This is a genomic window from Pantoea sp. 18069, from assembly GCF_902706035.1.
Classification (GTDB): Bacteria; Pseudomonadota; Gammaproteobacteria; order Burkholderiales; family Burkholderiaceae_C; genus Comamonas.
Map to the genome: position 1 here is coordinate 1 of NZ_CACSJA010000038.1, position 48,696 is coordinate 48,696.

52 protein-coding genes are annotated in these 48,696 nt (G+C 66.6%); 33 read left to right on the forward strand and 19 right to left on the reverse strand.

Going from position 1 to position 48,696, the window contains the following annotated elements; genetic code table 11:
- Positions 1–705 precede the first annotated feature (705 nt).
- The 4 genes from GVL12_RS21660 to GVL12_RS21675 form a co-directional block, all read right to left on the reverse strand.
- Positions 706–966, reverse strand: a complete 261-nt coding sequence (locus GVL12_RS21660) for a hypothetical protein (protein ID WP_159917639.1) — start codon at positions 964–966, stop codon at positions 706–708.
- A gap of 201 nt (positions 967–1,167) precedes the next feature.
- Positions 1,168–1,827, reverse strand: coding sequence for a 3-isopropylmalate dehydratase small subunit (gene leuD / locus GVL12_RS21665; protein WP_159917640.1), 660 nt, complete (start codon positions 1,825–1,827; stop codon positions 1,168–1,170).
- Positions 1,824–3,257, reverse strand: coding sequence for a 3-isopropylmalate dehydratase large subunit (leuC, locus tag GVL12_RS21670; protein ID WP_159917641.1), 1,434 nt, complete (start codon positions 3,255–3,257; stop codon positions 1,824–1,826). The genes leuD and leuC overlap by 4 nt, the downstream gene beginning before the upstream one ends.
- A 5-nt stretch (positions 3,258–3,262) precedes the next feature.
- Positions 3,263–4,225 carry a tripartite tricarboxylate transporter substrate binding protein gene (locus GVL12_RS21675; RefSeq protein WP_159917642.1) on the reverse strand — a complete coding sequence of 321 codons (963 nt, stop codon included), beginning with the start codon at positions 4,223–4,225 and terminating at the stop codon, positions 3,263–3,265.
- Positions 4,226–4,339: 114 nt separating this feature from the next.
- Here GVL12_RS21675 and GVL12_RS21680 point away from each other — a divergent pair, with 114 nt between their 5' ends.
- The gene (locus tag GVL12_RS21680; protein ID WP_159917643.1) at positions 4,340–5,239 is read left to right on the forward strand and encodes a LysR substrate-binding domain-containing protein; all 900 of its coding nucleotides are present in this window, start codon (positions 4,340–4,342) and stop codon (positions 5,237–5,239) included.
- Between the two features lie 73 nt (positions 5,240–5,312).
- Here GVL12_RS21680 and GVL12_RS21685 read toward each other — a convergent pair whose 3' ends face one another.
- The 9 genes from GVL12_RS21685 to GVL12_RS21725 form a co-directional block, all read right to left on the reverse strand.
- On the reverse strand, positions 5,313–6,299 hold the full coding sequence (locus tag GVL12_RS21685; protein ID WP_159917644.1) for a tripartite tricarboxylate transporter substrate binding protein: 987 nt from the start codon (positions 6,297–6,299) through the stop codon (positions 5,313–5,315).
- An 89-nt stretch (positions 6,300–6,388) separates the two neighbouring features.
- Complete coding sequence (locus tag GVL12_RS21690; protein WP_159917645.1) at positions 6,389–7,330, reverse strand: dihydrodipicolinate synthase family protein; 942 nt, start codon at positions 7,328–7,330, stop codon at positions 6,389–6,391.
- A gap of 46 nt (positions 7,331–7,376) precedes the next feature.
- Entirely contained in the window at positions 7,377–8,048 is a 672-nt protein-coding gene (locus GVL12_RS21695) for an amino acid ABC transporter permease (RefSeq protein ID WP_159917646.1), read from the reverse strand.
- 3 nt (positions 8,049–8,051) lie between these two features.
- Positions 8,052–8,732, reverse strand: a complete 681-nt coding sequence (locus GVL12_RS21700) for an amino acid ABC transporter permease (RefSeq protein ID WP_159917647.1) — start codon at positions 8,730–8,732, stop codon at positions 8,052–8,054.
- Positions 8,729–9,463, reverse strand: coding sequence for an amino acid ABC transporter ATP-binding protein (locus GVL12_RS21705; protein ID WP_235033947.1), 735 nt, complete (start codon positions 9,461–9,463; stop codon positions 8,729–8,731). Before GVL12_RS21705 ends, GVL12_RS21700 begins: the two co-directional genes overlap by 4 nt.
- A gap of 5 nt (positions 9,464–9,468) precedes the next feature.
- Positions 9,469–10,320, reverse strand: a complete 852-nt coding sequence (locus tag GVL12_RS21710) for a transporter substrate-binding domain-containing protein (protein WP_159917649.1) — start codon at positions 10,318–10,320, stop codon at positions 9,469–9,471.
- Positions 10,321–10,367: 47 nt separating this feature from the next.
- Positions 10,368–11,843, reverse strand: a complete 1,476-nt coding sequence (hydA, locus tag GVL12_RS21715; RefSeq protein WP_159917650.1) for a dihydropyrimidinase — start codon at positions 11,841–11,843, stop codon at positions 10,368–10,370.
- Between the two features lie 10 nt (positions 11,844–11,853).
- Positions 11,854–12,633: an SDR family oxidoreductase gene (locus GVL12_RS21720; RefSeq protein ID WP_159917651.1), complete on the reverse strand. Its 780-nt coding sequence runs from the start codon at positions 12,631–12,633 to the stop codon at positions 11,854–11,856.
- A gap of 181 nt (positions 12,634–12,814) precedes the next feature.
- Complete coding sequence (locus tag GVL12_RS21725) at positions 12,815–13,732, reverse strand: LysR substrate-binding domain-containing protein (RefSeq protein ID WP_159917652.1); 918 nt, start codon at positions 13,730–13,732, stop codon at positions 12,815–12,817.
- Positions 13,733–13,857: 125 nt separating this feature from the next.
- On the opposite strand from GVL12_RS21725, the gene GVL12_RS21730 reads away from it, so the two are divergent.
- The 3 genes from GVL12_RS21730 to yghU all read left to right on the forward strand — a co-directional run bounded on the left by GVL12_RS21730 (position 13,858) and on the right by yghU (position 16,818).
- On the forward strand, positions 13,858–14,517 hold the full coding sequence (locus tag GVL12_RS21730; protein ID WP_159917653.1) for an aspartate/glutamate racemase family protein: 660 nt from the start codon (positions 13,858–13,860) through the stop codon (positions 14,515–14,517).
- Between the two features lie 5 nt (positions 14,518–14,522).
- Complete coding sequence (locus GVL12_RS21735; protein ID WP_159917654.1) at positions 14,523–15,938, forward strand: FAD-binding oxidoreductase; 1,416 nt, start codon at positions 14,523–14,525, stop codon at positions 15,936–15,938.
- A gap of 100 nt (positions 15,939–16,038) precedes the next feature.
- Positions 16,039–16,818, forward strand: a complete 780-nt coding sequence (yghU, locus tag GVL12_RS21740) for a glutathione-dependent disulfide-bond oxidoreductase (protein WP_159917655.1) — start codon at positions 16,039–16,041, stop codon at positions 16,816–16,818.
- A 20-nt stretch (positions 16,819–16,838) separates the two neighbouring features.
- Here yghU and GVL12_RS21745 read toward each other — a convergent pair whose 3' ends face one another.
- On the reverse strand, positions 16,839–17,048 hold the full coding sequence (locus GVL12_RS21745) for a hypothetical protein (protein WP_159917656.1): 210 nt from the start codon (positions 17,046–17,048) through the stop codon (positions 16,839–16,841).
- A gap of 68 nt (positions 17,049–17,116) precedes the next feature.
- Here GVL12_RS21745 and GVL12_RS21750 point away from each other — a divergent pair, with 68 nt between their 5' ends.
- The 7 genes from GVL12_RS21750 to GVL12_RS21775 all read left to right on the forward strand — a co-directional run bounded on the left by GVL12_RS21750 (position 17,117) and on the right by GVL12_RS21775 (position 21,420).
- Positions 17,117–17,593, forward strand: coding sequence for a tripartite tricarboxylate transporter substrate-binding protein (locus tag GVL12_RS21750; RefSeq protein WP_159917657.1), 477 nt, complete (start codon positions 17,117–17,119; stop codon positions 17,591–17,593).
- 155 nt (positions 17,594–17,748) lie between these two features.
- Positions 17,749–18,348 (forward strand): TetR/AcrR family transcriptional regulator, encoded by a 600-nt coding sequence (locus GVL12_RS21755; RefSeq protein WP_159917658.1) that lies wholly within the window; start codon positions 17,749–17,751, stop codon positions 18,346–18,348.
- Between the two features lie 73 nt (positions 18,349–18,421).
- The gene (locus GVL12_RS21760) at positions 18,422–19,612 is read left to right on the forward strand and encodes an NAD(P)/FAD-dependent oxidoreductase (protein ID WP_159917659.1); all 1,191 of its coding nucleotides are present in this window, start codon (positions 18,422–18,424) and stop codon (positions 19,610–19,612) included.
- A 35-nt stretch (positions 19,613–19,647) separates the two neighbouring features.
- Entirely contained in the window at positions 19,648–20,091 is a 444-nt protein-coding gene (locus GVL12_RS21765; RefSeq protein WP_159917660.1) for a DUF1641 domain-containing protein, read from the forward strand.
- Between the two features lie 146 nt (positions 20,092–20,237).
- The gene (locus tag GVL12_RS27085) at positions 20,238–20,600 is read left to right on the forward strand and encodes a cold shock domain-containing protein (RefSeq protein WP_200843987.1); all 363 of its coding nucleotides are present in this window, start codon (positions 20,238–20,240) and stop codon (positions 20,598–20,600) included.
- The gene (locus tag GVL12_RS26400; RefSeq protein ID WP_235033946.1) at positions 20,492–20,869 is read left to right on the forward strand and encodes a DUF1294 domain-containing protein; all 378 of its coding nucleotides are present in this window, start codon (positions 20,492–20,494) and stop codon (positions 20,867–20,869) included. The genes GVL12_RS27085 and GVL12_RS26400 overlap by 109 nt, the downstream gene beginning before the upstream one ends.
- Positions 20,854–21,420: a GNAT family N-acetyltransferase gene (locus tag GVL12_RS21775; protein ID WP_200843989.1), complete on the forward strand. Its 567-nt coding sequence runs from the start codon at positions 20,854–20,856 to the stop codon at positions 21,418–21,420. Before GVL12_RS26400 ends, GVL12_RS21775 begins: the two co-directional genes overlap by 16 nt.
- Here the strand turns inward: GVL12_RS21775 and GVL12_RS21780 are convergent.
- Positions 21,417–21,635 (reverse strand): hypothetical protein, encoded by a 219-nt coding sequence (locus GVL12_RS21780; RefSeq protein WP_159917661.1) that lies wholly within the window; start codon positions 21,633–21,635, stop codon positions 21,417–21,419. The genes GVL12_RS21775 and GVL12_RS21780 overlap by 4 nt on opposite strands.
- On the opposite strand from GVL12_RS21780, the gene GVL12_RS21785 reads away from it, so the two are divergent.
- From GVL12_RS21785 to GVL12_RS21805, 5 genes are all read left to right on the forward strand, one after another.
- Positions 21,634–22,107, forward strand: coding sequence for a MarR family winged helix-turn-helix transcriptional regulator (locus GVL12_RS21785; RefSeq protein WP_200843990.1), 474 nt, complete (start codon positions 21,634–21,636; stop codon positions 22,105–22,107). The two genes, GVL12_RS21780 and GVL12_RS21785, sit on opposite strands and share 2 nt — an antisense overlap.
- Positions 22,108–22,182: 75 nt before the next feature.
- Positions 22,183–23,394, forward strand: coding sequence for an MFS transporter (locus tag GVL12_RS21790; protein ID WP_159917662.1), 1,212 nt, complete (start codon positions 22,183–22,185; stop codon positions 23,392–23,394).
- On the forward strand, positions 23,391–24,575 hold the full coding sequence (locus GVL12_RS21795) for a multidrug effflux MFS transporter (protein WP_200843991.1): 1,185 nt from the start codon (positions 23,391–23,393) through the stop codon (positions 24,573–24,575). Before GVL12_RS21790 ends, GVL12_RS21795 begins: the two co-directional genes overlap by 4 nt.
- Positions 24,576–24,863: 288 nt before the next feature.
- Positions 24,864–25,349 carry a hypothetical protein gene (locus GVL12_RS21800; protein ID WP_159917663.1) on the forward strand — a complete coding sequence of 162 codons (486 nt, stop codon included), beginning with the start codon at positions 24,864–24,866 and terminating at the stop codon, positions 25,347–25,349.
- A 297-nt stretch (positions 25,350–25,646) separates the two neighbouring features.
- The gene (locus GVL12_RS21805) at positions 25,647–26,501 is read left to right on the forward strand and encodes a Rossmann-like and DUF2520 domain-containing protein (protein ID WP_159917664.1); all 855 of its coding nucleotides are present in this window, start codon (positions 25,647–25,649) and stop codon (positions 26,499–26,501) included.
- Positions 26,502–26,587: 86 nt separating this feature from the next.
- Here the strand turns inward: GVL12_RS21805 and GVL12_RS21810 are convergent, their stop codons facing one another.
- Positions 26,588–27,385: an IclR family transcriptional regulator gene (locus tag GVL12_RS21810; RefSeq protein ID WP_159917665.1), complete on the reverse strand. Its 798-nt coding sequence runs from the start codon at positions 27,383–27,385 to the stop codon at positions 26,588–26,590.
- Positions 27,386–27,473: 88 nt separating this feature from the next.
- Here GVL12_RS21810 and GVL12_RS21815 point away from each other — a divergent pair, with 88 nt between their 5' ends.
- The 6 genes from GVL12_RS21815 to GVL12_RS21840 all read left to right on the forward strand — a co-directional run bounded on the left by GVL12_RS21815 (position 27,474) and on the right by GVL12_RS21840 (position 32,147).
- Complete coding sequence (locus tag GVL12_RS21815; RefSeq protein WP_159917666.1) at positions 27,474–28,229, forward strand: SDR family NAD(P)-dependent oxidoreductase; 756 nt, start codon at positions 27,474–27,476, stop codon at positions 28,227–28,229.
- Complete coding sequence (gene fahA / locus GVL12_RS21820) at positions 28,226–29,563, forward strand: fumarylacetoacetase (RefSeq protein WP_200843992.1); 1,338 nt, start codon at positions 28,226–28,228, stop codon at positions 29,561–29,563. Before GVL12_RS21815 ends, fahA begins: the two co-directional genes overlap by 4 nt.
- A 10-nt stretch (positions 29,564–29,573) precedes the next feature.
- A complete protein-coding gene (locus tag GVL12_RS21825; protein WP_159917667.1) occupies positions 29,574–29,939 on the forward strand; it encodes an NIPSNAP family protein in 366 nt (121 codons plus the stop codon).
- Complete coding sequence (locus GVL12_RS21830; protein ID WP_159917668.1) at positions 29,929–30,486, forward strand: VOC family protein; 558 nt, start codon at positions 29,929–29,931, stop codon at positions 30,484–30,486. Before GVL12_RS21825 ends, GVL12_RS21830 begins: the two co-directional genes overlap by 11 nt.
- Positions 30,487–30,533: 47 nt before the next feature.
- Complete coding sequence (locus GVL12_RS21835; protein ID WP_159917669.1) at positions 30,534–31,508, forward strand: tripartite tricarboxylate transporter substrate binding protein; 975 nt, start codon at positions 30,534–30,536, stop codon at positions 31,506–31,508.
- 78 nt (positions 31,509–31,586) lie between these two features.
- Entirely contained in the window at positions 31,587–32,147 is a 561-nt protein-coding gene (locus tag GVL12_RS21840; RefSeq protein WP_159917670.1) for an NADPH-dependent FMN reductase, read from the forward strand.
- 42 nt (positions 32,148–32,189) lie between these two features.
- On the opposite strand, the gene GVL12_RS21845 is transcribed toward GVL12_RS21840, so the two are convergent.
- Together GVL12_RS21845 and GVL12_RS21850 are read right to left on the reverse strand one after the other, a co-directional pair.
- The gene (locus GVL12_RS21845; protein WP_159917671.1) at positions 32,190–33,140 is read right to left on the reverse strand and encodes a hypothetical protein; all 951 of its coding nucleotides are present in this window, start codon (positions 33,138–33,140) and stop codon (positions 32,190–32,192) included.
- 174 nt (positions 33,141–33,314) lie between these two features.
- Positions 33,315–34,019 (reverse strand): SDR family NAD(P)-dependent oxidoreductase, encoded by a 705-nt coding sequence (locus tag GVL12_RS21850; RefSeq protein WP_159917672.1) that lies wholly within the window; start codon positions 34,017–34,019, stop codon positions 33,315–33,317.
- Between the two features lie 119 nt (positions 34,020–34,138).
- Here GVL12_RS21850 and GVL12_RS21855 point away from each other — a divergent pair, with 119 nt between their 5' ends.
- From GVL12_RS21855 to GVL12_RS21885, 7 genes are all read left to right on the forward strand, one after another.
- Positions 34,139–35,029, forward strand: coding sequence for a LysR substrate-binding domain-containing protein (locus GVL12_RS21855; RefSeq protein ID WP_200843993.1), 891 nt, complete (start codon positions 34,139–34,141; stop codon positions 35,027–35,029).
- A gap of 79 nt (positions 35,030–35,108) precedes the next feature.
- Positions 35,109–37,109 carry an aconitase family protein gene (locus GVL12_RS21860; protein WP_159917673.1) on the forward strand — a complete coding sequence of 667 codons (2,001 nt, stop codon included), beginning with the start codon at positions 35,109–35,111 and terminating at the stop codon, positions 37,107–37,109.
- Positions 37,110–37,176: 67 nt separating this feature from the next.
- Positions 37,177–38,166 carry a tripartite tricarboxylate transporter substrate-binding protein gene (locus GVL12_RS21865; RefSeq protein ID WP_159917674.1) on the forward strand — a complete coding sequence of 330 codons (990 nt, stop codon included), beginning with the start codon at positions 37,177–37,179 and terminating at the stop codon, positions 38,164–38,166.
- Between the two features lies 1 nt (position 38,167).
- A complete protein-coding gene (rraA, locus tag GVL12_RS21870; protein ID WP_159917675.1) occupies positions 38,168–38,677 on the forward strand; it encodes a ribonuclease E activity regulator RraA in 510 nt (169 codons plus the stop codon).
- A gap of 72 nt (positions 38,678–38,749) precedes the next feature.
- Positions 38,750–39,259, forward strand: coding sequence for a sigma-70 family RNA polymerase sigma factor (locus GVL12_RS21875; protein WP_159917676.1), 510 nt, complete (start codon positions 38,750–38,752; stop codon positions 39,257–39,259).
- Between the two features lie 32 nt (positions 39,260–39,291).
- Positions 39,292–40,272 (forward strand): FecR domain-containing protein, encoded by a 981-nt coding sequence (locus GVL12_RS21880; RefSeq protein WP_235033948.1) that lies wholly within the window; start codon positions 39,292–39,294, stop codon positions 40,270–40,272.
- A gap of 133 nt (positions 40,273–40,405) precedes the next feature.
- Complete coding sequence (locus tag GVL12_RS21885; RefSeq protein WP_159917678.1) at positions 40,406–42,817, forward strand: TonB-dependent siderophore receptor; 2,412 nt, start codon at positions 40,406–40,408, stop codon at positions 42,815–42,817.
- Positions 42,818–42,830: 13 nt separating this feature from the next.
- Here the strand turns inward: GVL12_RS21885 and GVL12_RS21890 are convergent, their stop codons facing one another.
- A complete protein-coding gene (locus GVL12_RS21890) occupies positions 42,831–43,004 on the reverse strand; it encodes a hypothetical protein (RefSeq protein WP_159917679.1) in 174 nt (57 codons plus the stop codon).
- A gap of 510 nt (positions 43,005–43,514) precedes the next feature.
- On the opposite strand from GVL12_RS21890, the gene GVL12_RS21895 reads away from it, so the two are divergent.
- From GVL12_RS21895 to GVL12_RS21910, 4 genes are all read left to right on the forward strand, one after another.
- Positions 43,515–45,173: an acyl-CoA synthetase gene (locus tag GVL12_RS21895; RefSeq protein WP_159917680.1), complete on the forward strand. Its 1,659-nt coding sequence runs from the start codon at positions 43,515–43,517 to the stop codon at positions 45,171–45,173.
- A gap of 65 nt (positions 45,174–45,238) precedes the next feature.
- The gene (locus GVL12_RS21900; protein WP_159917681.1) at positions 45,239–46,381 is read left to right on the forward strand and encodes a MaoC family dehydratase N-terminal domain-containing protein; all 1,143 of its coding nucleotides are present in this window, start codon (positions 45,239–45,241) and stop codon (positions 46,379–46,381) included.
- Between the two features lie 3 nt (positions 46,382–46,384).
- Positions 46,385–47,623 carry a CaiB/BaiF CoA-transferase family protein gene (locus tag GVL12_RS21905; RefSeq protein ID WP_159917682.1) on the forward strand — a complete coding sequence of 413 codons (1,239 nt, stop codon included), beginning with the start codon at positions 46,385–46,387 and terminating at the stop codon, positions 47,621–47,623.
- A gap of 98 nt (positions 47,624–47,721) precedes the next feature.
- The gene (locus GVL12_RS21910) at positions 47,722–48,684 is read left to right on the forward strand and encodes a tripartite tricarboxylate transporter substrate binding protein (RefSeq protein ID WP_159917683.1); all 963 of its coding nucleotides are present in this window, start codon (positions 47,722–47,724) and stop codon (positions 48,682–48,684) included.
- The last annotated feature ends 12 nt before the right edge of the window (positions 48,685–48,696 follow it).

Sequence of the window (48,696 nt, forward strand, 5' to 3'; positions counted from 1 at the left end):
GGCGGGTTGGGTGCCGGCAGGCATTGGCGAGAGGGTATTTTAGAGAATAGTTCTCATTAACATCCTAATGCCCATGCCATGGCCGAAAGTAAGCCACGCCTTGACCGGCAGGCGCTTCCCGTTCAGGCCATCAGACTCAAGCTCGCGACCCAAGGCGTGTGTTCATGGGCCCATGGAATTCCGTCTGCGCCGTGCCCGCTGCCCGTGCCCTGCGCACGGCCTGCCGCCCCACGCCCGCCGCGATGCAACAGCCCGAGAACTCGCCAATGGGGTGGCGCCGGTGCCGAACGCGTCTTCGGTGACGGATGCTGCGGCTCAATAAGCCTGAGGCTGGGTTACTGGCGAAACCAGGGCCTGTACCCGTTCGTGGTGAGCCCCGCCCGGCGCGCCCGTCGCACCATGAACGGCCTGCCTTCACGCCACGCTGTTTCTTGATAACGCCTGGCGAGACCTTGTCCCGCTTAACTTACCCGAGGCGAACGGGAACCTGATTCCGTTCATGATGAGCTCGCCTGCCCACCTTGTCTGCCGCATCAACGAACGCGTCAAACAACGCAAGGCAATAACGATCTGTCCTCAACGACAGTGGAGCCGGGTCTGAACACCACCCGCCCTGGCGCCAAGCTTTCGAGCAGCAGATACCAGCGCCGCAGTGGCGCATATAGCTGCAAATGGGTTTCAAAGTTGCCACGCCTGCGCGTGCCGTCATTGGCTTTCTGTTCGTTCAGGGGGCTCCAGAAAAGCAATCCTATCCGCGAAGCCCAGCCGACGTTGCGCAACATGTTCACGGCTGGAAGCGACGTTCGCCAGCCACTCCTCGCGCGAGCCGTTGCCAATTTGCCATAGGCACCAGCCGTAGTGGATCTTCAAGGGATCGGTGTCGAAACAAACAATGTCGTGCGCGCGCTCGAGTTCCAATCCGCGCAGCCAGCGCTCGCTGTGCCTATCGCTCCAGAAGCGACCCACGGCCGCGATATCCGCCGTGCAGCCCGGGTCTCGTGGGCAGCGGGCCAGTGCCGTGCGGCGCACCAGGTTCGCTGGCGTGGCTCGAGTCACCGCTGTCGTGCACTGACCCGCGATCCTTTCGGGAAAGGCGGCGCTGCAGCGAAGGCCAGGGACTTCAGCTGGTCGCCTTGGAAGCCTGCGCGGCGACCCGCACAAACGGACTCAAGACAGGCTCAGGTCGGCACAAAGCCAGGGAGCGATGCTTGCGCGCCGTGCCTCGAAGGCCTGGATGTTTTCCGTGCTGCGCAAGGTGATGGCGATGTCATCGAGCCCGAGGAGCAGGCGCTGCTTGGCCTGCGCCTCGATATCGAAGCTGATGACCCGACCTGCCGGCGTTCTGACCGTCTGGTCCGCGACATCGATCCTCAGCCGGTAGCCGGGCATGGCGGCCGTCTCCTGGAAAAGACGGTCGACTTCTTCGGGGCTCAGCGTGACGGGCAGGATGTTGTTCTTCAGGCAGTTGCCGCGAAAGATGTCGGCGAAGCTCGGCGCGATGAGCGCGCGTATGCCGAAGTCGCGCAAGGCCCAGGGCGCATGCTCCCGGCTGGAGCCGCAACCGAAATTCTCGCGCGCGAGAAGAATCCCGGCGCCCGCATAGCGCGGTTGGTTGAGCACCGATTGCGGATTCGGCGTGCGGGTGGCGACCGGCTGTCCGGGCTCGCCCCTATCCAGGTAGCGCCATTCGTCGAAGAGGTTGTCGCCGAAACCCGTGCGGCGAATCGACTTCATGAATTGCTTGGGGATGATGGCATCGGTATCGACGTTCGGCCGATCGATCGGCAGCACAAGTGCATCGACGCAGTCCAGAACCTGCGGCGTCATGGCAATGCCTCCGGATTGACCTGGCGGATGTCGACGAAATGTCCGGCAATGGCGGCGGCAGCGGCCATCGCCGGGCTGACCAGATGGGTGCGCCCGCCCGCGCCCTGTCGGCCTTCGAAGTTGCGATTGCTTGTGGATGCACAGCGCTCGCCAGGCTCGAGGCGGTCTTCGTTCATGCCCAGGCACATCGAGCAGCCGGGCTCGCGCCATTCAAAACCGGCCTTGATGAACACACGATCGAGTCCTTCGGCCTCCGCCTGGGCCTTGACCAGGCCCGAGCCCGGCACCACAAGTGCCTCACGGACCGACTTCGCCACGCGCCGCCCCGCCACAAAGCGCGCTGCGGTGCGCAGGTCTTCGATGCGCGCGTTGGTGCAGGACCCGATGAAGACCTTGTCCGGACGGATGTCCTTGATGGCGGTTCCGGGCTCCAGGCCCATATAGGCCAGTGCCCGCATCGTCGCTTCCTGCGCCGCCTTGGTCTGCCCCGGTGCCGGCCCAGGAACATATCCGTCGACCGGCAGCACCATGTCGGGGGAGGTGCCCCAGCTCACCATCGGCGCCAGTGTAGCGGCGTCGACCTCCAGCGTGCGGTCGAAGACCGCGCCCGGATCGCTCACGAGCGTGCGCCACACTGCGACCGCTGCGTCCCATTGCGCGCCGCCCGGAGCCGACGGGCGACCGGCAAGATAGCCGATCGTTGTCTCGTCCACGGCCACCATGCCGACCCGTGCGCCGGCTTCAATCGCCATGTTGCACAGGGTCATGCGTGCTTCCATGGACATCGACCGGATCGCGCTTCCCGTGAATTCGATCGCGTGGCCCGTGGCACCAGCGGTGCCGATGACCGAGATGATGTGCAAGATCAGATCCTTCGCGCCGGTGCCCTCGGGCATGCGCCCCTCGCAGCGCACCTGCATCGCGCGCGGCTTGGACATCACCAGGCATTGCGTCGCCAGCACGTGTTCCACCTCCGACGTTCCCACGCCGAAGGCCAGCGCCGCGAAGGCGCCGTGGGTCGAGGTATGCGAGTCGCCCGCCACGACAGTCATGCCCGGCAGCGTGGCGCCTTGCTCCGGCCCCACCACGTGGATGATTCCCTGCCGCCGGTCGCGCAGGCCGAATTGGGCGATTCCGAACTCACGGCAGTTCGTGTCGAGTTGCTCGATCTGCACCTTGGCCATCGGATCGGCGATGCCGGCGGACATATCGCGGCCGGCCGGCAAGGTCGAGACATTGTGATCGACAGTGGCCAGCACGCTCCCCGGCTTCCAGGCGCTGCGCCCCGCCAGCCGAAGGCCCTCGAAGGCCTGCGGGCTGGTCACCTCGTAGACGAGATGACGGTCGATATAAAGCAGGTCTTCCCCACTGGGCCTGTGCTCGACCACGTGGGACGACCAGAGCTTCTCGAACAGAGTCGTGGCTTGCATGCGGCTCAATCGACCTTGATGTCGGCCTTGCGGATGACCGCCGACCAGTAGGCCGTGTCGGCTGCGACCTCCGAGCCCAGTTCTGCCGATGTCATGCTGCGCGCCACCACGCCCGCCTGGGCAGCCCGTTCACGCACCTCGGGCGTATTCAGGTTTGTGGCAAGTGCCGTCGAAAGCCTGGCGACGACGGCGTCGGGCGTACCCGCGGGCGCGAACAGCGCCACCCAGGCATCGAGCCGGAAGTCGGCAAAGCCCTGCTCCGCCGAAGTGCTGACATCGGGCAACAAGGGCACCCGCGCGTCGCTGGCCACCGCAATGGCACGCAGCTTGCCCGCCTTGATGTGGCCAAGAACCGAAGGTGGCGTAGCGACGAAGAGTTGCACACGTCCGGACAGAACGTCCTGTATGGCCGGCCCGGACCCCTTGTATGGCACGTGAACCATATCGACGCCGGCCATCTGCTTGAAGAGTTCGGTGCCGATATGCGGCACCGAACCACTTCCCTGGGAGGCGTAGTTGACCTTGCCGGGATGCGCCTTGGCATAGGCGGCCAGTTCCTTGAGGTTGTGCACCGGCAGGTCCGGATGCACGACCACCACGCTGGGGGAGACCGCGACCATGCCGATCGGCTTGAATGAAGCAGCGGACCAGCGCAGGCCGGAGAACATGGACGGGTTGCCCACGTGGTACATCGAATAGGACGCCAGCAGCGTGTAGCCGTCCGGCTTGGCGGCGGCCACCATGCCGTAGGCGATGTTGCCGCTGGCGCCCGCACGGTTGTCGATGACCACCGGCTGGCCAAGCGCCCGGGTCAGCGGCTCGCTGGCCAGCCGTGCCGCCATGTCGACGATGCCGCCAGGGGGTACCGGGACCACGATGGTGATGGGGCGCGCAGGGAAATCCTGCGCCTGGGCGGCACCGGTGCTGCCGAGGACCACCACGCAGAGAGCTTGAAGAAGTAGGCGCATGTTGTCTCTTTAGTCATTGTTGAACGGCCATGCTCTCACCAACCGAGCCCTTCATCAAACGATTTAAAAGGACAGCTCGATTGAGCTGAAGTCAAACTACGCTAATCTGCCGTCATGGACAAACTTCCCCCTTTGCATGCCATCCGCGCGTTCGAAGCGGCCGCTCGGCTGGCGAGCATCAGCCGCGCGGCGGCCGAGCTTCATGTGACGCCAGGCGCCATCAGCCGCCAAGTCCGGGGTCTAGAAGCCTTGCTGGGAGTCTCCCTTTTCGAGCGCGGGCATCGCAGCATCGCACTGACCGATGCCGGCCGGCTCTACGCCGCCGAACTGACACACCTTTTCGGCCTGCTGCGGGAAGCCACGCAGAACATCTCGACCATCCGGCCGCCGCTGACGCTGCGCCTGGGCTCGCCGCCGACCTTCGCCGCACGCTGGCTCATTCCCCGCATGCAGCCCTTCCATGCCGCAGAGCCCGAGATCGAAGTACAGATTCGCTCCGTGACCGACCAGCCGGACTGGCACAGCCTGGATGCGGCGGTATTGTTCGGCGACGGCCAATGGCCGGGATGCAGTGCAACGCCTCTGGTGAGCAACCAGATCGCGCCGGTCTGCAGCCCCGCCTACCTCGCAGCACAAGGCCCCTTCGATTCGATTGCGGATATCCCCGGAAAAACACTCCTGTACTCGCTCACACGGCCGGAGGACTGGTCGGCCTGGCTGGCCTACAGCGGAGTGCCCGCCCCGCTGGCCCTGCAGACCCGCAGACTCGGCTACGAGAGTTCGATGCTCGCCTACCAGGCCTGCCGGCATGGGCTAGGCCTGGCCATGGCGCAGAGTGACCTGATCGCGCAAGACCTTGCAGACGGCGGCCTCGTCATCCCGTTCGCGACCAAGCTGGACATGGGGCGGCGAACCTACTACCTGGTAATGCCCCGGCGCACCAGACAGAACCGGCAGCTCGCACGCCTGGCGAACTGGCTGGTCACGGCGCCGCAGTGCGGAACATGTCCATAACTTTGCTGCACCACATGTCATGAATGAAGCGCTCTTCTCGTCATCCCGCGGGGGCTGAAAACCTCCCGCAGTCTCATTGCCCGATAGCCCCCGCGCCTCCAAGCTGGGCCACCACCGGCTTCCATTTGGCGGCCTCCGCCTTTACATAGGCCGACGCCGCCGCATCCCCAATATGCAGATCGGCAAAAATCCCCTGCTCAGCAAGCGTAGCCGCCATGGCCGGCGTGCTCATGATGGCCTTGGTCGCATCGGCCAGCGCCTTCTTCACTGCGGGCGGCGTGCCGCGCGGCACGGCGACCACGTTCCATAGCATGGCGTCGAATGGCGCGGCCAGGTCCGCGGATTCGGCGATGGTGGGGATGTCGGGGGCCAGGGCCAGCCGCTGGGCGGTGGCGACGCCCACGATATGCATGCGCCCGCTGCGGTGGAATGGCAGCATCACGCCCAGTGTGCCTACGGCCATTTCAATCGCGCCGCCCATCAGGTCCTGCATCGCGGGGCTTGTGCCCTTGTAGGGAATGTGCATCATCGGCGCGCCCGTCAACTGCTTGAAGCGCTCGACGGAGACATGCATCAACGTACCTGTGCCGGGCGAGCCGTAGTTGTATTTGCCGGGGTTGTGCCTGGCGGCGATCACCAGCGTCTTGAGCGTCTTGGGCATGGACGGCGCCACGGCGAAGGCGACCGGGGCGCCGCCGAGCACGGCTATGTAGTCGAAGTCGTCGGCGGCGCTGTAGCGCGGCCTGGCCTCGGTGAGGTTGTAGAGGGCGTGGGTCGAGGCGGTGGCAAACAGCAGGGAGTAGCCGTCGGCGGTGCTGTTCTTGACATCGAGGCTGCCCAGCGCGCCCGAGGCGCCGCCCTTGTTTTCCACGACCACGGTCTGGCCCAGTTGCTTGCCCAGGGCTTCGGCGTAGAAGCGGGCAAAGCTGTCGACGGGACCGCCCGGCGGGAAAGGCACGACCATGCGTATGGTTCTGGCGGGGTAAGCCTGGGCGCGAGCCGGCAAGGTGGTGGCGATGGTGGCAGCGCTGGAAGCCTGCAGAAAGTGTCGTCGTTGCATGTTCGCTCCTGGAGTCGCCAGCCGGCAGGCGCTGGTCGGGGTTGAAAGAAAAGGGCGCGCAGCGGGCGCGGTTGAAGCGCCCGCGCAGTTCAGAGGCCGCGTTCGCGCAGTGCTTTTTCCTGGCGCTCGATGAGCCGGCCCAGCTCGGCCATGTCGATGGCGCCCAGCACCGGGCCGGGGCGGCGCACATAGGCCGAGCGGATGGCGCCGCGGCGCTTGAGGGTTTCCTTGCGCAGGGCCAGGCCCAGGCCGTACTGGAATTCGTGGCGCAGCAGCGGCAGGTAGAGGTTGAACAGGTCTTCGGCTTCCTCGGCCCGGCCCTGGTCAAACAGCGCGCAGGCCTGGACCAGCATCTCGGGGTAGGCAAAGCCGGTCATGGCGCCGTCGGCGCCGCGCAGCATTTCCTGGGGCAGGAACAGGCCGCCGTTGCCGACCAGCACGCTGATGCGCCGGCGGCCGGCCGCAGCGCTTTGCGCGCGCACTTCGCTGAGCTTGCGCATGCCGGGGAAGTCCTCGTGTTTGAGCATCACGATCTGCGGGAAGTCGTCGATGAGCTGGAGGATCACGGCCACCGACATGTGCACGCCCGTGACCTGCGGGAAGTCCTGCAGGCAGATCGGAATGTCGGGGCCCAGCAGCCTGGCCATGGTGGCGAAGTAGTTGTAGACCTGCTCGTCGGTCTTGAGATTGGCGGCGGGCGCGAGCATCACGCCGGCCGCGCCCTGGTCCATGGCGGTTTTCGACAAGCGCTCCACATGCCGGTTCGAGGCATGGCTCACGCCCACCACCACCGGCGCGCGCCCATCGATGCGCTTGAGCACGCGCTCCATCACCGTGAGCGTCTCTTCTTCGGTGAGCTTGGGCGCCTCGCCCATCATGCCCAGGATGGTGAAGCCGGTGACGCCCTTGTCGAGGTAGAAGTCGGTCAGGCTGTCGGTGCTTTCGAGGTCGAGCTCGCCGCTGTCGGTGAACGGCGTGGCGGCGATGATGTAGACGCCCTGGGTCGTCTCGCTGATCTTTTCGGGAGTCATCGGTTTCCTTTGGAGAGAGGTTCTATAAGGGGAACTGCGCTGCGGCTCAGCGGCGCGCACGCCGGTGCTCGAGCCGGCCCAGCCAGCGGGTCAGCGGCCAGAGCAGGGCGAGGTACATCAGGGCCGCGAGCATCACGGGCGAGGGGTTGTAGACCAGCGACTGCGCATCGCGCGCGGCGCGCAGCAACTCGGGCATGGCGACAACGCTGGCAATGCTGGTGAGCTTGACGATCTCTATGCTGTTGCCGACCAGGTCGGGCAGCACGTTTCTCGCGGCCTGCGGAACAAGCACATGGCGCAGGGCCTGCATGCGTGTGAGGCCGGTCGAGCGCGCGGCTTCCATCTGGCCCTTGGCAACGCCTTCGAGCCCGGCGCGGAACACTTCGGCGTAGTAGCTCGCGTTGTTCAGCACAAAGGCCAGCGCCACGGCGGCGACCTTGCCCAGCTCCAGGCCCAGGAACGGGCCGCCGAAGTAGACAAGGATCAGCAGCACCAGCGGCGGAAACGCGCGGAAGAAGTCGATATAGGCAATGAGGGTCCAGCGCAGCCAGCGGCGGCTGGACTGCGTGAGGCCCAGCGCGAGCAGCAATCCTGCCGCCGCGCCCAGCGGAATCACCAGCGCCGACAGCCACACCGTCGTCCACAGGCCGTTCAGCAGGTGCGGGAACACCGCGGCATAGACTTCAAGGTTGAAGAAGTTTTGAATCAGGCTGTCCACGGTCTACCTCTGCTGCCAGTGTTGTTCGAGCCAGCGCGAGAAAACGACCAGCGGCAAGAAGACGATCAGGTAGGCAAACGCGGCCATCATCAGCGGCGTGGGGTTGCCGGAATGGCTGCTTGCCCCCTGGGCGTTGTTGAGGATTTCGTTGAGCGCCACCACCGAGCCCAGCGCGGTGTTCTTGGTGATGGAGATCACGCGGTTTGTGAGCGGCGGCAGCGCGCGGCGCAGCGCCTGGGGCAGCACGACCGCACGCATCGCCTGCCACCAGCGCATGCCCGTGGAGCGCGCGGCTTCAAGCTGGCCGCCCGGCACCGCCGAGATGCCGGCCCAGATGCTTTCCTCGGCATAGGCGGCGAGCACCAGCGACAGCGACAGCCAGGTCACGGCAAAGGCCGACAGCGGCAGGCCCAGCGCGGGCAGCCCGAAATACAGCACGATCAGCACCACCAGCGGCGGCAGCGAACGCATGATGTCGGCAAACGCAATGATGGGCAGCGCGAGCGCCCGGTGGCCGAGCGCGCGCACGATGGCCAGCAGCAGGCCCAGCAGCGTGCAGGTCACCACCACGGCCAGGCCCACGCCCACGGTGACCAGCGCACCCGAGGCAATGACCGGCCAGTACTGCCTTGCCACCTCCGGGTTGAAGAAGGTGAACAGGAAGCCGCTGTCTGCGCCCGTCATGTGAGTCGGCTCCCGTAGCGCGCCAGAAAGCTCCGCGTGCGCGGTTCGCGCGGGTGCTCGAACATCTCGGCGGCCGTGCCTTGCTCCACCACCACGCCGCCGTCCATGAAGACCACGCGGTCGGCCGCGGCGTGCGCGAAGGCCATTTCGTGCGTGACCACCAGCATGGTCATGCCGCGCACGCGCAGGTCGCGCATCACGTTGAGAACGTCTTCGACGAGCTCGGGGTCGAGCGCGCTCGTGGGTTCGTCAAACAGAATCACCCTGGGCTTGAGCGCCACGGCGCGGGCGATGCCTACGCGCTGCTGCTGGCCGCCCGAGAGCTCGCCGGGAAACGACAGCGCCTTGGCGCCCAGGCCGACCTGTTCCAGCGCTTCGCGCGCCAGCGCATGGGCCTCGGCCTTGGGGCGGCGCTGCACATTGCGCAGCGCGAGCGCGACGTTGTCGAGCGCGTTGAGGTGGGGGTACAGATTGAACTGCTGGAACACCATGCCCACGTCCTGGCGCAGGCGGTTGATGTCGACCGTGGTCGATGTCACTTCATGGCCGTTGGCCACGATGGTGCCGCCGGTGGGCGTTTCCAGCAGGTTGCAGCAGCGCAGCATGGTGCTCTTGCCCGAGCCCGAAGGCCCGATCACGCAGACCAGCTCGCCGGCGTTGACCTGCAGGTCGACCCCGCGCAGCACCGCGTTGTCGCCGTAGGACTTGTGCAGTCCGGAGATTTCAAGAATCGGCATCAGGCACACTTCGGCGTGACGGGAGTCGGGTCGTAGCCTTCGGTGCCGGGCACGCCGGTGCCGGGGGCGATCTTCACCGCGGCATCGTCGGCGCCGGGCTGGAAGCCGAACCACTTGACGGCCAGCTTGGCGACGGTGCCGTCCTGCTTCATGCACTTGAGCGCGTTGGAGGCGGCGTCGCGCCCGGCCTTGTCGTCGGCGCGAAACGGCAGCGCCCAGACCAGGCCGGTCTTGATGGTGTAGCTGGTCTTGAGATTCGGGTTCTGCTTGGCGGCCCAGGCGACGACGGTGGTGCCGGCCAGGTTGTAGTCGGCGCGGCCCGATTGCACGGCCTGCACCGCATCGGCATTGGCGCCATAGACGTCGAACTTGAATTCGTACCTGGCGGCGTTGTCGCGCGCCCAGCCTTCGTAGTTCGATCCCTTGTTGACGGCAATGGTCTTGCCCTTGAGGTCTTCGAGCTTGGTGATGGCCGGTGCCGCCTTGGTGCCCAGGAAGGTGTAGTCGGTGTCCAGATAGCCTTCGGTGAACAGCAGCGACCTGGCACGCTCGGGCGTCACGGTGACCGGCGCGACCAGGAAGTCATAGCGGCGGCTGTTGAGGCCGGGCACCAGGCCCGAGAACTCGGCGCCTTCGATTTCAACCTTGCGGCCCAGGCGCTTGGCGAGTTCCTCGCCGAGATCGACATTGAAGCCTTGCACGCCGCCGCCGAGCTTGGCCATGGCATGGGGTGCGAACGTGGCGTCGACCGCGCTGCGCAAAGGCGCCTGCGCCAGCGCGGCGCCCGCGGCAAGGCACAGCAGCGCGGCGGGAATGGCGCGAAGGCCCGAAAGATGGGAAATGGACGGCATGGTGCTGCTCCTGGAGAGATCGAAGAAGGAAGAAGGGGAGTGAAGATTCAGTCGCGGCGCTTGAGCCCGACGAGTTCGCTGAAGCGCCCGCGCTCGAGCGACGGCGCGGGCCGGCTGGCCAGCGGATCGGGCCGGCCGCGCGCGATGTATTCGCCCGTGCCGCGCTCCACCTGCAAGGCGTTGTCACGCACCACGCATCGGCCGCGGCTGAACACCATCTCGGGCCAGCCCTGCAGCACGCGGCCTTCGTAGGGCGTGTAGCCCACGTTGTCGTGCAGCATCGCGCTGCGCACTTCGACGCTGCGCTCGGGGTTCCACAGCACGATGTCGGCATCGGCGCCCACGGCGATCGCGCCCTTGCGCGGCGCCAGGCCGTACATGCGCGCATGGTTGGTCGCGGTGAGCGCGACGAATTCCTCTATGCTGATGCGGCCCTTCATCACGCCTTCGGAAAACAGCAGCGGCAGGCGCAGCTCTATGCCCGGCACGCCGTTGGCCATTTCCTTGAATGTGGTGGCGTCGCCCTTGGGCAGCTTGCCCGAGGCGTCGAAGCGGTAGGGCGCGTGGTCCGACGAGTACACGCCCAGCGTGCCGTCCTTGAGGCCATCCCACACGGCTTGCTGCGAATCGGCGTCGCGCGGCGGCGGGCTGCAGCAGAACTTGGCGCCTTCCATGCCGGGCAGGTCGGCGTCGTCGGCTTCGAGAAACAGGTACTGCGGGCAGCTCTCGGCATAGACTGCGGCGCCGAGCCGGCGCGCGTTGCGGATCACTTCCACGGTTTCGCGGCCGGCCACATGCACGATCAGCACCGGCACATCGGCCAGGCGCGCCAGCGCAATCGCGCGGTGCGTGGCCTCGGACTCGGCGAGCGCGTCGTGCGCCACCGCATGGAACCTGGGCGCGACATGGCCGCGTTCGAGCAGGCGGTGGGCGATCCAGCGGATCATGTCGTGGTTCTCGGCGTGCATCATGATCAGCGCGCCTTCCTCGCCGGCCACGGCCATCACTTCGAGCAACTGGTAGTCGTCGAGCTTGAGCTTGTCGTAGGTCATGTAGACCTTGAGCGAGGTGATGCCGCCCTGTATCACCTGGGGCAGATGCTCGCGCAGCGCGGTCTCGTCGGGGTTGGTGAGGATCAGGTGAAAGCCGTAGTCGATCACCGCCTTCTCGCGCGCTAATTTGCCGTAGGCCTGCACCACTTCGGGAATGGAATCGTTGCGGTGCTGGGCCGCGAACGACAGGATGGTGGTCGTGCCGCCAAACGCCGCCGAGACGGTGCCCGAATAGAAATCGTCGGCGCACATCACGCCCATGCCCGAGAGCTGCTCGATATGGCAGTGGCTGTCGATGCCGCCGGGCAGCACCCAGCGGCCGGCGGCGTCCACGTCCTGGGCGCCAGGCGGCAGATGGGGCGCGATCGCCGCGATCACACCATCGCGCACACCGATGTCGGCATGGAAGGTGCGGTCGGCATTGCTGATGCGGCCGTTGCGAATCGTGAGGTCGAAAGAAGCTGGGGTCATGGCGTGCAGACTAGAAAGTGCCGGGGTAGGAACCGCCGTCCAGCAGCAAGTTCTGGGCCGTGATGAAACCGGCCTGGGCGCTGCACAGGAAGGCGCAGGCATCGCCGAACTCCTGCGGCTGACCGAAGCGCCCGGCCGGGTTGGCGGCGCGCCGGCGCGCGAGCACTTCGGCTTCGGGCTGGCCGTTGTCCTTGGCCCACTGGCGCGCGGTCTCGAGCAGGCGGTCGGTCTCGAACGGGCCGGGCAGCAGGTTGTTGATGGTCACGTTGTGCGCCACGTTCTTGCGCGCAATGCCGGCGACAAAGCCGGTGAGTCCCGAGCGTGCGCCGTTGGACAGGCCCAGGATGTCGATGGGCGCCTTCACGGCCGACGAGGTGATGTTGACGATGCGGCCAAAGCGCCGCGCGACCATGCCGTCCAGCGTGGCGCGGATCATCTCTATGGGCGCGAGCATGTTGGCGTCCAGCGCGGCAATCCAGGTGTCGCGGTCCCAGTCCTGGAAATGGCCGGGCTTGGGACCGCCCGCGTTGTTCACCAGGATGTCGGGCGCAGGGTGGGCGGCCAGCGCGGCGGCGCGCCCGGCCGGCGTGGTGATGTCGGCGACCACCGCATGCACCAGCACGCCGTAGGTGCGGCGGATATGCTCGGCGGTCTCTTCCAGGGTGTCACGGCCGCGCGCCAGCAGCGTCAAGTTCACGCCTTCGGCGGCCAGCGATTCGGCGCAGGCCCGGCCCAGGCCCCGGCTGGAAGCGCAGACCAGCGCGTGGCGGCCTTCGAGTCCTAGCTTCATGCCGCCACCTCGCGATGGCGGGTTGTCGATTCAGTGGGGGAAAAGCGCGGCGCGGAACGCGCGCTGTGAAGGCTGGAACAAAGCATGGGGAGCGGCCTTGGATGCGTTGAAGTTGCATCCATTATTCCGAGCGACCCCATGCATGTCGCGTGACACTTTGACCGTCATCATTAACATCGTGTTAATGATCTTCGGCGGAGATGCTGAAGCCTTCGCGCTCCATCACGCGCTGCAGCACCTCGACGAACGCCTGCGCCGGCTGCGACATGGGCTCGGTGCGCAGCCGCACCAGCGTGGCCTTGAGCACCGGCGCATTGAGCACCGGCCGCACCACGAACTTGCTCGCGGTCCAGCTGTTGGCCGAGAATTCGTCGACCAGCGCAATGCCCGCGCCGGCCTGCACCAGCGCGCAGGCGTTCTGCGGCGAGCCGGCTTCGATCGCGGCGCGCGCGGTCTCGCCGCCGGCGGCGAAGAGCGCATGCACCATGGCGCCAAACGGCGATTCACGGTCGTACGAGATCAGCGGAAACGGCAGCAGGTCGGCCACCGTGAGCGTGGCGCGCCGCGCCAGCGGATGGTTGTAGGGGCAGATGCAGACCAGGCGGCCGCTGCCCAGTTCTTCCATCTCGAGGTTCGGGTGGTTGACGGGGAGAATGGTCAGCGCCAGGTCGGCCTGGCGGTGGAGCAGGCGCTCGGTCAGTGGCGCATGGCCCAGGTACTGGAAGGTCAGCTTGACCTGCGGGTTGCTGTGGCGGAACTCGGCCATGGCCATAGGGATCAGCGCCTGGCCCACGCTGGGGCTGGCCACGAGGTTGAGTATGCCTTCCTGGTGTTCGCTGAGTTCGCGCGCCAGTTCGTTCACGCGCTTGACGCCCGCATAGACCAGCTCGACTTCGTGGAACAGCTTCTTGGCCTCGGGCGTGGCAAACAGCCGCCCGCGTATGCGCTCGAACAGCGCAAAGCCCACGCGCGCCTCGGTGTGCGACAGCAGGCGGCTCACGGCGGGCTGCGACACGAACAGCAACTGCGCCGCGCCACGTATAGAGCCGGTGATCATGACGGCGCGAAAAACTTCGATCTGGCGGAGATTGAATGCCATGGTGGATGCGCAAGTGAATAACAAGGTGTTAATGATGGCGCATGAATTGGCAAGTGTCCAAGTGGCTGGTCGCTTCTACACTGCGAATCCTCGGAAGGTTTCTCCACGGTTCCAGAAGGCAGCCCATGCGCGACACGCTTTACGTCATCAATCCCAACAGCAGCCAGGCCGTCACCGCCGGCATCGATACCGCGATGGCGCCGCTGCGCCGCGCGGGCGGCCCGCGCATTCAATGCGTCACGCTGGCCGATGGCCCGCCGGGCGTGCAGACCCAGCAGGATGTGGACCGCGCCGCGCTGTCGGTCTATCGCTTTGCGCAGGAACATCAAGACCGTGCTGCCGGCTTTGTCACCGCCTGCTTCAGCGACCCGGGCCTGCACATGCTGCGCGAGATGAATGGCGTGCTGTCGCTGGGCATCAGCGAATGCGGCGCGCTCACGGCAATGACGCTGGGCCAGCGCTTTGGCGTGATCGCCATTTTGCAGGGCTCGATCGCGCGCCACTGGCGCAACTGGGGCGCGATGGGCATCACGCAGCGCGTCGCCGGGGAAGTCGCCATTGGCCGTGGCGTGGCCGCGCTGGCCGACCATGACGCGACGCTCTCGGCGATGGTGGCCGCAGGCCTCAAGCTGCGCGACGAGCAGGGCGCGAACGTGCTGCTGATGGGCTGCGCCGGCATGGCTGCGTTTCGCGAGCCGCTGCAGCAGGCCACGGGCCTGCCCGTGGTCGAGCCCACGCAGGCCGCGGTCTCCATGGCGCTGGGGCGCATGCAGCTGGGCTGGTGAACGCCATGAGCAATCTGCACCCCCAACTGCTGCGGCGCCTGCACGCCGCTGTCGGCGACGCCGGCCTGGTTGCAGGCAGCCAAGCCAAGGCGCCCTATGAAAGCGACTGGCTAGGGAAATGGTCCGGCCGCAGCAGCATTGTTGTGCGCCCCGCGAACACCGCGCAGACCGCGGCGGTGATGTGCATCTGCCACGAGACGCATACGCCGGTCGTGACCCAGGGCGGCAACACCGGCATGAGCGGCGGCGCCACGCCCGATGCCAGCGGCGCCCAGGTGGTGCTGAGCACGGTGCGCATGAATGCGATACGCGCCGTCGACCCGCTGAACAACACATTGACCTGCGAGGCCGGCGTGCTGCTGGCCCATATCCAGGCTGCGGCCCAGGAAGTCGATCGCTTTTTTCCGCTGAGCCTGGGCTCCGAAGGCAGTTGCACCATAGGCGGCAATCTCGCGACCAACGCCGGCGGCGTTGCCGTGCTGCGCTACGGCAACGCGCGGGAATTGTGTCTGGGCCTCGAAGTGGTGCTGCCCGACGGCCGCGTCTGGCACGGCCTGCGCGCGCTGCGCAAGGACAATACCGGCTATGACCTGCGCGACCTGTTCATAGGCTCCGAAGGCACGCTGGGGGTGATCACCGCCGCGGTGCTGAAACTCTCGCCGCGCCCCGTGGCGCGGGCCACCGCCTGGGCCGGTGCGCGCGATATCGATGCGCTGGTGGCCTTGCTGGCGCAGCTGCGCGCGCAGTGCGGCGAGCGGCTCGTCGCGTTCGAGATGATGTCGGCGCCGTCGCTGGCGCTGATCCTCGAACATGTGAGCGATGTGCGCGCGCCACTGGCCGGCGAGCATGCCTTCCATGCGCTGATCGAGCTGGCCGACACCCAGGGCGACGGCCTGGCCGCGCTGCTGGAAACCAGCCTCGAAAAGGCGCTCGAAGAGGGCAGCGTGCAGGACGTGGCGCTGAGCGTCAGCGGCGCCCAGACCCAGGCGTTCTGGAAGATCCGCGAAGGCATCTCGCAGGCGCAGATGCGCGCGGGCAAGGCGATCAAGCACGATATCGCTTTGCCTATCTCGGCGATTGCCGCGTTCGTGCACCAGGCCGACGCCGCACTGCGCGCGGTCCAGCCCGATGTGCGCATCATCAACTTCGGCCATCTGGGCGACGGCAACCTGCACTTCAACGTCCTGCTGCCGCTGGACACTCCGGCCGAGCTGCTTGGTGCAGCAACGGCGCAGTTCAACCGCATCGTCCATGACCTGGTCGCCGCCGCCAATGGCTCCATCAGCGCCGAGCACGGCGTGGGCCAGCTGCGCCGCGACGAGCTGCGGCACTACAAGTCGGACGTCGAATTCGATCTGATGATGCGCATCAAGCAGTCGCTGGACCCGAACCAGATCATGAATCCGGGCAAGCTGATCTGACCTGGCACCGGTGGGCCTGCCCCCACGCTGCGCCCGGGACATATCCGCTCTATCCTATGCTTTGCGCAGCTGGGCATGCAGCCCCTACAAGGAAACCTTCATGGAACAGAACCCCTCCGAACCACCCAAGGTCTGGACCCCGCCACCCGCACTGGGCGGCCGCTTCGGCAGCATCAACCGGCCCACGGCCGGTGCCCAGTTCACGCAGGAGCTGGCGCGCGGCGACAAGCCCTTGCAGCTGTACTCGATGGAGACGCCCAATGGCGTCAAGGTCGCCATCCTGTTGGAGGAACTGGCGGCCTTGGGGCTCGCTGGCGCGGCCTACGATGCGCACCGCATCGACATCATGCAAGGCGAACAGTTCGGCAGCGGCTTTGTAGCCATCAACCCCAACTCGAAGATTCCCGCGCTGGTGGACCAGAGCGAAACGCCGGCGCTGCCGATCTTCGAGTCCGGCGCCATCCTGCTGTATCTGGCCGAGAAGTTCGGCCATTTCCTGCCCGCCGGGCCGCAGCGCGTGCAGTGCCTGTCGTGGCTGTTCTGGCAGATGGGCAGCGCGCCATATCTCGGCGGCGGTTTCGGGCATTTCTATGTCTATGCGCCCGAGAAGATCCAGTACGCCATCGATCGCTTTACCATGGAAACCAAGCGCCAGCTGAGCGTGCTCGACAACCAGCTGCAGGGCAACGAGTACCTCTGCGGCAGCGAGTACACGATTGCCGACATGGCGATCTGGCCCTGGTATGCAGGTGTCGCGCTGGGCCGCGTGTACAACGCCGCGGAGTTTCTCGATGCCCAGGCCTATCCCAATCTGCTGCGCTGGGCGCATCAGATCGATGCGCGGCCGGCGGTGCAGGCGGGGCGCGCGCTGTTCAAATAGTGCGCGGCGCTGGCGCAGTGCTACGGCGCGGCGGGCTGTCCGCGCGCCGCCGCCAGGCAGCCCTCTAGCGCCGCGATCAGCCGCTCGGATACCAGTTTCACGATGGGGCCTATCGGTTTGGTCGCATCCACGGCCACGGCGATCTCCTGGGGTTCGGAGCCGCGGTCGCGCACCGGGATGAAGACCAGCTGGCCCGCAGCCCACGTCCAGTTCGGAAGTGAACACCACATGCTGGCCGCCCAGCGCCAACTGCTTGACCAGCTGCAGCGAGTTGGACTTGGTGAAGCGGCGCGGCTCCTTGAACAACGCCAGCCCGCAGCACCTTGCAGCGCTGATGTTCGAGACGCGCTCCCAGGTGCGCATGACCCATGTGCCGTACAAAGGCGGTGCGCTGGCCATCAACGATCTGATGGGCGGCAATGTCGACCCGCTGTTCGCGCCCTTGCCCGAGGCGCTGCCCTACTTCAAGTCAGGCAAGCTGAGCGCGCTGGCGCTGATGAGCGACAAGCGCTCGGCGCTCGTCGCCGACATGCCCACGATGCGTGAAGCAGGCGTGCCGAACATGGTCATGCCGACCTGGATAGGTCTGCTCGCGCCCGCTGCCACGCCGCGCGCCTTGGTTGATCAGCTCAATCGGCAGGTGCACGCCATCGCTGCAAAGCGAGGACGTGAAGAAGCAGCTGCACGACATAGGCATGGACATGGCGCCCACTACGCCCGAGCAGTTCCAGCAGACCATCCGCCCAGGAGATCGCGCTGCATGCGGAACTGGTGAAGGCTGCGGGGCTGGTGCCGCAATAGGGCTTTCACGGTGCGATGGCCGCCATCGGTCGCCGCCGCGCTGCCAATTTGGACCTCAAGGGTTAACGCTTCTTTCCTCCTGCCGCTTGAACGGCAAAAATAGAACGAAGATTCGTTCTATTTTTTCCCATGCATAAAGAAGCCTGGACTTTTTTCCCCCATGCGGGATCGCGCCATGTTCAGACCTTGCGCGTGGCGCTCAAGCTGTTCGTGAAGAACGGCTTCTTCAACACCTCCATCCAGGAACTGTGCTCGGAGGCCGAAGTGTCCATCGGCTTCTTTTACAACCACTTCAGCGACAAGGAAGGCATTGCGCGCGAGCTGTATCGGCATCTGCTGGCCCGCATGAATGTGCTGCTGGACGATATCGAGGAGCGGCACATGGGCAACCGCGACCGATGTGAAGCGGTGCTGCGCATGCTGTTCGGGCTGGCCGAGGCCGAGCCCGAGGCCATGGGCTTTGTCGTCAATGCGCGCCACCGGGAGTTTCTGCCCGAAGAGCAAGCCATCTGCTCTGCCTCGGCCTTCGTGCGCATGCGCGGCTTTGTGTTCGCGGGCATCACCGAGGGCGAGATCCGCGAAATGGAGCCCATGGTCGCCGCCAGCCTGATGTACGGCAGCGCAATCCGAATGATCTGCCTGCGCCTCGATGGCCTGGTGGACACGCCGATCGAGCCGTTTTTTGATTCCCTGTGGGAGGGCGTCTGGCGCTCGCTCAAGCCAGTTTGAGACCCAAGAAAATCCGTACTGGCAGCCTCGGCCTGCCGGCCTTTGTCAACTGGAAGTTCAAGGAGTAGCAGGGATGGCACATCACATTCTGATCATAGGCGGTGGTATTGGCGGGACCATGACCGCCAACCATCTGGTCACCAAACTGTATCCGGAAGTGCTGGCTGGCAAGGTCCGCATCACCATGCTCTCCAACTCGCCCTGGCATTACTACAAGCCGGCCTTCATGTATGTGGCCTTCAATGCGTTCTTTCGCGATGAGCTGCGGCGCAAGCAGCGTGACCTGCTGCGGCCGGAGATCGATTTCCAGGTGGAGGAAGTGGAGGGGTTCGACTTTGCGCTGGACGCCGTCCATTGCAAAAGCGGCAAGCGCTTCAACTACGATCATCTGATCATTTCCACCGGCTGCGTTCCCTCACCCGAGCGCATCGAAGGCCTGGCCGAAGGCGGCGACCATTTCTATCAGCATGCGCCGGCGCGCCAATTGGCCGACAAGCTCGCTCGCATCGAGAAGGGCCGGATTTTCATCACCGTCACTTTCCCCAAGACGCCCAACGTTCCTCACCAGTGCGGCATCGCACCGGTAGAAACGACCTTGATGCTTGACGACCTGCTGCGCCGCCGCGGCGTGCGGGACAAGGTGGAAATCGTCTACACCTATCCCACGGTATCGCAGCTGTTGCGCAACTGCCTGTTTCTGCAGAGGGATACCTGCGAAATCCTGCCCACGGTGTTCGAGCAGCGCGGCATACGCTCCCAGCGCGGCTTCACGCTTTCGCATGTGGACCCCGATACCAAGGTGGCGTACTCGGAGGAAGGGCCGTCGGAAAACTTCGACATTCTCATGGCCACCCCGCCGATACGCGCGGTGCAGGCGGTGCGCGACTGTGGCGTTTCCAGAGCGCAGGATGGCGAGGGCTGGTTGCCCACCGACCACGAGACCATGCAGGTACTGGGCATGAAAAATGTCTATGTGCTTGGAGATACCGTGGACCTGCCTGTCAGCAAGGCCGGAGGTTCATGCCATAGCCAGTCACCGGTGGTCGTCAACAACATCGCCTCCCAGATCCGCTTCGGCCGCACCTGCGATGCCTACGACGGTCGCGTGGTCGCCATCGCCCAGATGGGCCTCGATGACGGCATGCCTCTGTGGTATGACTACCAGCAGGACGTCAAGCCCACGCCGCCCAACAGGATCGCAGGAATGATGCGCAAGGGCTTCAATCGCGGCATGTACTGGGCTGTCGCCCGGGCGCTGATCTGACACGACCTTGCCTATCAATTTCCAGGAGACTAGATATGAATAGCGCTACCGACATTTCCATGTCCCAGGATCCGCCCCTCGCAGGCGTGACCGCCGGGCTGCTGCAAAACGAGGCCGCCGTGCAGGGCCTGGCGGAGTTGATGTCCAAGCTGGAGCCCTTGCTCGCGGGCCGTCGTCTGAACAAGGTGGTCGACATGCTGTCGGCTGCGGCAGACGTGGTCGATATGAGCGATGCCTACATGGTTGAAAAGCTGTCCAGGGCCTTTGAGGAGGGTGTAGGTGCGGCTTGGTCGGCCGGCAATGCGGCCCGTATGGCCACTGCCAGGCTGGAAAAAATGCAAGACACACCCTCGTTGATCGGTCTGGTGCGCATGGCTGGCGAACCCGAGGTCAGGCGCGGTCTGGCCTTTCTTCTGGCCATGGCCGGCGCCCTGGGACGGCAACATGCCTACGATCCCATCGATTACTCCGCCGACTAGGCGCAGTGGATAGCTCCCGGCCACTCGCGTGGCAATGCAGGCATGGCCCAAGGCCTGTGTTTGCCGCGCTGGTGCCTGCCGGCAGGCTATAGTGAACTGCCCCGCAATTCCTGCGGGGTTCATTTCATTGGCCCACAAGAAAAGTCATGCGGTTTGAAGGCACCATCAAATCCTGGAACGACGATAGAGGATTTGGCTTCATCGAATCCGTGCAAGGCGGGCAGGAGATTTTTGTCCATATCAAGGCGTTCGGCGGTTCGCATGGCCGCCCGCAACCAGCCCAGCGCGTCAGCTTCCAGGTGGAGGTCGGTCCTCAGGGCAAGAAACGCGCGGTCCATGTTGAATTGCTTCGAGCCAGACCTCAGCCCGCGGTCAGGGCCCAGCGCGAAGGCCCTGCGCCATGGGGCGCGGCAAGCCTGTGGGCCTTCCCGTGCTGCTGGCCGTGCTTTCTGCGGGCCTCCTGTTCGGTCAGCCGCCACTGTGGGCCTTGTGGATCTACCTCCCATTGAGCGCCTTGACTTTCTTTGTCTACGCTTTCGACAAGTCGGCCGCCCAGCAGGGCGCATGGCGAACATCCGAGAACACGCTGCACCTGCTGGCATTGATCGGCGGCTGGCCGGGCGCGCTGCTGGCGCAGCAAGTGCTGCGGCACAAATCATCGAAGGCCGCGTTTCGCGCGGTGTTCTGGTGCACCGTCATGCTCAACCTGCTGGCGTTCATCTTCCTTGCGAGCCCTCATGGCCAGGCGCTGGCTGGCATCCCATGGCTCAAATCCTAGTTTCGAAAGCACAGCACATCCGCATCGCGCCGCTTGGCGCGCAGCATGCACCGCTTTACCGGGCGCTGATGCTGCACGCCTACCAGGTGGCCGCCGATGCGTTCACATCGACGCCGCAGGAGCGCGCGGCCGAGCCGCTGTCGTGGTGGGTCGCGCGCATCGCCGATCCCCAGGGGCTGAGCCATGTGTTCGGCGCGTTTCTTGACGACGAGTTGCTGGGCACGGTGACGCTGGAGTTCTCCGCCAAGCCCAAGACCCGGCACAAGGCCCATCTGATAGGCATGTTCGTGGCGCAAGCGGCACGCGGCAGCGGCGCGGGCCGGGCGCTGATGCAGGCCGCGATGCGCCTGGCCGGCGATCGTCCCGGTGTGCGGGTGGTGACGCTCACGGTCACCGACGGGAATACGCCCGCCATCGCCTTGTACGAATCGTTCGGCTTCCAGCGCTTCGGGCTCGAGCCCATGGCCATTGCGACGCCGCAAGGCTTCAAGGCCAAGGTTCATATGTGGTGTGAAATGCCGCTGGCCAGGGCTATCGGCGGCGCGGCCTAATCCACGGTCTGCAGCGCTTGCTCGAAGGACGCAGCCACAGACTGGGCGGACGCAAGGCCGGCGACCTGGGCGGATTCGATGCGATTGCGTCCGCCTGCTTTGCCGCGGTAAAGGGCTGCATCGGCTTGCTGCATTGCGTCCTCGGTTTGATCCACCGCAAGGGTTTTGTCCGCCCGCAAGCACTCCGGGAAAACCCGTGGCAAAATACTTTGCATGCAAACTAATTCCCCGGTCAGCGCCTGCGATGCGCCTGAGCTTTCTCAGGCGCGTTCGCGATTCGGGCTGTTGATCGGAAGCGTCTACCGGCAGTGGCGCCGCCAGGTGGATTTGAGCTTCAAGGACCTCGGGCTGTCGGATGCGACGCGCATCCCTTTGCTGGTGCTGTACGAGCAGGGCGGGCCGCTGCGGCAAAAGGATCTTGCCGATGCGCTGTACCTAGACAGCTCCTCGCTGGTGCGCGTGCTGGCCCAGCTGCGCGAAGCGCGGCTTGTCGACTGGGACTGCGACCCCGCGGACCGGCGCACGAAGTGCATTGCGCTCACGCAAGCAGGGCGCGAGACCGCGGCCCTGATTCTTGCCAAGAGCCTGGAGATCGAGCGCACGCTGCTCGCCGACCTGTCGGAGCAGGAGCAGCAGGTCACGCGCGAAGTGCTGGTCAAGATTTCGCAACGCTTCGCGTCGTTCTGACGCCCGCAGCCTGCAAAGAACAAGGCCTGGGTTCTTATCCTCAACCAGGCCCCGCAGAAGAAAAACGGTAGAAAAATGAAATTGAAAGCATCGCCCTTTGCCTGGGTGAGTTTTGCGATGATCGTCGGCGTGATGGGCACGGCGCTGATCAGCCCGCTGTACGCGCTCTATAAAGAGGCCTGGGGCCTGCAGGCCAGCGACATCTCGCGCATCTATGTGATCTACATGGGCGGCGCGCTGTGCACGCTGCTGTTCCTCGGGCGCCTGCCGGACCGCGTCGGCTTTCGGCCGGTGATGATGTTCGGGCTGGCGATGGCGATCATCGGTACGTTCATCAGCCTGATCGCCTGGGACGTGACCAGCTTGAGCGTCGGGCGCCTGCTGGTCGGCGTGGCGTCGAGCATGGTGACCACGAGCGCGACGCTGGGCCTGGCCAAGCTGTCGCCGCCCGGCAACGTGCAGCGCGTGGCGATGATGAGCGGTTTCCTGATCGCCCTGGGCTTTGGCGTGGGCCCGCTGGTCGGCGGCGTGATCGGCCAATGGGCGCCGTATCCGCTGGTGACCACCTATGTGCCCACGCTGGTGCTGGCCGCGCTGGGCATGGTCGCGCTGGCCAAGCTCGACTTGCCCGACAACGCGAGTCCCAAGGACCAGCAGCCGCTGCAGTGGAGCGATGTGCTGCCCAAGCTGACCTGGCCCGCGGGTGACGCGTCCAAGGCGTTTGCCTTGACCAGCAGCCTGCCGTTCCTGGCGTTTGGCGTCTTTGGCCTGTACGCCGCGATGTCGCCGCTGTTCCTCGACAAGCTCGTGCCCTGGCATGGCCCGGCCGTGAGCGGCACGGCGATTGCATTGATCCTGCTGATGTCGGCCTGCACCCAGATCCTCGCGGGCCGCATGCCCACGCATTGGTGCGGGGCGCTGGGCCTGGGGGGCCTGGCCGTGAGCAATGCCTTGCTGATGATCAACCTCTGGGCCGGTTCGGCCACGCTGTTCGCGCTGGGCGTGCTGTTCACGGCCGCGGGCCACGGCATGAGCATGCTCGCGGGCATGAGCATGGTCAACCGCATCGCGACACCGGCCAACCGCTCGGGCCTGCTGTCGACCTATCTGGTGATCGGCTATATCGGCAGCATGGTGCCCATGCTGGGCATTGGCTGGATTGCCGACAACTGGGGCATGGATGTGGCCGTGCGCACGTTCTGCGCCATCGTCATCGTGCTGGGCACGACGGCCGCCGTGTTCTTCCAGCGCCACCCGCGCATGCAACCCGCGCTGCTGCCTGCATGACCCAGCAGACCCGGGTTCCGCTGTGGCTGCTGGTGCTGGTCACGCTCAGCGGCACCATGGCGATGCACATTTTCGTGCCGGCCCTGCCCGTGGCGGGCCAGGCGCTGGGCGCGTCGCCCGCGAGCATGCAGCAGACGATCACGCTCTATGTGATCGGCCTGGCGCTGGGCCAGCTGATCTATGGCCCGGTGTCCGACGCGCTGGGCCGGCGCCCGGCGCTGCTGCTGGGGCTGTCGATTTATTTTGGCGCGGGCGTGATGGCCTTGTTCGCGCCCACGCTCGAGTGGCTGGTGACGGCGCGGCTGCTGCAGGCGCTGGGCGGCGCCGCGGGCATTGCGCTGGGGCGCGCCATCGTGCGCGACACGGCCCATCCCATGCGCGTGACCAAGGACCTGGCGCTGCTCAACCTGCTGACGCTGGTCGGCCCGGGCCTGTCGCCGATTGTCGGCGCCTATCTTGCCGACCATTTCGGCTGGCGCGCGATCTATGTCTTTCTGGTGCTGATAGGCAGCGCGATGCTCATCTTCACTTACCGCCTGCTGCCCGAAACCAATACGCAGCTGCGGCCGCTCAAAGTGGGCTTCATTGCCCACGACTACCGCCAGCTGCTCACCCACCCCGGCTTTGCGGGCTATATGCTCGGCGGCGCCTGCATCACTTCGGCGCTCTATCCCTATCTTGCTTCGGTGCCCTATATCGTGCACGGGCAGATGGGGCTGCCGATCAGCTCCATTGGCTGGTTCGCGGCCAGCACGATTGTGGGCGCCAGCCTGGGTACGTTTCTCACGCGCCGGCTGTCGGGGCGCTGGCCGGCCGATCGTTTTTTGCTGATCGGCGCCGGGCTGGGGCTGGTGATGGCGGCCGCGCTGCTGCTGTTTCATCTGCTGGGCTGGCTCACGCCCGGCTGGTTGCTCGCGATCACCGTGACGATGACCTTCGGCGCGGGTTTCGCGAGCCCGGCGGCGCTGGGCTGCGCGCTGTCGGTGATGCCCGCGTTGGCCGGCTCGGCCGCCGGCTTTTACGGCTTTGGCCAGATGGCGATGGGCGCCGTGGGAACGCTGCTCGTCGGCTATGGCGATGATCCTGTGGTCTCCTGCGCGGTGACACAGATCTGCATCACGGCGCTGGCTCTGGCGAGCTTTCGCTTTGCCCATGCGCATGGGGTGTACTCGAAGCCGTAAGCGGCATGTGTCGGGGCGGCGGCGCCGCGCTGCAGTTCAATTCCTACGCAATCAATAGAATTTGGCTATTGATATTCTGGTTTGTTTGGTTAAAGTTGCACCAGGTTCAGCGCCGCGGCACAGGTGCCAATGGCAGCCCGACAGGGCCGTCGTCAGCACCCGTGCAGCGGCACGGATCCCTCGCGCCTTGCGTTCGTGGTAGCAAGGTGTGATTCCAAAGGCCGGTCCATTCCTGGGCCGGCCTTGCTTTTTGTTTTCAGCGCACAGCGCCTGCGCGCAGGAGGGCAAATGGACGGACTTACTTTCACCGCCGAGATGGTCAAGGCCGGGGCCTGGCCTTCGGCCGTCGTGGCGATGGCGCTGATTTTCCGCGAGCAACTGCGCGCGCTGCTTGCACGTCTGAGCAAAGGCCGGCTCGGGCCCGCAGAGTTTGAATTCGAGCAGGAGCTTCAGGTGCTGGCCGCACAGTCGGCAGGGTCAGGGTCCGCATTCCTGGCGCGGGCAAATGCCGGCACCCTTCCCCCGGAAGGCTCTGCGCGCAATGCAATTTTGGTGGCGTGGCGCGACCTGGAACAGGCTGTCCATGGCCTGGCCGAGCAGCCTCCCGCGCAGGACCTTGTGCTGTACCGGCAACTGGGCGCATTGCGCGATCAGGTAAGCCATGGCCTGGATTTCAGCCCGTCGCCTGAATCCGCCAGCGCCTATGTGCAGCTGGCCCGGGGCCTGCAGGCGCGGATCGCCCATGCGCAGGCCGGCCGGGGCAAGGGCGGGTAAAGAGGGCCCTTCGACCCTTCTACAGGCCCAGGGCGGCAACAGGACGCGGTGAACAAACCGTTCCCCGCGAACCGACCCAAGAGGAAGGGGTTCCCATGCCATCTGTCGACAACCCACCTCTTGCGGTGTGCCGGGTGATCGAGCGCTCGCGCTCGTGGTCCATGCGCTGGCAGCAGAAAAAAGGGCTACAGTCACGGGCCTGGCAGGATCTCGACCCTGCGCACGGGCCGCGAGAAAAGCCAGGCTGCGGCCATCGTGCGCAATCTACCGACAAAATGTCTTTCAGGAAGCTGTGTGATGAAGATTGCCTTCGTTGGTGCGGGCCGTCTTGGCCAGACTCTGGCCGCGGCCTTCTTTGAAGCGGGGTGGGCCGTCACGGGCGTTGCGAGCCGCTCCGCCGGTTCATCGGACCTGCTCGCCAAGGCCGCGGGAGCCGGCTGCACGGTCTACCGCCATCCCCAGGAGGCGGTGGACGCCGCGGATCTGGTCTTCCTGACGGTGCCGGATGATGCCATCCAGTCCCTTGCTTCGGGTCTGCGCTGGCGACAGGGCCAGAGCGTCGTCCATTGCAGCGGCGCGACGGAAGTGTCCGTCCTGGCGCAGGCGCAAGAGCAGGGCGCGCAGATTGGCGGCTTCCATCCGCTGCAGCTGTTCGCCGATCCCGTTTTGGCCCTTCCTCGCGTCGCCGGAAGCAGCGTGGCCATTGAAGCTTGCGAAGCGCTTTTGCCCACCTTGACGCAACTCGCAGAGTCAGTGGGCTACCGTCCCATCACCTTGCCGCCCGGAGTGCGCGGTCGCTATCACGCCGCAACCAACTATTCGGCCAGCTTCTTGCTGTCTTTGCTGCGCGAAGCCTGCGATCTCTGGAATGCATTCGGCGTCGACGACAAGACTGCATTGGCGGCGCTTCTTCCCTTGGCCCACGGCACATTGGATGCGGCCGAGGCAAGGGGATTGGCCGGTGCGCTGTCAGGGCCCATTTCACGCGGTGACGCCGGCGTTGTGCGGAGGCACGTCACCGATCTCGCCGCCACCAGCGCCGATGCCGTGGAGTTCTATCGCACCATGGCGCGTCGGCAGATCTTGCTGGCGAAGGAGAACGGCAGGCTCAGCCCCGATGACATCGCGCGCGTGGAGGCGTCACTGGGCTGATTCTTGTCCATCCGAGCGAGGAAATCCGGAAGCGGAGTGCCGTCGTCAAGGATGCGGGCATCAAGGTGGAGTGAACGCCGCGCCCCTCAGCGCCTGACGGTACGGCCGGCCACAGGCGCGCGCAGGCACAGCTCGACCTGCCGGGCCGCGGCGCGCACCCGCTCGGAGATGCTGCGCACCCGGCCGGGCGTCATGCGCTGGGTCAGCGCGGCGACGCTGATCGCGCCAATCGGCTGGCCCATGGAATCGCAGAAATGCGCGCCCACGGCCGTGACGCCCAGGCTCACGCGGTTCTGTATCACGGCCACGCCGGTCGCCGCGGTCTGCTCGCAGGCTTCGAGCAGCGCGCTTTCGGTGAGCTTGCCAAACATGGGCAATACCGGCGCGACGCGCTCGATGATTTCCTGGCGCTCGTCGGGCGCGATCGCCGCCAGGATGGCCAGGCCGCCCGCGCCCACGCCCAGGGGCCGGCGGCTGCCCACTTCCAGCACCAGCGTACGGATAGGAAACGAGCCTTCGCAGCGGTGCATGCATACCGCCTCGAAACCACTGCGCAGCACCAGGTAGACGGTGTCTTCGGTCGCGCGCTCTAACTCGGCCATCGCCGGCTCGCACAGGTCGCGCACGTCGTACATGGTGGAGCCCGCAATGCCCAGCTCGAACGCCAGCGGCCCGAGCTTGTAGCGGTGCGTCTCGCGGTTGTGCGCGACCAGCCGTTCGGCCATCAGCTGCTTGAGGATGCGGTGCGCCGACGGGTGCGGCATCCCGGACTTTTCAGACAGTTCGCTTAACGGACAGCCGCGCGCGCCTGCGGTCGCCAGCAGCTTGAGCAAGACCACCCCGCGTTTGAGGGAGCCGGCTTCGGAGGTGTTTTTCGTGTTCATTTAACGGACAAGGATGAGACTGTTTGCTGCTGATTAGAAAACAATCAACCCAATTCAACAACCTGACATCCAACTATTGGACATGCCCATGCCGCAACACACTCAGCATTCCCCATTGCGCGGCAAGATCGCGCTCGTCACGGGCGGCAGCAATGGCATAGGCGCGGCCACGGTGCGCGCGCTGGCCGGCGAAGGCGCCACGGTCGTGATCGGCTACCACCAGAGCCTGGAGCGCGCTGAAGTCTTGCGCGCGCAATTGCCCGGCACGCACCACACGCTGCGCATCGCGCTCGAAGAACAGGCGAGCCACGCTGCGGCCGCCGAATGGCTTGCGCAGACTTTCGGCCAGGTGGATGTGCTGGTGAACTCCGCAGGCTTCACGCAGCGCATTGCGCATGCGGACACCGACACGCTCGACCCCGACCTGTTCAACCGCATTCTCTGCGCCAATGTCGGCGGCACCTATGCGGTCACGCGCGCGCTGCTGCCCTTGCTGCGCAAATCCTCCAGCGCCGTGGTGGTCAACGTCTCGTCGGTCTCGGCCTTCACTGGCCTGGGCAGCAATATGGCCTACTGCGCGGCCAAGGCCGGACTGGACACGCTCACGGTGTCGATGGCGCGCGCGTTCGGCCCGGTGCGCTTTCTGTGCGTATCGCCGGCATCGGTCGACACCGATTTCGTCGGCGGGCGCAGCCGCGCCGAACTCGAGAGCAAAGCCGCCCAGACGCCGCTGGGCCGCGTGGTCGTGCCCGGCGATGTGGCCCAGGCGGTGATTGCCTGCGCCACGCACCTGCGCACCGCGACGGGTGCGCGCATCGTGATCGATGGAGGGCACTCGCTGTGAACGCCTCCCTGCTCAATGCCACCCACGACCCCGCGCTGCGCAGCTGGGTCGAGAGCGCCAACCAGCCCGGGGCCGATTTCCCCCTGCAGAACCTGCCGTTCGCGGTGTTCAGCGTGCGCGCTGCGGCCGGGGCCCCGCGCTGCGGCGTGGGCATTGGCGACCAGATCCTCGACGTCGCGGCCTGTGCGCCGCTGCTGCCGGGCCTGGCCGCCGACGCCGCGCGGGCCTGCGCCGCGCCCACGCTCAATCCGCTGATGGCGCTGGGCAATGCCAGCGCGTCGGCGTTGCGCGCCGAACTCTCGCGCCTGCTGAGCGCCGGCCAGACCGCGCAGCGCGAGAAGCTCGCACAGGCGCTGCACCCGCTGGCCGACGTGGAACTGCACCTGCCCGTGAAAGTCGGCGGCTATACCGACTTCTTTGCGTCGGTGCACCATGCGACCAATGCGGGGCGGCTGTTTCGTCCCGATGCGCCGCTGCTGCCCAACTACAAATACGTTCCCGTGGCCTACAGCGGCCGGGCCAACAGCGTGCGCGTGGGCGGCGCGCCGGTGCAGCGCCCCTGGGGCCAGCTGAAAGCTGCGGACCAGAGCGCGCCGGTGTTCGCAGCGGCCCGGCGCCTGGACTATGAAGTCGAGCTGGGCATCTATATCGGCGCGCCTTCACAGACCGGCCGCCCACTGGCCGTGGGCAAGGCCTGGGACCATGTGTTTGGCTTCTCGCTGCTCAACGACTGGTCGGCGCGCGATATCCAGGCCTGGGAATACCAGCCGCTGGGCCCGTTTCTCGCCAAGAGCTTCGCGACCAGCGTCGCGCCCTGGGTGGTGACGGCCGAAGCGCTGGCGCCGTTTCGCCAGGCCATGGCCGCACGCGAGTCCGGGGACCCCGCGCCCTTGCCCCATCTGTTCGATGCGGCCGACCAGGCGCTGGGCAGCGTGAGCGTCAACATCGAGGCCTTGCTGCGCAGCGCGCGCATGCGTGATGAGGGCCTGCCCGCGCAGCGGCTGTCGCGCTCGAACGCCGCCACGCTCTACTGGAGCTTCGCGCAGATGCTGGCCCACCACACCAGCAACGGCAGCGCGCTCGATACCGGCGATCTGCTGGGCTCGGGCACGATCTCGGGCAGCAGCGCCGATGCCCTGGGCAGTCTGCTGGAGCTCACGCGCGGCGGCGCCGAGCCGCTGACGCTGGCCGCAACGCAGGAGCAGCGCACCTTCCTGCAGGACGGCGACGAAGTCAGCCTGCGCGGGCGCAGCGAGCGCCAAGGCTTTGTCGGCATAGGCTGGGGCCATTGCACGGCCACGCTGCGCGCGGCCACGGCCACGCCGCTGGGCTGAAGGAAGCAATATGCTCGTCGAACAACGCACCTACACGACCCACCCCGGCAAGTGGCGCGACTATCTTGCGCTCTATGAAGCCGAAGGCCTGGAAGTGCAGCAGCGCATCCTGGGCCGCATGGTCGGCTACTACACGACCGAGTCGGGGCCGCTCAACCAGATCGTGCATCTGTGGGCCTATGCCGACTTCAACGAACGCGCCGCGCTGCGCGCGCGCCTGATGGCCGAGCCGAAGTGGCTGGCCTATGTGGCGCGCATGCTGCCGCTGCTGCAGAGCCAGGAATCGAAGTTCCTCACGCCCGCGCCGTTCTTCACGCCGCAGTGGCAAACCATGCCAACCCCCGCCATCCAACAGGAGACCTCCCATGCTGTGTAAAAAGCTCCACCATGCGGCCTTTCGCTGCAAGGACGCCGCCGAGACCGTACAGTTCTATACCGACGTGCTGGGCCTGAAGTTCGCCCACGCGATGGGCGAGGACCATGTGCCGTCCACGGGCAAGTACAGCCCGCACATCCATATCTTTTTCGAAATGGAAGACGGCAGCAACATCGCCTTCTTCGAATGCCCCGAAGACGCGGGCGAAGCCTCGGGGCGCGACGCGCAGACGCCGGGCTGGATACAGCACTTCGCGTTCGAGGTCGACAGCCTGGCGACGCTGGAGCAGGCCCGGCGCGACCTGCTGGCCAAGGGCCTCAAGGTCGTGGGCCCGACCAACCACGACGACTTCATCACCTCGATCTATTTCTTCGACCCTTCGGGCCACCGGCTCGAGCTGACGGTGCGCACCTGCGAGCCGCAGCGCTATGCGCAGTTCGAGGCCGAGGCGCCCGAAGTGCTGGCGCTGTGGAACCAGACCCATGACTGGTCGCAGCGCGAGAAGGTGTTCGGCGCCAAGACCGGCTACGTGCGCGCGCCGGCCTGAGCCACGGCTGCCCCTTTCCCCAAAATCAATAAGTTCAGGAGACAAACATGGCCCCCATTTCCCGTCGTTGCGCGCTGCTCGCTGGCGCCGTATCCCTGGCGCCGTTCGCCACCTGGGCCCAGGGCGCGTATCCCAGCCGGCCCATCCAGCTGATCCATGGCTTTGGCGCGGGCGGCAATGCCGACGTCGTCGCCCGGCTCGTGGGCCAGAAGCTGCAGGACAGCCTCGGGCAGCCGGTCGTTATCGAAATCAAGAGCGGCGCGGGCGGCGCCATCGCGAGCAATGCCGTGGCCAAGGCCGCGCCCGATGGCTACAGCCTGGTGATGCTCACGGGCGCCCACACCGTCTCGGCGGCGCTGCGCAAGTCCATGCCCTATGACGCGGTCAAGGATTTCGCCTTCCTGTCCACCGTGTCGTCGTTCCCGTTCGTCGTCGCCGTGCGCGCCGAGCATCCGGCCAAGAGCCTGGCCGAACTGCTGGCCATGGCGCGCAAGGACACGGACAAGGTCAGTTTCACGTCGGTGGGCGTGGGCTCGACGCAGCACATGGTCGGCGAACTGCTGGGCGCGACGGCCCGGGTCAAGCTGCTGCACATTCCCTACCGCGGCGGCGGCGCGCCCGTGCAGGCGGTAATTGCCGGTGACGTGGATGTGCTCACGGACACGCTCACGGTGGCCGCGCCGCACATCAAGTCGGGGCGCCTGCGCGCGCTGGCGATCACCAGCGCCGAGCCCTGGCCGTCGCTGCCCGGCGTGGCGCCGGTCGCCACGGTGCTGCCGGGCTTCGAAGTGCGCTCCTGGCTGGGCCTGGCCGCACCCGCGGGCACGCCTGCCGACGTAGTGCAAAAGCTCGCCGCCGAGATCCACAAGGCGCTCAATGCGCCCGATCTGCAGCAGGCGCTGGCCAATGCGGGCAGCGCCGCGACGCCGAGTTCGCCCGAGCAGATGCGCGCCATGGTCGGCAGCGAGATCGCGCGCTGGCGGGGCGTCATCCAGCAGGTCGGTATCCCGCTGCAGGGCTGATTTCACGCGACAATCGCCAGGCCGCGCCGGCATGCGTGCGGCAGCGGCCTTTTTGTTGTGACCTTCAAGGAAATTTTCATGGACATCGTCGGAATCTGCGGCAGCCTGCGCGGCCAATCCATCAACCGCATGCTGCTGAACCTCGCGGGCGACTGCCTGCCCGCCGGCGCCACGCTGCACGTCTGTGACTGGCACGAAGTGCCGCCCTTCAACGCCGACGTGATGGCGCAGGGGCTGCCGGCGTCGGTGTCGGCGCTGCGCGAGCGCATCCGCCAGGCGGATGCGGTCATCATCGCCACGCCCGAGTACAACTTCTCGATTCCGGGCATGCTCAAGAACGCGATCGACTGGGTGTCGCGCGGCGACGACCAGCCGCTGCTCAACAAGCCCGTGGCCATCCTGTCGGCCACGCCGGGCCCGCTGGGCGGCGCGCGCGTGCAGTATGACCTGCGCAAGGTGCTGCTGTTCATGAACGCCGCGGTGCTGGTCAAGCCCGAGATCTTCGTCGGCTTTGCCAACCAGAAGTTCGACGCCGGCGGCCAATGCACCGACGCCACGACGCGCGGTTTCGTGCAGGCACAGATGGATGCGCTGGCCGTGCATGTGCGCCGCCAGCAGCAGTTGCTCAAGCTGGCCTGAAGCGGGCGCTGCGCGCGCGCGGCGTAGGTCCCACTGCGGCGCTCACCGGGGTTCGGGACCCTTGCAGACAAGATAGTCCAGCTGCCTGATTTCGGACTCGCCCTGGGCGTTGATGGCGATATCAATCCTTATTTCCAGCGATTGATAAAAATGGGGCATGTCCTGGATGGCCTGTTTCTTGTCATCGCGCAACTCCTCGCTTTTCTCCGCGGCGATATCCTGCGCGCACAGCGCCCTGAGGCGGATGACGCCGTCTTCGCGCGTGATGCGGTACTCGGTGCTCTGCTCTTCGGAGCAGGGGCATAAGGGCGGCACCCAGCCGCCTTGCTCCGCGGGATGCGTTGCTACCGTGCTTTGCATGATGAGGGCGAAAGTCGCCTGATTGGCGAGTGCGAGGATGGACTTTTTTTCTTCGGGAGTGCACTCGAGTGCATCCAGTTCCTTATCGAGTACGTGCAGCCGGACTTCCGTTCTCAGTTCCGTGAGATCGCTGCCGTCGGCCAGGGGCCGGTGGTCGATGTGGTAATCCCCGCGCGTCACATCCTTTTTCATTTGCACTTCAAGATTTTCTGTTTCGCGGCCCCCGTTGATGATTTCCGTGATGCGCTGCCGGTCGCAGGCAATTATTTTGCGCGACAGCAGCACGCCTTCACCTTTTTCATCGCCATCGAGCAGCAGTGCATAGGTTTCCATGCCGTTTTCGACGGTATGCTGGAACCGGTCCTTGTAGCCATCGCCCGCCAGGCTTTGCAACGTAAGAAAGCTCTTGATTTTCTGGGCGTCCGATGTGTTGGGCAAGTACAGGTCGAACAGGCACTTCTTGGCCTGCGCGCGATCGGTGCCCAGGAACATGTCCGATATCTTGTCCCAGACCCGGCTCAAGGTACCGCCGATCTTCTCGCGGTCGCTGGCGTTCTTGACGGCAGCGATATCGCTGGCGCTGATCGACGATAGATTCAGCGGGCGTGCCGCCATTGGGCTGACTGCGCTCATTGGAGTTCCTTGCGTTGGGTTGTCCGGCATTGACTTGGTAACCGGTGGCGCAGAAAGTTCCACTGCCCGGCGGCGGTGGGCTGGCCGTACGGGTGCGACTTTAGCCGCTAAAAATTGTGGCGCAGGCCCGCGCGTGGCAAGGCCGGCGCCCGCCAGTTTCAGCTGCTAAAGAATTCAGCGTGCCGCCCTGGGCCCTAGCGTCACCGGCAGCGCCGCGCCCGTGACGGCCGCGGAGTCCGGGCCCAGAAAGAACAGCACGACGCGCGCCAAATCTTGCGCGCGCACCCAGTTGCGCGTGTCGGCGTCGGGCATGTCGCGGCGGTTTTGCGGCGTGTCGATGATGCTGGGCAGGACGGCGTTGACGTTGATGCCTTCGTCGGCAAGTTCGGCCGCAAGCGCCTCGGTGAGCTTGATGACGCCGGCCTTGGACGCGGCATATGCGCCCATGCCGGCCGTGGCCGACAGCGCGGCCATCGCGCCCACATTGACGATGCGCGCGGCGGGGCGCTGGCGCAGCCAGGGCAGGGCGGCGCGGCTTGCGACCACGGCCGTCTTGAGGTTCATGGAATACATGCGGTCCCAGGCGTCGAAAGCATCGCCGCTGGTGGTCTGCCACTGGAAGCCGCCGGCGACATTGACCAGCGCGTCGACACCGCCGAAGGCTTGGGCGGCCTGTTGCAGCGCGGCGTTTGCAGCCTGGGTGTCGGTCAGGTCGACACCGCCTATGCACAGCACGTTCGCTGGCAGCGTGGCAGCGGCGGGCGCCGCGCCGTGGCCGATCAGGCATACGCGTGCGCCGGCCTGGGCGGCGGCAATGCCGATGGCGCTGCCCAGCGCGCCGAAGCCGCCGGTGATGACGATGGAGGAAGAGAAAGCCATAGGTCGTGAAAGTTTGTTGCGAAAGACAGGCCTCAATGTGGATGGCCTGGCGGCCGGCGTCAAGCCCGGCGCGCGCCACGCCCATGGGACAATGCGCGCTTGTTCCAGGAGCGCCCACTTTGCTGACCCGCCGCGTCGATCCCTACAGCCTGCGCCTTTTTGTGGCCGCCGCCCAGGCCGGCTCCATCGTGCGCGCGGCGGCGCAGGAGCATATCGCGGCTTCGGCGCTGAGCCGGCGGCTGGCCGATTTGGAGCATGCGTTCGGCCGGCCGCTGCTGGTGCGCTCGCCGCGCGGCGTGTCGCTGACCGACGCCGGGCGCGTGGTGCTGGCGCGCGGCCTGCAGATCGATGAAGACCTGCAGGCGCTGGTGCGCGAAGTGCAGTCGGAAGGCGACGCCGTGCGCGGCACGGTGCGGTTGTACGCCAACATGTCGTCGGTCATCGGCTTTCTGCCCGAGCGCCTCAAGCGCTTCATGGCCGCCTATCCGCAGGTGCGCGTGGCCCTGCATGAAATGGACACCGGCGATGTGCTGCGCGCCTGTCTCGACGACCGCGCCGACGTCGGCGTGGGCGTGCAGATGGACGCGCCCGCGGGCATCGACGCCTGGCATTTCGCCCAGGACCCGCTGTATGTGGTGGTGCCCGCGGCGCATCCGCTTGCGGCCCAGGCCACGGTCGATTTCGGCCAGGCGCTGGACCATGCGCTGATAGGCATACACCAGGGCGGGGCGCTGGACCGCGTGCTGCACGCGCGCGCGCTGGAGCTGGGCCGGAAGTTCGCGCCCACGGTGTCGGTCAGCAGTTTCGATGCGGTATGTCGCATGGTCGAGGCGGGCATGGGCGTGGCCGTGGTGCCGCAGAGTGCGGCCGCGGCCTATGCGGGGGCCGCGCATTTCGCGCGCCGCCCGCTGGCCGCGAGCTGGGCCGCGCGTAGCCTGCATCTCTACGCCTTGCACCGTTCGCCGCAGCCGCGCGCCACCCAGGCCTTGATCGACAGCCTGAAAGGGTAAGTCCCGATCGCGCATTTCGCGCGACCCCCTGTGCCGTGTTGGCGCTTGGCCTGTGCGCGCCGGCAAGCCAGCATGGCGCATGGCTGACGATAAAAATTCCCCACGAACCTCTGACGACGCCGCATTGCACTTCAATGCGCGCATTCTTTTTCTGAGCCAGTCGCCCGCGCCGGTCGAAGCCGTGCTGCGCGGCGAGGCCGTGGCGCTGGCCCAGGCCCTGCCGCTGCGCGACGATGTCTCTACCGACGAAATCACGCCGCTGCCGATTCTCACGCACTACGACGAGAAGCTGGGCCGCTACCCCTATACCGGCTTCAAGGCGGGCGAGCGCCTGCCGATCGCCGCGGGCGCGGTCAGCGCGGCGGGCATTGAAGTCGTGGTCGCGGGCAAGCGCTACGGCAAGGGCTCGTCGCGCGAACACAGCCCCACGGCCGAGAAGCTCGCGGGCGTGCGGCTGGTGATCGCCGAGAGCTTTGAACGCATCTACCGGCAGAACGCCGACAACATCGGGCTGTTCACTTCTACCGATCTGGGCCTGGTCGAGCGCATCGCCGCGGGTGAAGCCATTCCTTTGGAGGAACTGCTCGCCGGGCGCGACACGCTCGCCGCGGCCATCGTGCGCAGCGGCGGGCTGCTGCGCTTTGGCCAGGCGCATATGCGCGCCATCCAGGCGGGGGCGAACGACGAAGTGCAGCGGCCACGGACGCTGTTCGAGAAGATCGTTGCCCGCCACGCGCTGGCCACGGCGCTCACGCCGGCTTCGCCGCGCGCGGGCGATGGCATCTTCGTGCGTGCCGACTGGCGCTTCATCCACGAGTACTACACCGGCATGGCCGCGCACATGCTGCACGCCAGCCTGGGCCGGCCGTTGGCGCTGCAGGCGCCCGCGTCGGTGATCGTGTTCGAGGACCATACCTCGTATGTAGAAGAAAGTCCGGCCCATGTGCGCGCCGGGCTGGTGCCCAATGTGCGGCGCATGGTGCAAGCCCAGCGGCAGTTCGTCAGCGACTACGGGCTGCGCTCGCACCGCACGCTGACCGAGGCCGAGGCCTTGCAGGGCACAGGCCGTGATGCGGCCGGCATCTCGCACGCCATGGTCGCCGAGCACTATGCGCTGCCGGGCCAGCTGGTCGTGGGCACCGATTCGCATACGCCGCACAGCGGCGCGCTGGGCTGCGTGGCGTTCGGCGTAGGCACGACCGACATGGCGAATGCGCTGGTCACGGGCGCGGTGCGCCTTACCGTGCCGGCGTCGCTGCTGGTGCGCTGCGGCGGGCGCCTGGCTGCAGGCGTCACGGCCAAGGACCTGGTGCTGCATCTGCTCGCCCAGGCGTTCATCCGCGCGGGCGGCGGCGTCGGCAAGGTGTTCGAGTTTGTCGGCGAGGGCGTGCAGGCGCTGTCCATCGACGAGCGCGCGACGCTGACCAATATGACGGCCGAACTCGGCGGCCTGACGGGCATCGTCGCGCCCGACGCCGAGACGCTGCGCTTTCTGCGCGAGCGCCGCGGCGTCGATTTCACGCTCGAACCCTGGATGCACAGCGACGAAGGCGCGCAGTACGCCCAGGTGCTGGAGATCGATTGCGCCGCCGTGGCGCCCATGGTCGCGGCGCCCGGCGACCCGGGCAACGGCCGGCCGCTGGCCGAGGTACCCGCAGGGGTGCGCATTGACATCGCCTACGGGGGCTCGTGCACCGCGAGCAAGCGCGAGGACTTCGCGCATTACCACGCCGTGCTGCGCTGGGCCGCCGACCGCGGACTGCGCGTCGCGCCGGGCGTGTCGCTGTACCTGCAGTTCGGCACCACGGCGGTGCGCGATCACTGCATTGCCGCAGGCTACATGGACGCATTCGAGCGCGTCGGCGCACGCATGCTGCAGCCCTCGTGCGGCGCCTGCGGCAATTGCGGGCCGGGGGGCTCGGAGCGCGCCGAGCAGGTCACCGTGAGCGCCATCAATCGCAACTTCCCCGGCCGCGGCGGGCCGGGCAGCGTCTGGCTCGCGAGCCCGCCCACGGTGGCGGCCAGCGCGATTGCGGGCGAGTTGCTGTCATTCGCGGAACTGCAGGCGCGCCATCGCTGAGCGGTTCGTGGTCGGGGGCTGGGGACAACCAGCCCGGGTGGAAAGAAAAAACAAAGGAGACAAGGCGATGAAAGACAAGTCATTTCTGACGCGGCGGGCGCTGGCCTGCGCTGCGGTGCTCGCATGCTGTGCGGCGCCGCTCGGGGCCCTGGCGCAGGCGGTGAATGCGGCCAAGCCGATACGGCTGATCGTGCCACTGGCCGCGGGCTCGACCGTCGACGCGATCGCGCGCGCGGTGGCGCCGGGCTTCGGGCGCGCGACCGGGCATGCCGTGGTCGTCGAGAACCTGGCCGGCGCGGGCGGCATCACGGGCACGGCCCAGGTGGTGAAGGCGCCCAAGGACGGGCTGGTGCTGGGCATGATTTCGTCCAACCACGTGATCAATCCCGGCATCTACAAATCCATTCCTTTCGACAGCCTCAAGGACATCACGCCGATCGCGGTGCTGGCCACGGTACCGCTGGTGCTCGCGGTGAATGCCGCCTTGCCGGTGCAGTCCGTGGCCGAACTGCTGGCCTATGCGAAAGCCCACCCGGGCGACCTGAACTTCGGCTCGGCCGGCAATGGCAGCACCTTGCACCTCGCGGGCGAACTGCTGGTCAGCGAAACCGGCATAGCCATCAAGCATGTGCCCTACCGCGGCACCGGGCCGCTGATCACCGATCTGATCGGCGGCCAGGTACAGCTCGGGTTCGTGTCGATCTCGCAGGTCGCGGCCCAGGTCAAGGCCGGCACGCTGCGCGCGCTGGCCGTGAGCACCAGCCAGCGCTCGGCGGCGCTGCCCGAGGTGCCGACGCTGGCCGAAGCCGGCGTGCCCCGGTATGCCTTCGACGCCTGGGTGGCCTTGATCGCCCCGGCGGGCCTGCCCCAGCCCCTGGTCGACGATTACGCGGCGGCGATCGCCAAGGCGATTGCCTCGCCCGAAGCGCATGCGGCCGTGGTCGGCCAGGGCCTGTCGCTGCTGTCCATCGGCCCCGACGCCGCGCCTGCATTCTTCCAGTCCGAACTGCTCAAGCACCAGAAGCTGGTCAAGCAGTCGGGAGCCACGCTTGACTGAAATGGCGATCGCCCCCATTCACCCCGGCGAAGCAACGGCCGACCTTTGCGACCGTCTGGGCGACCAGGCCCGGGTCTGCCATTTGCCCTGGCAGTCCTATGGCGGGCTGCGCGCTGTGAGCGCGCCCATCGCCTGCGTGCAGGCGTTCGAGAACGCGGGGCCGGTGCGCGCGCTGCTCGACGCGCCGGGGCGCGGGCGGGTTCTGGTCGTCGACGGCGGCGGCGCGCTGCGCGTGGCCGTGCTCGGCGAGCGCATGGCGCAACTGGGCCTGCGCAACGGCTGGCGCGGCGCCATCGTGCACGGCGCGGTGCGCGACGCCGCGGCGCTGGGCACGCTGGATTTCGCGGTGCTGGCGCTGGGCGCGGTGCCGCGACGCGCAAAGCCCGGAGCGCAAGGCGAGGTGCGACGCGGGGCGCTGGCTTTGGGCGGCGCGGATATCACCGACGACGACTGGCTGGCCCTGGACGCCGATGGCCTGGTGTTCGTGCGCGGGGCAGTGCAGCGCGGCTGATGGGCGGCGTTGGAGCGAACTGCAATAGAATGAGAATGGTTCTCGTTCATTTGCTTTCTCCACCCCCCGCCCATGCCGTCCGCCCAGAACTCGCTCCACAGTGAAGTCACCACCCTGTATACCGATCACCATGGCTGGCTGCAGGGATGGCTGCGCAAGAAGCTGGGCAATGCGCACCAGGCGGCTGATCTGGCCCAGGACACATTTGTTCGCCTGCTGTCGCGTGAGGCGCCAATGCAGGCGCGCGAACCCCGGGCTTTTCTGACGACCGTGGCGCAGCGCGTGCTCGCCAACCACTATCGGCGCCAGCAGCTCGAGCGCGCCTATCTGGAAGCGTTGGCCCTGCTGCCGCCGGTGCTCGCGCCATCGCCCGAAGAGCGGGCCTTGCTGCTCGAAGCGCTCGATGCGATAGACCGCATGCTCGATGGCTTGCCGCCTGCGGTGCGGCGCGCTTTTCTGATGGCCCAGCTCGAAGGCATGAAACAGGCCGAGATTGCGCGGGAACTGGGGGTGTCGCTGAACACGGTACAGCGCTATCTGGCGCAGGCCGGCATGCACTGCTACTTTGTGGTGAACGCGTGAGGCGCGGCCCGCAATCTGAGACCGCATTGTCGGTGCCGCCCGTCGTCGCGCAGCAGGCAGTCGATTGGTGGCTGCAGCTCATGGGAGCCGATGCCAGCGCCGCGCAGCGGGCGGCTTGGCAGGCCTGGTGCGCGGCCGATCCGCTGCATGCCCAGGCCTGGGAGCGCATACAGCAGGTCAACCAGCAGCTGTCGGGCTGGGTGGCGCCGCAGCAGGCCGGCCTTGCGCGTGCCACGCTGGCACCCACGCGCGCCCGGCGTGCAGCGCGCAGGCGCGTGGTCCAGGCCCTCGCGCTGCTGGTGTTTGGTGGCGGGGCTGCCTGGCAGCTGGAGCAGTCCGCGCCGTGGCAGCGCCTGCGTGCCGATGCGCGCACGCCGCGCGGCGTGCGCCGGCGCATGGTGCTTCAGGACGGCACGCAACTGGTGCTCAACGGCGGCAGCGCGCTGAATGTTGACTACAGCCCGCAGCAGCGCCGCCTGCGCCTGCTCGAAGGTGAAATGCTGATCACCACGGCCGCCGATGCGCGCGCCTTTGTCGTCGAGACTGCCGCGGGCGAAGCCCAGGCGCTGGGCACGCGTTTTGTGGTGCGCGCGGGGGACGATGGCAGCACCCGGGTCGGCGTCTTTGACGGCGCCGTGCGCTTGCGCCCGCGCCAGTCGCCTGGCGATGCGCAGGTGCTGCAGGCCGGTCAGCAGGCGGTTTTCGGCGTGCAGCGCGTTTCGGTGCTGACACCGGTGCACGAGGACAGCGCGGCCTGGACCGACGGCATTCTGATTGCGCGCGGCATGCCGCTGGCCGAAATGCTGCAGGCCTTGCAGCCCTACAGCACGGCCACCCTGGTATGCGCGCCCGAGGTGGCCGGCCTGCGCATGTCAGGGTCCTATCCGCTGGACGATATGGGGCGCGTGCTGGCCACGCTGCACAGCCTGCCCGAGCTCCAGGTGCGCCGGCTCACGCGCTGGTGGGGGCGAGAGGAAGTGCTGCTGGAGCCTGCAGCACATGCCACGCGCTGAAATTTCTTTCAGAAATGTTGGGGTGTTTTTGCATCTCGCGTGACATGCAGGAAGAGTACGGCGCAGTGCCGTGTTTGCGCGGCAGCCTGCCGTCGTTTTCTCCCTTCTTTCCGGCCCCAGGCCCTTGAGCACCATGGCATATTCTCCGTCGCCCGCTTTTTCACGTTCGTTCGAGCCTGGCCATCGTCCGTCGGCTCCGGCATGGGCCTGCCGCAGCCTGCTGGCGCTGGCCTGCGCGGGGCTGACCGCCCCGGCGTGGGCGCAGACGCCGGACACGGCCGTCAGCGCCGCTGCGGCGCGCAGCTACCAGATTCCGGCCGGGCCGCTCGAGGATGCGCTCAATCGCTTCGGCCGCGCTTCGGGCGCGCTGCTGTCCTTCACCCAGGACCAGGTGCAGGGGCTGCGCAGCCCGGGCCTCGAAGGGCGATTCGAATCGCGTGAAGCCCTGCAGCGCCTGCTGGTCGGCACCGGCCTGGCGCTGTACCAGACGCCGCAGGGCGGCTTCACGCTGCGCAAGGCACCCGCGCCCGCTGCTGCGGCGCCGGGCGATGTCGCGCTGTCGACGGTGACCGTGACTTCGCAGAGGGACAGCGCGGTGCAGCACTATGTGGGCAATGAACGCAGCGCAAGCAGCAAGCTGGGCAGCGCGCTGCGCGAGACGCCGCGCTCGATTTCCATCGTCACGCAGGAGCAGTTGAAGAATCAGGCGCCGAAAAGCATAGAGCAGGCGCTGTCGTACACCGCCGGCGTGACCACCGAAGTGACGGGCGCCGATGTACGCATGACGGGCGCGATGATCCGCGGCTTCAGCGACGGCAGTTCGTATTACAAGGACGGGCTGCGCCTGTTCGCGGCTGGCAGCTATGGCTCGTGGAACGACGAGATCGACGAACTCGAGAGCATCGAAGTGGTCAAGGGCCCGGCCTCGGTGCTGTTCGGCCAGGGCCGGCCCGGCGGCGTGATCAATGTGCTGTCCAAGCGTCCGAGCGCCGACCATGTCAACAGCGTTGGTCTGTCCCTGGGACGTTACGACCGCGTGCAGGCCACGGCCGATCTGGGCGGCACGCTGGACGACGACGGCCGGCTGCTGTACCGGCTCAATCTCAAGGCCCGCGACAGCGACGGCCGCACCGTGGGCTCGCGCGACGACCGCATCGCCATCGCTCCGTCGCTGCGCTGGAAGCTCGGCGACCAGACCCAGCTGACGCTGCTGGCCAATTACTCCGAGGAACGCGGCAGCCCCAAGTCCTGGTGGCCCAGCCTGTTCAGCTACCCACAGATCAAGGACCTGCCCGCGCGCCTCACGGCGGGCGACCCGAGCTTCGACCGCTTCAACCGCGATACGCGCTCGCTGGGCTATGAGTTCTCGCACCAGACCGACGGCGGCTGGCTGCTGACGCAGAACCTGCGCTACTCGACGATAGACATCGATTACCGCCATATCTATGCGATGGATGTGCTGGCCGACGGCCGTAGCGTCACGCGCGCCAATCTGGCGCAGCAGACCCGGGGCCGGACGCTGACCGTCGACAGCCGCGTGCAGAAGGACCTCGAGTGGGGCGCGCTGCAGCACAAGCTGGTGCTGGGGCTGGACCACGTCAAGTACCGCGAGAGCGGTGGACTGGGCTTTGGCTGGGATGTGCCGAATCTGGACCTGCAGGCACCGGTCTATGGCCAGTCCATCGCCGCGCCCGAACTCGAGGACAGCTCCAGCAGTCTGCGCCAGACCGGCGTCTATGCGCTCAACCAGCTCAAATGGGACCGCTGGGTGGCCAATCTGAGCCTGCGCCACGACAAGGCGCATACCACGCAGTTGAGCACGACCCAGCCGTACATGGATGACAGCGCGACGACCGGCAGCGCCGGGCTGCTCTATCAGTTCGACAATGGCCTGGCGCCCTATGCGAGCTACGCGACTTCGTTCGATCCGGTCACGGGCCTGCAGTTCGACGGCAGCACTTTCAAGCCGCGCCGTGGCAAGCAGTATGAAGTCGGCGTCAAGTACCAGCCCGCGGGCAGCACGACGCTGCTGACCGCATCGCTGTTCGACCTGACGCAGACGAATGTCAGCACCCAGGATCCAGACCACCCGCGTTTCAGTGTGCAGACCGGCGAAGTGCGCTCTACCGGCATCGAGCTCGAAGGGCGGTTTGCGCTGACACGCGAAGTGGGCGCGCTCGCCAGCTTCACCTACACCGACCCGCGCACCACGCAAAGCACCCGTCCCGCGGAAATCGGCCGCCAGACGCTGCTGACGTCCAAGCGCCTGGTGAGCCTGTGGCTTGACTACCGCCCGCGCCAGGCGCCGGGTCTGATGGTCGCCGGCGGTCTGCGCTACAAGAGCGCATCGCCCTACAACGTCGCGGCCGACGGCCGACTCAACAGCAGCCCGGGCGTGACGCTGGCCGATCTGGCCGTCGCCTACCAGACCCCGCGCTACCGCGTCGCGCTCAATGTGAACAATCTGTTCGACAAGAAGTACTTCGCCGGCATCTTCCGCGGCGTGGACCGCGAAGCCACGCTGAGCTTCAACTACTACTGGTGAGCCCGGGCGCGCGTCAGGCGCGCTCCATCCAGTCCGACAGCGCGTCGGCATGTTCCTGCTCCTGCTCCAGGATCTGTTCGATCTCGGCTTCGGGCGTCACCGCGCCCTGGTCCAGGCTTTGCCTGGCGGCTTCGAGTCGGTGGTTGTCCAGGGTGAACTGATGCGGTTTTAGCGCGTTATTGCGCATTGCAGACCTCGTGGGGTGGGAAAGAAATCTCCGGCGCGTGGGCACGCCAGAGCTTCCCACCGTAAGCACGACCCGCCGTGGCGGTGCCGCAGCGGAGCTTGTGTTGGCATGGGCGCTTGCCGGGAGCACGCGATGACCTGCAGGCCAAAATTCCTAGGACATACCCTTGATTACATGCCATGCGCGCCTGCCGTCGCATCGGTTTTTGGCGCATTTTCCGCGCTGTTCGCGCTTGCGGGTGCATGCCTTCGTGCAGATTTTGGCGCGGCCCTGGCGCTGAAAAAAAAGTGAGCGCAGCCCAAAGCCAGCGCGCGCATTCCTGGGTTTTCTGGCGCTTGCAAATGGGCGTTGGCCGCAGCGCCTCCCGACTAGCTTTCCCTCCATTGACGCATTGCATTTTGCATTCTTGTGCTGTGTGAGTTTGTATATATACAAATTAAAGACGTATTTGACAAAAGTAGCCCACGGGAGAAAACTGCATTCAACCCCTTACTGACGTTGGATGCCGCCATGAAATCACTGACCGACTACCAGAGCTACGCCGATGCGCAAATGCAGTTTTCCCCCGAACGGCTCTGGGATCTGTTCGACGGAAACCGCGAGTCGCTGAACATCGCCCACGAGTGCGTAGACCGCCATGCGGCGTCGGGGCGCGACGCGCTGATCGTGGTCCAGGCCCAGGGCGGCGAAGAAGTCATCAGCTTTGCCCAGCTGGCCGAAGACTCCTCGCGCCTTGCGCACTGGCTCGAAGCCCAGGGCATAGCGGCCGGCAACCGGGTGGCGATCATGCTCGAGCCGTCGCGGGCTTTCTATACGGCGATGTTCGGCGTGATCAAGCGCGGCGCGATCGCCGTGCCGCTGTTCACGCTGTTCGGCCCCGACGGCATACGGCTGCGCGTGCAGGACTGCCAGCCGGCGCTCTTGATCACCAATGCCGAAAAGGAAGAAGCCGCGCGTTTTTCCGGCCACCCGCCGGTGCAGGTGTTCAGCGCGGCGTTCGCCGAAACGCTCAAAAGTTTCCCCACGCGCTACCAGAGCCAATCGAAGGCTTCGGACCTGGCGGTGTTCCAGTACACCTCGGGCACGACGCGCGAGCTGCCCGAAGCCGTCAGGCATTCGCACAAGGCGCTGGTGACGCTGATGGTCGCGGCGCTGTATGGCACGGGCATTCGCCCGGGCGACCGCTACTTCTGCCCGTCATCGCCGGCCTGGGGCCATGGCCTGTGGCATGGCACGCTCGCGCCGCTGGCGCTGGGCCTGACGGTGGGCGCGTACAGCGGCCGCTTCAACGCCGAGCGCCTGCTGCAGGGCCTGGCCGAACACCGCTTCACCAATATGTCGGCCGCGGCCACGCACTACCGGATGATGAAGAACTGCGGCAAGGCCGGCGACTACCGCTTCGCGCTCGAGAAGCTGTCGTTCACCGGCGAGCCCATAGACGACGACACCGCCGATTTCGTGCGCGCCACGTTCGGCCTGGAAGTCTGCAGCATGTATGGCACGACCGAGATCGGCGTGGTGCTGGCCAGCTACCCCGGCGCGAGGGACTTCCCGGTCAAGAAGGGTGCGCTCGGCAAGGCCGTTCCCGGCACCGAAGTGCAGGTGCAGGGCGACGACGGCAAGCCCTGCGCGCCCGGCGTCACGGGCCAGCTGATGGTGCTGCGCCGCGGCCAGTGGGTGCCGACCAAGGACCTGGGCCGCATCGACGCCGACGGCTACTTCTTCCACGGCGGCCGCGCCGACGACGTGATCATCTCGGCGGGCTGGACCATGAGTGCCGTCGAGATAGAGAACGTGGTCCTGATGCATCCCGATGCGCTCGAGGCCGCGGTGATAGGCGTGCCCGATGCGCTGCGCGGCCAGGTCGTCAAGGCCTTCATCGTGAGTTCGCGCCCGGCGTCGGACATCGATGCCTTCACCAGCGAAATCCAGGAGCTGGTCAAGACCAAGCTCAGCCAGCACGAATACCCGCGCCATGTCGCCATCGTCGACGAGCTGCCCAAGACGCCGGCCGGCAAGGTGCACCGCAAGGTGCTGCGCGAGCGCGAGCTGGCCGCGGCGGGTATCCAGCCATCGCCCGTCACCGTTCGCCCTGCGCCTGCCGAGGGGCAGAGCGCCGCCACCGTTCGCCCTGCGCCTGTCGAAGGGCAGTGCATCACGGGCGGCTGACACAGCGCACCCCGGTTCCGCCATTCCCCCATCCCCTTTTCGTTTCTCAACCAGGAGTAGTCACCATGGATATGAAAGCCCAGCGCAATTTCCCCAAGATCACCGAAAGCGGCCTCGACGAGCTGCGCCAGCGCATAGGCGTCAAGATCGGCCACACCGTCGAGCCCTGGTGCCATGAGGCTACGCGCGACAACATCCGCCATTACGCCCACGGCATAGGCGACGACAACCCGCTGTGGTGCGACCCCGACTACGCGGCCAAGTCGCACTACGGCGGCATCGTCGCCCTGCCCAGCTTCCTGTTCTCGACCAGTCGCATCGTCTCTGGCTATGTCGGCGGCCTGCCGGGGGTGCACGCGATGTGGTCGGGCGCCGACTGGACCTGGCACAAGCCCGTGCGGCGCAACGATGAAATCCGCACCGAGGCCTACTTGAAGGACCTGGTCGAGAAGCAGACCGGTTTCGCCGGCCGCGCCGTGCAGCAGATCTACCACGTCGACTTCTTCAACCAGGACGGCGACAAGGTGGCCGAGGCCGACAGCTGGTGCTTTCGCACCGAGCGCGACCATGCGCGTGAAGTCGGCACCAAGTACGATGCGGCGCGCGAACGCGGCCAGCGCAGCTATACCGACGAGGAGCTGGCCGCGGCCTTCGATCTGTACCGCAAGGAAGAAGTGCGCGGTGCCGTGCCGCGCTACTGGGAAGATGTGAAGGAAGGCGAGGCGCTGCCGACCATGTTCAAGGGCCCGATGACCGTGACCGGCTTCATCGCCTACGCCCAGGGCTGGGGCGGCCTCTATATCCGCGCGAACAAGCTGGCGTGGAAACTCATCGATGCGCACCCGGGCGTGGGCATCAAGAACCGCTTCGGCATTCCCGACGTGCCGGAGCGTGTGCACTGGGAAGAGGACTTCGCGCTGGAAGTCGGCGCGCCCGGTGCCTATGACTATGGTCCGGAGCGCACCTCGTGGCTCACCCACCACCTCACCAACTGGATGGGCGACACCGGCTTCCTGCACAAGGCCAACTGCAAGGTCCGCCGCCACAATCCCGAAGGCGACATGGTGTTCATCACCGGCAAGGTGGTGCGCAAGTTCGTCGAGGACGGCAAGCACATGGTCGAGATCGAGCAGATCGCGCACAACCAGGACAACGAGCTGTCCGTGGTCGGTGGCGGCGTCGTGGTCCTGCCCAGCCGCGGAGCCTGAGCCATGGGACGCGCAGGTGCCTTGCAGGGGCTGAAGGTCGTCGACCTGACCAGGGTCCTGGCCGGGCCCCTGTGTACCCAGATCCTCGCCGACCATGGCGCCGAGGTGACCAAGGTCGAGCCGCCCGCGGGCGACGAGACCCGCAGGCTGGGGCCGCCGTATACGGCCAGCCAGCAGGCCGCCTACTACTCGGCGCTCAACCGCGGCAAGCAGTCGATCAGCCTGGACCTGTCCACGCCCGACGGCCAACAGGTGCTGCATGGCCTGCTGGCCCATGCCGACGTGCTGGTCGAGAACTTCGTGCCCGGCACGCTGGAGCGCTGGGGCCTGGGCTATGAAGACGTGCTGGCCGCGCGCTACCCGCGGCTGGTGCTGTGCAGCATCAGCGGTTTCGGCGCCGATGGGCCGCTGGGCGGCCTGCCGGGCTACGACGCCGTGCTGCAGGCGGCCTGCGGCATCATGAGCATCAACGGCAGCGCGGGCGACGGAGCGACCAAGGTCGGCATTCCCGTGGTCGACCACCTCACGGGCTATGTCGCGCTCTCGGGCATTCTGATGGCACTGCAGGCGCGCGCACGCGACGGCCTGGGCCAGCGCGTCGAAGCCACGCTCTACGACACCGCGATCAGCCTGCTGCTGCCGCATGGCGCGAACTGGCTGTGTTCGGGCGAAGTGCCGGCGCCGCTGGGCAGCGCCCACCCGAACATCGTGCCGTATGACAAGTTCCGCGCGGCCGACGGCGAGCTGTTCATCGGCATTCTGAACGACGCGCAGTTCGGGCGCTTTTGCTGTGCCATCGGCGTGCCCGGGCTCGCGGCCGACCCGCGCTTTGTCGACAACGCGCAACGGCTGGGTCACCGTGCAGCACTGTACGCGGCCATCGAGGCGGCAATCTGCACGCAGCCCGCGCAGGCCTGGGCCGACACCTTGATGGCGGTCGGCGTGCCGGCCGCGGCCGTCAACAGCGTCGCGGCCGCATTGAACCATCCGCACACCGTGCACCGGCAGATGCTGGTGCAGCGCGGCGACTACACCGGCATTCGCTCGCCGGTGCGGCTCATGGGCACGCCCGCGGTACCAGGCGCGGCGCCGCCCGATCTGGACCAGGACCGCGCCGCGATCCTGGCGCGCAGCTGGCAAGGCCAGGCCATGGAAAACGCCAGGGTTGCGGGTTTGGCACAGGCGCCAGCCCCGGGTCTGGCGATCAGAATGCAGGAGGGCAATACCATCACCCAACACTGATCCACAGAAGAAAAGCCGCTACCCAGGGCCGCAGCTCCCGCGCAGCGGGCGCGCGGACCCCGGGTAGGAAAAACAGTTGGCATCACAAGGAGACAGACATGAAATTCATAGCACTGGGATTGGCCGCCGTCATGGGCCTTGCGGGTTCCGCCGCGCTGCACGCGCAGACCTATCCATCGAAGCCGATCAGGATCATCGTCGCCTACCCCGCGGGCCAGGGCACCGACATCGCCACGCGTTATCTTGCCGACCAGATCTCGCGCGATCTGGGCCAGCCCATCATTATCGACAACCGCCCCGGCGCCGGGGGCAACGTAGGCACCGAGGCCACGGCCAAGGCCCAGCCCGATGGCTACACGCTGACCATGGGCACCAACGCCACCCATGTGCTCAACGAGTTTCTCTACACCAAGATTCCTTTCAACGCGGGCAATGATTTCGAGCCGGTGGTGATGGTCGGCACCTTCCCCATGGTGCTGGCCGTGGCCAGCAACTCGTCGCTGACCACGGCCAAAGAGCTGGTCGACTCCGTCAAGGCCGCGCCGCGCAGCGCCGATATCGCGCTGCCCAGCACCAGTGCTCGGCTGGTGGTCGAGCTGCTCAAGGAGCGTTCGGCGGTGTCGCTGTTCGGCGTGCCCTACAAGGGCGCGAGCATTGCGATCACCGACCTGATCGGCGGCCAGCTCACGGCCATCGTCGACACGCCCACCAGCCTGCGACCGCACCTGCAGTCGGGCAAGCTGCGCGCGCTCGCGGTGACGTCCAAGCAGCCGAGTTCGCTCGTGCCCGGCGTGGCGGCTATTGCCGAGCAGGGCTATCCCGATTTCGACGTGATCGCCTGGAATGCGCTGTATGCCCCCAAGGGCACGCCGCCGCAGATCATCCACACGCTCAACGCCGCGTTCAACAAGGCGCTGCAGCGCCCCGAAACGCGCCAACGCCTGCTCGAACTCGGTTTCGAGCCGGCCGGCGGCACGTCCGAATGGCTGCAGACTTTTGGCAAGAGCGAGCGCCAGAAGTGGCAGGTGGTGATTTCGGCGGCGGGGCTGAAGGCGGATTGAGGGGGCGTGGAG

Bases quoted from the DNA above. Each gene is read 5' to 3' on its own strand.
- leuD (WP_159917640.1), bottom strand. From the start codon at position 1,827: ATGACGCCGCAGGTTCTGGACTGCGTCGATGCACTTGTGCTGCCGATC.
- leuC (WP_159917641.1), bottom strand. From the start codon at position 3,257: ATGCAAGCCACGACTCTGTTCGAGAAGCTCTGGTCGTCCCACGTGGTC.
- GVL12_RS21675 (WP_159917642.1), bottom strand. From the start codon at position 4,225: ATGCGCCTACTTCTTCAAGCTCTCTGCGTGGTGGTCCTCGGCAGCACC.
- GVL12_RS21680 (WP_159917643.1), top strand. From the start codon at position 4,340: ATGGACAAACTTCCCCCTTTGCATGCCATCCGCGCGTTCGAAGCGGCC.
- GVL12_RS21685 (WP_159917644.1), bottom strand. From the start codon at position 6,299: ATGCAACGACGACACTTTCTGCAGGCTTCCAGCGCTGCCACCATCGCC.
- GVL12_RS21690 (WP_159917645.1), bottom strand. From the start codon at position 7,330: ATGACTCCCGAAAAGATCAGCGAGACGACCCAGGGCGTCTACATCATC.
- GVL12_RS21700 (WP_159917647.1), bottom strand. From the start codon at position 8,732: ATGACGGGCGCAGACAGCGGCTTCCTGTTCACCTTCTTCAACCCGGAG.
- GVL12_RS21710 (WP_159917649.1), bottom strand. From the start codon at position 10,320: ATGCCGTCCATTTCCCATCTTTCGGGCCTTCGCGCCATTCCCGCCGCG.
- hydA (WP_159917650.1), bottom strand. From the start codon at position 11,843: ATGACCCCAGCTTCTTTCGACCTCACGATTCGCAACGGCCGCATCAGC.
- GVL12_RS21720 (WP_159917651.1), bottom strand. From the start codon at position 12,633: ATGAAGCTAGGACTCGAAGGCCGCCACGCGCTGGTCTGCGCTTCCAGC.
- GVL12_RS21725 (WP_159917652.1), bottom strand. From the start codon at position 13,732: ATGGCATTCAATCTCCGCCAGATCGAAGTTTTTCGCGCCGTCATGATC.
- GVL12_RS21730 (WP_159917653.1), top strand. From the start codon at position 13,858: ATGCGCGACACGCTTTACGTCATCAATCCCAACAGCAGCCAGGCCGTC.
- GVL12_RS21735 (WP_159917654.1), top strand. From the start codon at position 14,523: ATGAGCAATCTGCACCCCCAACTGCTGCGGCGCCTGCACGCCGCTGTC.
- yghU (WP_159917655.1), top strand. From the start codon at position 16,039: ATGGAACAGAACCCCTCCGAACCACCCAAGGTCTGGACCCCGCCACCC.
- GVL12_RS21745 (WP_159917656.1), bottom strand. From the start codon at position 17,048: ATGTGGTGTTCACTTCCGAACTGGACGTGGGCTGCGGGCCAGCTGGTC.
- GVL12_RS21755 (WP_159917658.1), top strand. From the start codon at position 17,749: ATGCATAAAGAAGCCTGGACTTTTTTCCCCCATGCGGGATCGCGCCAT.
- GVL12_RS21760 (WP_159917659.1), top strand. From the start codon at position 18,422: ATGGCACATCACATTCTGATCATAGGCGGTGGTATTGGCGGGACCATG.
- GVL12_RS21765 (WP_159917660.1), top strand. From the start codon at position 19,648: ATGAATAGCGCTACCGACATTTCCATGTCCCAGGATCCGCCCCTCGCA.
- GVL12_RS27085 (WP_200843987.1), top strand. From the start codon at position 20,238: ATGCGGTTTGAAGGCACCATCAAATCCTGGAACGACGATAGAGGATTT.
- GVL12_RS26400 (WP_235033946.1), top strand. From the start codon at position 20,492: ATGGGGCGCGGCAAGCCTGTGGGCCTTCCCGTGCTGCTGGCCGTGCTT.
- GVL12_RS21775 (WP_200843989.1), top strand. From the start codon at position 20,854: ATGGCTCAAATCCTAGTTTCGAAAGCACAGCACATCCGCATCGCGCCG.
- GVL12_RS21785 (WP_200843990.1), top strand. From the start codon at position 21,634: ATGCAAACTAATTCCCCGGTCAGCGCCTGCGATGCGCCTGAGCTTTCT.
- GVL12_RS21780 (WP_159917661.1), bottom strand. From the start codon at position 21,635: ATGCAAAGTATTTTGCCACGGGTTTTCCCGGAGTGCTTGCGGGCGGAC.
- GVL12_RS21790 (WP_159917662.1), top strand. From the start codon at position 22,183: ATGAAATTGAAAGCATCGCCCTTTGCCTGGGTGAGTTTTGCGATGATC.
- GVL12_RS21795 (WP_200843991.1), top strand. From the start codon at position 23,391: ATGACCCAGCAGACCCGGGTTCCGCTGTGGCTGCTGGTGCTGGTCACG.
- GVL12_RS21800 (WP_159917663.1), top strand. From the start codon at position 24,864: ATGGACGGACTTACTTTCACCGCCGAGATGGTCAAGGCCGGGGCCTGG.
- GVL12_RS21805 (WP_159917664.1), top strand. From the start codon at position 25,647: ATGAAGATTGCCTTCGTTGGTGCGGGCCGTCTTGGCCAGACTCTGGCC.
- GVL12_RS21810 (WP_159917665.1), bottom strand. From the start codon at position 27,385: ATGAACACGAAAAACACCTCCGAAGCCGGCTCCCTCAAACGCGGGGTG.
- GVL12_RS21815 (WP_159917666.1), top strand. From the start codon at position 27,474: ATGCCGCAACACACTCAGCATTCCCCATTGCGCGGCAAGATCGCGCTC.
- GVL12_RS21825 (WP_159917667.1), top strand. From the start codon at position 29,574: ATGCTCGTCGAACAACGCACCTACACGACCCACCCCGGCAAGTGGCGC.
- GVL12_RS21830 (WP_159917668.1), top strand. From the start codon at position 29,929: ATGCTGTGTAAAAAGCTCCACCATGCGGCCTTTCGCTGCAAGGACGCC.
- GVL12_RS21835 (WP_159917669.1), top strand. From the start codon at position 30,534: ATGGCCCCCATTTCCCGTCGTTGCGCGCTGCTCGCTGGCGCCGTATCC.
- GVL12_RS21840 (WP_159917670.1), top strand. From the start codon at position 31,587: ATGGACATCGTCGGAATCTGCGGCAGCCTGCGCGGCCAATCCATCAAC.
- GVL12_RS21845 (WP_159917671.1), bottom strand. From the start codon at position 33,140: ATGAGCGCAGTCAGCCCAATGGCGGCACGCCCGCTGAATCTATCGTCG.
- GVL12_RS21850 (WP_159917672.1), bottom strand. From the start codon at position 34,019: ATGGCTTTCTCTTCCTCCATCGTCATCACCGGCGGCTTCGGCGCGCTG.
- GVL12_RS21860 (WP_159917673.1), top strand. From the start codon at position 35,109: ATGGCTGACGATAAAAATTCCCCACGAACCTCTGACGACGCCGCATTG.
- GVL12_RS21865 (WP_159917674.1), top strand. From the start codon at position 37,177: ATGAAAGACAAGTCATTTCTGACGCGGCGGGCGCTGGCCTGCGCTGCG.
- rraA (WP_159917675.1), top strand. From the start codon at position 38,168: ATGGCGATCGCCCCCATTCACCCCGGCGAAGCAACGGCCGACCTTTGC.
- GVL12_RS21875 (WP_159917676.1), top strand. From the start codon at position 38,750: ATGCCGTCCGCCCAGAACTCGCTCCACAGTGAAGTCACCACCCTGTAT.
- GVL12_RS21885 (WP_159917678.1), top strand. From the start codon at position 40,406: ATGGCATATTCTCCGTCGCCCGCTTTTTCACGTTCGTTCGAGCCTGGC.
- GVL12_RS21890 (WP_159917679.1), bottom strand. From the start codon at position 43,004: ATGCGCAATAACGCGCTAAAACCGCATCAGTTCACCCTGGACAACCAC.
- GVL12_RS21895 (WP_159917680.1), top strand. From the start codon at position 43,515: ATGAAATCACTGACCGACTACCAGAGCTACGCCGATGCGCAAATGCAG.
- GVL12_RS21900 (WP_159917681.1), top strand. From the start codon at position 45,239: ATGGATATGAAAGCCCAGCGCAATTTCCCCAAGATCACCGAAAGCGGC.
- GVL12_RS21905 (WP_159917682.1), top strand. From the start codon at position 46,385: ATGGGACGCGCAGGTGCCTTGCAGGGGCTGAAGGTCGTCGACCTGACC.
- GVL12_RS21910 (WP_159917683.1), top strand. From the start codon at position 47,722: ATGAAATTCATAGCACTGGGATTGGCCGCCGTCATGGGCCTTGCGGGT.